At 63.5% G+C, this 56232-nt stretch carries 50 protein-coding genes, 1 tRNA gene and 3 pseudogenes (2 of these 54 running past the window's edge); 22 read left to right on the top strand and 32 right to left on the bottom strand.

The genetic code is table 11. The features are described from left to right. The 3 genes in view from NXT3_RS32455 to NXT3_RS32450 are tightly spaced (at most 48 nt apart) and all read left to right on the top strand, a layout consistent with a single transcriptional unit that may run on beyond the window. A protein-coding gene (locus NXT3_RS32455; protein WP_272938910.1) for an ABC transporter permease crosses the window boundary here: on the top strand, positions 1–294 show its 3' portion. The gene continues 165 nt to the left of window position 1, outside the view; only the last 294 of its 459 coding nucleotides appear in the window; the start codon falls outside the window, past its left edge; the stop codon is at positions 292–294. Then, on the top strand, positions 213–449 hold the full coding sequence (locus tag NXT3_RS32950) for an ABC transporter permease subunit (protein WP_272938909.1): 237 nt from the start codon (positions 213–215) through the stop codon (positions 447–449). Before NXT3_RS32455 ends, NXT3_RS32950 begins: the two co-directional genes overlap by 82 nt. Before the next feature lie 48 nt (positions 450–497). Further along, positions 498–695, top strand: coding sequence for a hypothetical protein (locus tag NXT3_RS32450; RefSeq protein WP_234819794.1), 198 nt, complete (start codon positions 498–500; stop codon positions 693–695). 93 nt (positions 696–788) lie between these two features. Here NXT3_RS32450 and NXT3_RS17090 read toward each other — a convergent pair. Then, positions 789–863: transfer RNA gene (locus NXT3_RS17090), tRNA-Val, on the bottom strand. A gap of 302 nt (positions 864–1165) precedes the next feature. After that, positions 1166–1528, bottom strand: a complete 363-nt coding sequence (gene cpdR1 / locus NXT3_RS17085) for a response regulator CpdR1 (RefSeq protein ID WP_037389271.1) — start codon at positions 1526–1528, stop codon at positions 1166–1168. A 190-nt stretch (positions 1529–1718) separates the two neighbouring features. Between cpdR1 and NXT3_RS17080 the strand changes: the two genes are divergently transcribed. Both NXT3_RS17080 and hisN read left to right on the top strand, forming a co-directional pair. Further along, positions 1719–2600, top strand: a complete 882-nt coding sequence (locus tag NXT3_RS17080; protein ID WP_037420278.1) for an N-formylglutamate amidohydrolase — start codon at positions 1719–1721, stop codon at positions 2598–2600. Positions 2601–2945: 345 nt separating this feature from the next. After that, positions 2946–3722, top strand: coding sequence for a histidinol-phosphatase (hisN, locus tag NXT3_RS17075; RefSeq protein WP_097526686.1), 777 nt, complete (start codon positions 2946–2948; stop codon positions 3720–3722). A gap of 69 nt (positions 3723–3791) precedes the next feature. Here the strand turns inward: hisN and NXT3_RS17070 are convergent, their stop codons facing one another. Then, entirely contained in the window at positions 3792–4775 is a 984-nt protein-coding gene (locus NXT3_RS17070) for an alpha/beta fold hydrolase (RefSeq protein WP_097526685.1), read from the bottom strand. Positions 4776–5157: 382 nt separating this feature from the next. On the opposite strand from NXT3_RS17070, the gene NXT3_RS17065 reads away from it, so the two are divergent. Next, positions 5158–5619, top strand: a complete 462-nt coding sequence (locus tag NXT3_RS17065; RefSeq protein ID WP_037420270.1) for an Hsp20 family protein — start codon at positions 5158–5160, stop codon at positions 5617–5619. Positions 5620–5699: 80 nt separating this feature from the next. Here the strand turns inward: NXT3_RS17065 and NXT3_RS17060 are convergent, their stop codons facing one another. Then, positions 5700–6746: a threonine aldolase family protein gene (locus NXT3_RS17060; RefSeq protein ID WP_097526720.1), complete on the bottom strand. Its 1047-nt coding sequence runs from the start codon at positions 6744–6746 to the stop codon at positions 5700–5702. A gap of 644 nt (positions 6747–7390) precedes the next feature. Between NXT3_RS17060 and gltB the strand changes: the two genes are divergently transcribed. Both gltB and NXT3_RS17050 read left to right on the top strand, forming a co-directional pair. Then, the gene (gltB, locus tag NXT3_RS17055) at positions 7391–12115 is read left to right on the top strand and encodes a glutamate synthase large subunit (protein WP_104839743.1); all 4725 of its coding nucleotides are present in this window, start codon (positions 7391–7393) and stop codon (positions 12113–12115) included. 99 nt (positions 12116–12214) lie between these two features. Beyond that, complete coding sequence (locus tag NXT3_RS17050) at positions 12215–13672, top strand: glutamate synthase subunit beta (RefSeq protein WP_104839742.1); 1458 nt, start codon at positions 12215–12217, stop codon at positions 13670–13672. A gap of 200 nt (positions 13673–13872) precedes the next feature. On the opposite strand, the gene NXT3_RS17045 is transcribed toward NXT3_RS17050, so the two are convergent. Further along, a complete protein-coding gene (locus NXT3_RS17045; RefSeq protein WP_104839741.1) occupies positions 13873–15138 on the bottom strand; it encodes an SGNH/GDSL hydrolase family protein in 1266 nt (421 codons plus the stop codon). Between the two features lie 112 nt (positions 15139–15250). After that, complete coding sequence (locus tag NXT3_RS17040) at positions 15251–16468, bottom strand: lytic murein transglycosylase (protein WP_037420258.1); 1218 nt, start codon at positions 16466–16468, stop codon at positions 15251–15253. Positions 16469–16770: 302 nt separating this feature from the next. Between NXT3_RS17040 and galU the strand changes: the two genes are divergently transcribed. Continuing rightward, a complete protein-coding gene (galU, locus tag NXT3_RS17035) occupies positions 16771–17658 on the top strand; it encodes a UTP--glucose-1-phosphate uridylyltransferase GalU (protein ID WP_037420256.1) in 888 nt (295 codons plus the stop codon). A gap of 88 nt (positions 17659–17746) precedes the next feature. Here galU and NXT3_RS17030 read toward each other — a convergent pair whose 3' ends face one another. The 3 genes from NXT3_RS17030 to NXT3_RS17020 form a co-directional block, all read right to left on the bottom strand. Further along, entirely contained in the window at positions 17747–19189 is a 1443-nt protein-coding gene (locus tag NXT3_RS17030; RefSeq protein WP_104839740.1) for an outer membrane beta-barrel protein, read from the bottom strand. Between the two features lie 104 nt (positions 19190–19293). Then, a complete protein-coding gene (locus tag NXT3_RS17025) occupies positions 19294–19749 on the bottom strand; it encodes an NfeD family protein (protein WP_104839739.1) in 456 nt (151 codons plus the stop codon). 10 nt (positions 19750–19759) lie between these two features. After that, the gene (locus NXT3_RS17020) at positions 19760–20752 is read right to left on the bottom strand and encodes an SPFH domain-containing protein (protein WP_104839738.1); all 993 of its coding nucleotides are present in this window, start codon (positions 20750–20752) and stop codon (positions 19760–19762) included. Between the two features lie 197 nt (positions 20753–20949). Here NXT3_RS17020 and NXT3_RS17015 point away from each other — a divergent pair, with 197 nt between their 5' ends. Together NXT3_RS17015 and NXT3_RS33265 are read left to right on the top strand one after the other, a co-directional pair. Beyond that, a complete protein-coding gene (locus NXT3_RS17015) occupies positions 20950–22836 on the top strand; it encodes a diguanylate cyclase (protein WP_104839737.1) in 1887 nt (628 codons plus the stop codon). 158 nt (positions 22837–22994) lie between these two features. Beyond that, positions 22995–24170 (top strand): annotated as a pseudogene (locus NXT3_RS33265) (amidohydrolase family protein). 5 nt (positions 24171–24175) lie between these two features. Here the strand turns inward: NXT3_RS33265 and NXT3_RS32435 are convergent. The 9 genes and pseudogenes from NXT3_RS32435 to NXT3_RS16975 all read right to left on the bottom strand — a co-directional run bounded on the left by NXT3_RS32435 (position 24176) and on the right by NXT3_RS16975 (position 33346). Further along, positions 24176–24601 carry a hypothetical protein gene (locus NXT3_RS32435; RefSeq protein WP_234828059.1) on the bottom strand — a complete coding sequence of 142 codons (426 nt, stop codon included), beginning with the start codon at positions 24599–24601 and terminating at the stop codon, positions 24176–24178. 15 nt (positions 24602–24616) lie between these two features. After that, positions 24617–25150, bottom strand: coding sequence for an MFS transporter (locus NXT3_RS32430; RefSeq protein WP_234828058.1), 534 nt, complete (start codon positions 25148–25150; stop codon positions 24617–24619). Then, complete coding sequence (locus tag NXT3_RS32425) at positions 25147–25788, bottom strand: MFS transporter (RefSeq protein WP_234828057.1); 642 nt, start codon at positions 25786–25788, stop codon at positions 25147–25149. Before NXT3_RS32425 ends, NXT3_RS32430 begins: the two co-directional genes overlap by 4 nt. Before the next feature lie 58 nt (positions 25789–25846). Next, positions 25847–26681 (bottom strand): annotated as a pseudogene (glsA, locus tag NXT3_RS17000) (glutaminase A). 242 nt (positions 26682–26923) lie between these two features. After that, positions 26924–27961, bottom strand: coding sequence for a ferrochelatase (gene hemH / locus NXT3_RS16995; protein ID WP_097526676.1), 1038 nt, complete (start codon positions 27959–27961; stop codon positions 26924–26926). A 115-nt stretch (positions 27962–28076) separates the two neighbouring features. Continuing rightward, positions 28077–29954, bottom strand: coding sequence for a bifunctional metallophosphatase/5'-nucleotidase (locus tag NXT3_RS16990; protein ID WP_104840021.1), 1878 nt, complete (start codon positions 29952–29954; stop codon positions 28077–28079). Between the two features lie 224 nt (positions 29955–30178). Continuing rightward, positions 30179–30544, bottom strand: coding sequence for an outer membrane lipoprotein Omp10 (omp10, locus tag NXT3_RS16985; protein WP_037420246.1), 366 nt, complete (start codon positions 30542–30544; stop codon positions 30179–30181). A 294-nt stretch (positions 30545–30838) separates the two neighbouring features. Next, a complete protein-coding gene (locus NXT3_RS16980) occupies positions 30839–32290 on the bottom strand; it encodes a homospermidine synthase (protein WP_104839736.1) in 1452 nt (483 codons plus the stop codon). Between the two features lie 144 nt (positions 32291–32434). Further along, the gene (locus tag NXT3_RS16975) at positions 32435–33346 is read right to left on the bottom strand and encodes a heme-dependent oxidative N-demethylase family protein (protein ID WP_097539762.1); all 912 of its coding nucleotides are present in this window, start codon (positions 33344–33346) and stop codon (positions 32435–32437) included. Between the two features lie 117 nt (positions 33347–33463). Between NXT3_RS16975 and NXT3_RS16970 the strand changes: the two genes are divergently transcribed. Continuing rightward, a complete protein-coding gene (locus NXT3_RS16970) occupies positions 33464–34414 on the top strand; it encodes a GGDEF domain-containing protein (RefSeq protein WP_097539761.1) in 951 nt (316 codons plus the stop codon). Here the strand turns inward: NXT3_RS16970 and NXT3_RS16965 are convergent. Genes NXT3_RS16965 through NXT3_RS16955 form a run of 3 tightly spaced genes read right to left on the bottom strand, consistent with a single transcriptional unit; the run spans position 34379 to position 38064 of the window. After that, entirely contained in the window at positions 34379–35005 is a 627-nt protein-coding gene (locus NXT3_RS16965; RefSeq protein ID WP_097526673.1) for an aminotransferase class IV family protein, read from the bottom strand. The genes NXT3_RS16970 and NXT3_RS16965 overlap by 36 nt on opposite strands. After that, positions 35002–36159, bottom strand: coding sequence for an aminodeoxychorismate synthase component I (locus tag NXT3_RS16960; RefSeq protein WP_104839735.1), 1158 nt, complete (start codon positions 36157–36159; stop codon positions 35002–35004). Before NXT3_RS16960 ends, NXT3_RS16965 begins: the two co-directional genes overlap by 4 nt. 36 nt (positions 36160–36195) lie before the next feature. Further along, positions 36196–38064, bottom strand: a complete 1869-nt coding sequence (locus tag NXT3_RS16955; RefSeq protein ID WP_097526671.1) for a M3 family oligoendopeptidase — start codon at positions 38062–38064, stop codon at positions 36196–36198. A 184-nt stretch (positions 38065–38248) separates the two neighbouring features. Between NXT3_RS16955 and NXT3_RS16950 the strand changes: the two genes are divergently transcribed. Together NXT3_RS16950 and NXT3_RS16945 are read left to right on the top strand one after the other, a co-directional pair. Further along, positions 38249–39790: a sigma-54-dependent transcriptional regulator gene (locus NXT3_RS16950; protein WP_104839734.1), complete on the top strand. Its 1542-nt coding sequence runs from the start codon at positions 38249–38251 to the stop codon at positions 39788–39790. A 180-nt stretch (positions 39791–39970) separates the two neighbouring features. Then, positions 39971–41809: a peptidoglycan L,D-endopeptidase MepK gene (locus tag NXT3_RS16945; RefSeq protein WP_104839733.1), complete on the top strand. Its 1839-nt coding sequence runs from the start codon at positions 39971–39973 to the stop codon at positions 41807–41809. 77 nt (positions 41810–41886) lie between these two features. Here NXT3_RS16945 and NXT3_RS16940 read toward each other — a convergent pair whose 3' ends face one another. From NXT3_RS16940 to NXT3_RS16930, 3 genes are all read right to left on the bottom strand, one after another. Further along, positions 41887–42153 (bottom strand): DUF2312 domain-containing protein, encoded by a 267-nt coding sequence (locus NXT3_RS16940; protein WP_037389186.1) that lies wholly within the window; start codon positions 42151–42153, stop codon positions 41887–41889. Between the two features lie 160 nt (positions 42154–42313). Continuing rightward, positions 42314–42619: a DUF1244 domain-containing protein gene (locus NXT3_RS16935; RefSeq protein ID WP_104839732.1), complete on the bottom strand. Its 306-nt coding sequence runs from the start codon at positions 42617–42619 to the stop codon at positions 42314–42316. A 16-nt stretch (positions 42620–42635) separates the two neighbouring features. Then, positions 42636–43430, bottom strand: a complete 795-nt coding sequence (locus tag NXT3_RS16930; RefSeq protein WP_104839731.1) for an N-formylglutamate amidohydrolase — start codon at positions 43428–43430, stop codon at positions 42636–42638. Positions 43431–43717: 287 nt separating this feature from the next. Here NXT3_RS16930 and NXT3_RS16925 point away from each other — a divergent pair. Beyond that, a pseudogene (locus NXT3_RS16925) lies at positions 43718–44101 on the top strand (DUF1036 domain-containing protein); the annotation flags it as partial. Further along, positions 44101–45540 (top strand): pyruvate kinase, encoded by a 1440-nt coding sequence (gene pyk, locus NXT3_RS16920; RefSeq protein WP_037420214.1) that lies wholly within the window; start codon positions 44101–44103, stop codon positions 45538–45540. The pseudogene NXT3_RS16925 and the gene pyk, both read left to right, overlap by 1 nt. Here the strand turns inward: pyk and NXT3_RS16915 are convergent. From NXT3_RS16915 to NXT3_RS16890, 6 genes are all read right to left on the bottom strand, one after another. Beyond that, on the bottom strand, positions 45507–46553 hold the full coding sequence (locus NXT3_RS16915; RefSeq protein WP_104839730.1) for an alpha/beta fold hydrolase: 1047 nt from the start codon (positions 46551–46553) through the stop codon (positions 45507–45509). The genes pyk and NXT3_RS16915 overlap by 34 nt on opposite strands. 45 nt (positions 46554–46598) lie before the next feature. After that, on the bottom strand, positions 46599–47198 hold the full coding sequence (locus tag NXT3_RS16910) for a tetratricopeptide repeat protein (protein WP_037420208.1): 600 nt from the start codon (positions 47196–47198) through the stop codon (positions 46599–46601). A 95-nt stretch (positions 47199–47293) separates the two neighbouring features. Beyond that, entirely contained in the window at positions 47294–47419 is a 126-nt protein-coding gene (gene ykgO / locus NXT3_RS16905) for a type B 50S ribosomal protein L36 (RefSeq protein ID WP_012709334.1), read from the bottom strand. Between the two features lie 177 nt (positions 47420–47596). Then, positions 47597–48646, bottom strand: coding sequence for a 5-(carboxyamino)imidazole ribonucleotide synthase (locus NXT3_RS16900; protein WP_104839729.1), 1050 nt, complete (start codon positions 48644–48646; stop codon positions 47597–47599). Continuing rightward, complete coding sequence (purE, locus tag NXT3_RS16895; RefSeq protein WP_037420361.1) at positions 48643–49107, bottom strand: 5-(carboxyamino)imidazole ribonucleotide mutase; 465 nt, start codon at positions 49105–49107, stop codon at positions 48643–48645. Before purE ends, NXT3_RS16900 begins: the two co-directional genes overlap by 4 nt. Before the next feature lie 52 nt (positions 49108–49159). Further along, positions 49160–49363 (bottom strand): YdcH family protein, encoded by a 204-nt coding sequence (locus tag NXT3_RS16890; RefSeq protein WP_012709331.1) that lies wholly within the window; start codon positions 49361–49363, stop codon positions 49160–49162. A 211-nt stretch (positions 49364–49574) separates the two neighbouring features. Between NXT3_RS16890 and NXT3_RS16885 the strand changes: the two genes are divergently transcribed. Next, on the top strand, positions 49575–49748 hold the full coding sequence (locus tag NXT3_RS16885; protein ID WP_014765888.1) for a YdcH family protein: 174 nt from the start codon (positions 49575–49577) through the stop codon (positions 49746–49748). A gap of 173 nt (positions 49749–49921) precedes the next feature. Here the strand turns inward: NXT3_RS16885 and NXT3_RS16880 are convergent, their stop codons facing one another. Together NXT3_RS16880 and NXT3_RS16875 are read right to left on the bottom strand one after the other, a co-directional pair. Next, positions 49922–50182, bottom strand: coding sequence for an ArsR/SmtB family transcription factor (locus tag NXT3_RS16880; protein ID WP_037389169.1), 261 nt, complete (start codon positions 50180–50182; stop codon positions 49922–49924). A 99-nt stretch (positions 50183–50281) separates the two neighbouring features. Then, a complete protein-coding gene (locus NXT3_RS16875; protein ID WP_097539752.1) occupies positions 50282–51061 on the bottom strand; it encodes a sulfite exporter TauE/SafE family protein in 780 nt (259 codons plus the stop codon). A gap of 103 nt (positions 51062–51164) precedes the next feature. Between NXT3_RS16875 and NXT3_RS16870 the strand changes: the two genes are divergently transcribed. From NXT3_RS16870 to NXT3_RS16850, 5 genes are all read left to right on the top strand, one after another. After that, positions 51165–51818, top strand: a complete 654-nt coding sequence (locus NXT3_RS16870) for a thiamine phosphate synthase (RefSeq protein ID WP_037420198.1) — start codon at positions 51165–51167, stop codon at positions 51816–51818. Positions 51819–51826: 8 nt separating this feature from the next. After that, a complete protein-coding gene (locus NXT3_RS16865) occupies positions 51827–52963 on the top strand; it encodes a tetratricopeptide repeat protein (protein WP_037420358.1) in 1137 nt (378 codons plus the stop codon). Between the two features lie 234 nt (positions 52964–53197). Next, positions 53198–53998, top strand: coding sequence for an inositol monophosphatase family protein (locus NXT3_RS16860; RefSeq protein WP_037389161.1), 801 nt, complete (start codon positions 53198–53200; stop codon positions 53996–53998). Between the two features lie 346 nt (positions 53999–54344). Continuing rightward, on the top strand, positions 54345–55451 hold the full coding sequence (locus NXT3_RS16855; protein WP_037420195.1) for a MotA/TolQ/ExbB proton channel family protein: 1107 nt from the start codon (positions 54345–54347) through the stop codon (positions 55449–55451). 3 nt (positions 55452–55454) lie between these two features. Beyond that, positions 55455–56232: the 5' portion of a peptidoglycan -binding protein gene (locus NXT3_RS16850; RefSeq protein ID WP_037420192.1), read on the top strand. Its footprint extends 254 nt past the window's final position; only the first 778 of its 1032 coding nucleotides appear in the window; its start codon is at positions 55455–55457; the stop codon falls past the right edge of the window.

Raw genomic sequence — 56232 nt, 5'->3', positions numbered from 1 at the left:
GCGATCGCGCTGGGTTTCGACGCAGTCAACGGCGAATACGCCTGGCGGACAATAAGCCGGCTCCTGGCGCAGCCGATCTACCGCGATGCGGTTTTGTTCGGAAAGTTCCTCGGTGGCTTGCTTGTTATCGCAATCGCGCTGCTGAGGCTCTGGCTGCTCATGACAGGCCTCGGCATCCTGTTCCTCGGTCTGCCCCGTCGGCCGCCGACATCGTGCGGGGTGCCGCCTATCTCGCCGCGACGCTTGCCTACGCCGGTGTCTGGCTGGCGCTGGCGATCGCCTTCTCGACCTTGATCCGCTCGCCGGCGACCTCGGCGTTGGCCGCCCTGTCGGTCTGGCTGGTGCTTGCGGTGTTCTGGGACATGATCGCGCCGCTGTTTGCAGGCGCGCTGGCTCCCATCGATCCGCTCGAGCCGATGACGGTGGTGACACAGCTCGAAACGCAGTAGGCCATCAGCAGGTCCTCGCCTCAGACGCTTTACGGGGAAATCACCGGAATGCTGTTGAACCCCGCGGCGCGCTCGGTCGGTCCCTTGTTCTTCGATCAAGTCCAAGGCGCGATTGCCAGCGCACCGCTACCGACCGTGCAAAGCCTGCTGGTCGTATGGCCGCAGCTCTCGGGACTAGTCGCTGCGATGGTCCTGCTCTTCACTTTGGCCTACGTCGTCTTCCAGCGTCAGGAGGTCAGGGCATGATGGCTGCTCGGCGCGAAGCCGCCCGCACCTTGGCGCCATTAGCCACCAGAAACGACAAAGGGCTCAGCGGGACCGCTAAGCCCTTGAAAAGGATGGTGGGCGTGACAAGGATCGAACTTGTGACCCCTACGATGTCAACGTAGTGCTCTCCCGCTGAGCTACACGCCCATCCGATGCGGCGCATAGACCATAAAACCGGCGTGCGCGTCAATAGGCTTTTCGAAGGTTTTTTGACAGAAAGTTCGAAGGTGCCGGTGGGGCGGGACTTCGATGGGCGCGCGTTCGGCCTTTAGCCCGCTGCGGGCGCATCGGGCAGCTAAATGATTGAAATAACAGAGGTTGCTGCCGGAGGAACGGGCAGCGTGACGCGCGGCTTGCGAATTCTGGCGGGGCAAAGCGCAAGCGGAAGCCGATCAAGCAGATCGGCTTGGCCAGCCGTTTTGACAGATAGGGAAACCGCTTGGGGGGTCTCAGGCAGCCAGCATCTTGTTGACCTCGTCGACGAGGTCGCGAAGGTGGAAGGGCTTCGAAAGGACCTTGGCGTCCTTCGGGGCCTTCGAGTCGGGATTGAGCGCGACGGCGGCAAAGCCGGTGATGAACATGACCTTCAGGTCCGGGTCGAGCTCGGTCGCCCGGCGGGCGAGCTCGATGCCGTCCATCTCGGGCATAACGATATCGGTCAGCAGCAGCGAAAAGGGCTCTTCGCGCAGCCGGTCATAGGCGCTGGCGCCGTTGTCGTAGGACAGGACCTTGTAGCCGGCCTTTTCCAACGCCTTCACGAGGAAGCGGCGCATGTCGTTGTCGTCTTCGGCAAGGAGGATTTTCGCAGTCATGAATTCGGCCGTGGCTACTTCTTTTCGATGCTTGTGGGATGCGGCAGCCTAGCAAACCGCAACAGCGTAAATATCCGGTGAACGGCAGGGGTCAACCCCCGGAACCGACGGGAGGCCACTATGGACACAGAGGCGGCCAACTGGCAACATGATCAAAACAGCAAGATCCGCATATGGTAAAAGGGTTCAGATGGGGGAAGTGGCCGAGTGGGACGTGTTCGAGGTCTTGGAACCCGCGAGCCAGCGGATCCCCCTCGTGTTCAACTCACCGCATAGCGGGCGCTACTATCCCCAATCCTTTCTCGATCAGTCGCGGCTCGATGCGCATTCGATTCGGCGGTCCGAGGATCACTTCGTCGACGAACTCTTCCAAAGCGCCACGCTCCTTGGAGCGCCGCTGCTGAGGGCCCATTTCCCGCGTGCCTTTCTCGACGTCAACCGCGAACCTTACGAGCTCGATCCGCGCATGTTCGAGGGGGCGCTGCCGCCCCACGCCAATATCAGCTCGATGCGGGTCGCAGGCGGGCTCGGCACGGTGCCGCGGCTGGTCGCCGAGAATATGGAAATCTATCGCAGCCGCGTGCCCGTCGAGGAGGCGCTGGCGCGGATCGAATCGATCTACAAGCCCTACCATGCGACGCTCCGGAAGCTGATCGCCCGCACCCATGTCCAGTTCGGCATGGCGGTGCTCATCGACTGCCACTCGATGCCCGGCAACGTTCACCTGGCAGGAAGCGGCCAGCGACCGGATTTCATCATCGGCGACCGCTATGGAACGAGCGCCGCGGCGGAACTGTCGCGCTTTGCGGTCGAACTCCTGGAGCAGCTCGGCTATGCGGTGACGCGCAACAAGCCCTATGCCGGCGGCTTCATCACCGAACATTATGGCCGGCCGACGCGGGGGCTACACGCGCTTCAGATCGAGATCAACCGCAGCCTCTATATCGACGAGGCGACGCTGGTCAAAAAGCCGGGATTTGCCGCCCTGGAAACCGATCTTGCGACGTTCGTCGCAGGTCTGGCGCGCCATGTCGAGGATTACGGCGCCTATCTGCCGCTTGCCGCGGAATAGCCTGCTCTTGCCCTTAAAAAGAACCGCGCCAATGGCGCGGTCAAGTCTAGGGAGGAAACACCCAAGGAGGGTATTTGCAGCCACTCGTGACTGCCAGGAAACTTTAATATTGCACTGCACAATTGTCAAGTTTCTACAGCGCCGCGCGTCTTATCAGACGCGCAAAGGTTGCTGTAGCACTTTGAATTTGCCGCATGTCTTTCTCCTTGAATCGGGTCGATTAAGGAGACAGGCAGTAGGCGAGCGTGTCTTGGCACCGCAGCTGCGAGCGCCCGGCGCAAGCGTTGCCTTTCGGCAGATTTCCTCTATTCAGAATGAACTTCCTTCTCGCCTCAAGAGAGTGACATGCTGCCCGACCGTTCCTTCTTCGACCGCCTCGCCGATGCCGCCAAGGCGGAAACCCTGCCGCGCTTCCGCACGGGCACGAGCGTCGTCAACAAGCTCGAAGGCGGATTCGATCCCGTCACCGAAGCCGATCAGTCGGCCGAGGCGGCCATCCGGCGATTGATCGAAGCCGCGTTCCCTGAGCATGGTATCCTCGGCGAAGAGCACGGCAATATCGGCCTCGACCGCGAACATGTCTGGGTGATCGATCCGATCGACGGAACGCGTGCCTTCATTTCCGGATTGCCGGTCTGGGGAACGCTGATCGGCCTCTATCGCCACGGCAAGGCGATCATGGGGCTGATGGACCAGCCCTTCACCGGCGAGCGCTATTTCGCCGACGGCGAGAAAGCGATCTATCGGGGCCCCGGTGGCGAGAAGGTGCTGTCCGCGCGTGCCTGCGACGCGCTTTCCGATGCTGTCCTGTTCACCACCTCGCCGCATCTCTATACCGGCGATCTCAAGGAGCGCTTCGAAGCGCTGCAGGCCAAGGTGCGGCTCTTCCGCTACGGATGCGATTGCTACGCCTTCGCACTGCTTGCGGCCGGCCATGTCGATCTCGTCATTGAATGCGGCCTGAAGCCCTACGATGTCGGCGGCCTCATTCCGCTAATCGAACAGGCGGGCGGCATCATCACCGACTGGCAGGGCGGTCCGGCGGAAATGGGCGGCGAGATCATCGCCGCGGGCAGCCCGGAGCTACATGCGCAGGCGCTGGAGACGTTGCGAGCGCGCTAAAACGCGCCCGCTTTGTGCATGTCGTTACCTCAAAGCTGCTGCCCACATTTGTGGGCGACATGCAATGAGTTACGCATCTTCCATCGTCTGCGGCGAAAGGTCGATTTCCTCGGCGTCGGTCCCCGGCAGGAAGGCCAGAATGGCGGCGAGCGCCTGGGCGCGGTAGCGGTCGGCTTCCTGGAAGAGCTCGTGGCGCGCCCCGTCGATCGGGATCAAATGGCCGGCGCGGAAATTGCTGGCGAGATATTCCATGGCGAGATAGGGCACGAGGCCGTCGGCCGTCGGCGCCAGGATGACCGTCGGCACGATTATCCTCGTGAGGTGCTCGCGGCGCGTCGTGCGCCTGATCACCCGGAACGCTTCGCTCAACCAGCGGCCGGTCGGCGGCCCGATGCGCAAATGCGGACAGGCGTCGATGACGGCAAGGTTGCGGGCATAACGCCGGCTGTCCGAGGTCAGCGGGTTGTTCCTGAAGGGAGACTGGCGCTCCTTGTCGCCGCGCACCGGCAGGTTGCCGAGGCCGAACCAGCGCATTGCCGTGGCGATCGCGACTATGCCGGGCTCGCCGATCGCCTGGCCGCTCAAGCCCAGAAATGGGGCCAGCAGCACCATTCGGTCGATACGGCTTGCCAGCATCGGCGCCAGCGACAGGGCGACGAGCGCCCCCATCGAATGGGCGACAATGGAAAAGGGCAGGCGCGTGTCGGGCAGGACGATCTGCTCCAGGAATATCGACAGATCGCGCTCGTAGTCGGCAAAATGCTCCACGTGGCCGCGGCCCGGCTGCGGCAGCAGCCGTTCGGATCCACCCTGACCGCGCCAGTCGAAGGTCGCGACCCAGAAACCGGCCGCCGTGAGATCGCCGATCGTTTCGAAGTATTTCTCGATCGACTCGTTGCGCCCCTGCAGGAGCACAATCGTGCCGCGCGTGACCGGCGCGTTCGCCTTGAAGACGGCGTAGCGGATCTTGCGGTCGCCGGCGCCGTCCAAAAAGCCCACCCGGGGCTTGCCCGGTATCGGATTATCCGGCGTGGAATGAAGGATCGTCGTCATTAAGCGCGCGGCCGAGGAAACGAAGTCGAGATAGTTTAGGGATAGGCGGCAGTCCTGCCCACGTCAAAGAAAAAAGCCGGAAGCGGCGGATGAAATCCGGACGATCACCGCTTCCGGCCGCTGAAGGAGAAGGGACATGTCGCTTCAGCCCTGGGCGCTTCCACCCAGTGTGTCTGTTTTAGCTGCGCGAGGCTGAACGGCGGCCGAACCCGTCGTTCATTTGCCGTTCACCAATGTGGCCAGGTCGGCCCTTGAACTCATGCGAAAGCGCTCCCATGTTTTGGCTGCGGGCGCCGAAGACGGGTCCGCTCACCGGTCATGCCGCAGCCTTATGGGGCGGCAGGCCAGACATCGCAAACCGTTGCTCTTGAAGGAGGACACCATGCGTCACTTTGACTTTTCCCCCCTTTACCGCTCCACCGTCGGCTTCGATCGCCTGTTCACCATGCTTGACAGCCTGGGCCAGCCCGATCAGGCGCAGACCTATCCGCCCTACAACATCGAGCGGACCGGCGAAAACGCCTACCGTATCACCATGGCCGTTGCCGGCTTCGACGAAAGCGAGCTTTCGGTCGAAGCGCGCGAGAATACGCTGACGATCAAGGGCGAGAAGAGCGAGGAGAAGGGTGAGGAAAGCCAGTTTCTCCATCGCGGCATCGCCAAGCGGGCCTTCGAGCGCCGCTTCCAGCTTGCCGACCATGTCGAGATCCGAGCTGCTTCGCTGAAGAACGGCCTGCTTCACGTCGATCTCGTGCGTGAGATTCCGGAAGCTGCCAAGCCGCGTCGCATCGAGATCACTTCGGTCTCTTCCCAGCCGAAGCAGATCGAGGCGCAGACGGCCTAACGTCCATCATTAGACCATCAAAGACGGCGTCCCTCGGGGCGCCGTTTTTTCATGGGCATTTCTGCCGCGCATTCCCTTGTTCAGCAGGCCGCGATGAACTGGTCGACGTCATCGGCGCGCGTCGCGAAGCTTGTGACGAGGCGGTAGAGGCCTTCATCCGCGGCGAGGCTGGAGGAGAGGTCTTGCGGCGCGGGCCAGTCGTAGAAGACCGCCCCCTGCTCCTGCAGACGCGCGGCCACGTCGCGCTTCAGGATCACGAAAACTTCGTTGGCCTCCGGCGTCCAGGCGAGCCGGCTCACGGCCGAAGCCGCGATTCCTTCCGCAAGGCGGCGGGCCATGCCATTCGCATGGCGGGCGAGATCGAGCCATAGATCGCCCTTGAGATAAGCGTCGAATTGGGCGGCGATGAAACGGGACTTCGAGAAAAGCTGGGCCGCCCGCTTGCGTAGGAAGTGCATCTCGTGCGCCTTCGACAGGTCGAAGAGGATGAGCGCCTCGGCGCACCAGCAGCCGTTCTTCGTGCCGCCGAAGGATAGAAGGTCGACGCCGCGCTTCCAGGTCATCTCGGCCGGGGTTGTGTCGAGGCTAACGAGGGCATTGGCGAAGCGCGCGCCGTCCATGTGCAGCGGCAGCCTGTGTGACTTGGCGATCGAGGCGATCGCTTCGATCTCCGGGAGCGAATAGACCGTGCCGCTCTCCGTCGCCTGCGTCAGCGTCACCGCCATCGGCTGGCCGCCATGCACGACGTCCGGCGGAAAGCGGCGGATCTCGGCCTCGAGCCGCGCCGCATCCATCTTGCCGCGCGCGCCGGCGACCGGGCACAGCCTGGCGCCCTGCGAGAAGAATTCCGGCGCGCCGCATTCGTCCACATTCACATGCGCTTCGCGGTGGCAGAAGGCGACCCCTCCGGCCCGATTGGTGCTCGCCAGCGCAAGCGCGTTGGCCGCCGTGCCGGTGCCGACGAAGAACACCGCCACGTCCGTTTCGAAAATCTCCGACAGGCGCTTTTCCACATTCCGGTCGAGTTCGCTCGTGCCGTAGGCGGAAACATAACCCCGCGCTTCGGCGGCGAGGTTTTCGGAAATGGCCGGATGAGCGCCAGCCCAGTTGTCGGAGGCAAATATCATCAGAATCATCCTATCTGTCAGCCTCGGCGGCCGATTCGGGGTGACCATAGCCGAGTTCGGCGTCCAGACAATGCCTACAGCGCCGCGCGTTTATCGCGCGCGCAAAGGCCGCTGTAGCACTTCAATGTCTTTGTCCGTTGAACCGAGTTCGATTTAAGGAGACATGTGGTAGCTTCTTGGCGATGCCAACAGAAGACCAGTTTGAAACCAAAGTGAAGAAAGCGACGGCGTCGCGTAATTTTATTTCAAACCGGCGAAATTTTTGGCAATGTTCGGCAAAGTCTCCAGCATTATTTGCGGCCATGCCCCTTGCGGAGGGGGGCGCTTTCTGGCATAGAACGCATGAAATAGGACAGGTTTGCTGTCCTATTTCGGTCTAGGGACCGGAACAATCGCCGGAAGGGCCGCGAAAAGCGGCCTCGGGCGGGGAGCGTAAGGGGTTTCGCCGGGTTTCATTCGGCTGTTATCGCCTACCATCACCATGGTCGCGGACATTCGTGCCTGATGGGCCGCGCTTCATTTGCGACCTGCTCAGGATCATGCGACGATAATGCCCCGGCTTGCCGCGATGCGAAAACGCGAGGCGGCTTAGGCGCGCGGGCCGCGGTATGCCCGGATTTCCGGGTACAACAGGAGGGACGACGATGACGGATCATTCGCCATCACAACAGATTGGGCTCCACCTCGCACAGAATGCTGCGACGGCTGTGAAAACGCCCGCATTCCCCTCCGGTCTGCCGCGAAAACAGGGCCTTTACGATCCACGCAACGAGCATGACGCCTGCGGCGTCGGCTTCGTCGCGCATATGAAGGGCGAGAAGTCGCACCAGATCGTGCGCGACGGGCTCTTTATGCTTGAAAACCTGACGCACCGCGGTGCGGTCGGCGCCGACCCGCTGATGGGCGACGGCGCGGGCATTCTCGTGCAGATCCCCGACCGCTTCTTCCGCGAGGAGATGGCGAACCAGGGGGTCACCCTGCCGAAGGCGGGCGAATATGCCGTCGGCTATCTCTTCATGCCGCGCGACGAGAAGCTGATCGCCCATTTCAAGGAGGTGATCAGCGAGGTGGTGGCCGAGGAAGGCCAGCATCTGCTCGGCTTCCGCGACGTTCCGGTCGACAATTCGTCGCTTTCGAAGGCGCCAGACATCGCCGCCACCGAGCCGCACCATGTGCAGGTCTTCATCGGCGCCGGCCGCGATGCTGCCACCAATGCGGAATTCGAGCGGCGACTGTTTACGCTGCGCAAGGTGATCTCCAACCGCATCTATGCGGAGGCGGACGGCGGCGACCTCGGCTTCTATGTCGTATCGCTGTCGACCTCGACCATCGTCTACAAGGGCATGTTCCTTGCCTACCAGGTCGGCGCCTATTACAAGGACCTTGCCGACGAGCGTTTCCAGTCGGCGGTGGCGCTGGTTCACCAGCGCTTCTCGACGAACACCTTCCCGTCCTGGAAGCTGGCGCATCCCTACCGCATGGTAGCGCATAACGGCGAGATCAACACGCTGCGCGGCAACGTCAACTGGATGGCGGCGCGGCAGGCGTCGGTTTCCTCGCCGCTCTTCGGCGACGACATCTCCAAGCTCTGGCCGATCTCCTATGAGGGCCAGTCGGACACTGCCTGTTTCGACAACGCGCTCGAGTTCCTGGTGCAGGGCGGCTATTCGCTGTCGCACGCGGTGATGATGCTGATCCCGGAGGCCTGGGCCGGCAACCAGCTGATGTCGCCCGAACGCAAGGCGTTCTACGAGTATCATGCGGCCCTCATGGAACCGTGGGACGGGCCGGCGGCGGTCGCCTTCACCGACGGCCGCCAGATCGGCGCGACGCTCGACCGCAACGGCCTGCGCCCGGCGCGCTATATCGTCACCAGCGACGACCGTGTCATCATGGCGTCGGAAGCCGGCGTGCTTCCAGTGGATGAGGACAAGATCGTCAAGAAGTGGCGGCTGCAGCCGGGCAAGATGCTGCTGATCGACATGGAAGAGGGCCGCATCATCTCCGACGAGGAGGTGAAGTCGTCGCTTGCCGGCAAGCATCCCTACCGGCAGTGGCTCGACGATACCCAGCTCATCCTCGAAGACCTGAAGCCGGTCGAGCCCCGGGCGCTGCGCCGCGACGTATCGCTGATCGACCGCCAGCAGGCCTTCGGCTACAGCCAGGAAGACACGAAGCTCCTGATGTCGCCGATGGCGACTACCGGCCAGGAAGCGATCGGCTCGATGGGCACCGACACGCCGATCTCGGCCATGTCAGACAAGCCGAAGCTGCTTTACACCTATTTCAAGCAGAACTTCGCCCAGGTCACCAACCCGCCGATCGATCCGATCCGCGAGGAACTGGTGATGAGCCTCGTCTCGTTCATCGGTCCGCGGCCGAACATCCTCGACCACGCCGGCATGGCGCATGCCAAGCGGCTGGAGGTTCGCCAGCCGATCCTGACGAATGGCGATCTTGAGAAGATCCGTTCAATCGGCCATACGGAAGACCGCTTCGACACCAAGACGCTCGACTTCACCTATGACATTTCGCGCGGTGCCGAAGGCATGCCGGAAATGCTCGACCGACTCTGCGAGCGCGCCGAAGCGGCGGTCAAGGGCGGCTACAACATCATCGTGCTTTCCGACCGGCAGATCGGGCCGGATCGCGTGGCTATCCCGGCGCTGCTGGCGACCGCGGCCGTGCACCACCACCTTATCCGCAAGGGCCTGCGCACGTCTGTCGGCCTCGTGCTCGAATCGGGCGAGCCGCGCGAGGTGCATCACTTCTGCCTGCTCGCCGGCTATGGCGCGGAAGCGATCAACCCCTATCTCGCCTTCGATACGCTCGTCGACATGCACAAGCGCGGCGACTTCCCAAAGGAAGTCGACGAGAAGGAGGTCGTCTACCGCTACATCAAGGCAGTCGGCAAGGGCATCCTCAAGGTCATGTCGAAGATGGGCATCTCGACTTACCAGTCCTATTGCGGCGCACAGATCTTCGACGCCGTCGGCCTGTCGTCGAAGCTGGTCGACAAGTATTTCTTCGGCACGGCGACGACGATCGAGGGCATCGGCCTCGATGAGATCGCCGCCGAGACGGTTTCCCGCCACAAGGCCGCCTTCGGCGCCGATCCGGTGCTTGCCAACACGCTGGACATCGGCGGCGAATACGCCTTCCGCATGCGCGGCGAGAGCCATGCCTGGACGCCGGACGCCATCGCTTCGCTGCAGCATGCGGTGCGCGGCAATGCCGAGGACCGCTACCGCGAATTCGCCGAGATGGTGAACGCCTCGGCGCTGCGCATGAACACGATCCGCGGACTGTTCACGATCAAGAGCGCAGAGGCCGTCGGCCGCAAGCCGATCCCGATCGACGAGGTCGAGCCGGCAGCCGAGATCGTCAAGCGTTTCTCGACCGGGGCGATGTCCTTCGGCTCGATCAGCCGCGAGGCGCATACGACGCTGGCGATCGCCATGAACCGGATCGGCGGCAAGTCGAACACCGGCGAGGGCGGCGAGGAAAGCGACCGCTATCTGCCGCGTCCGGACGGTTCGATGAACCCGGAACGCTCGGCGATCAAGCAGATCGCCTCCGGCCGCTTCGGCGTCACCACCGAATATTTGGTCAATGCCGACGTGCTGCAGATCAAGGTGGCGCAGGGTGCGAAGCCCGGCGAGGGCGGTCAGCTGCCCGGCCACAAGGTGGATGCGACGGTCGCCAAGACCCGGCATTCGACGCCGGGCGTCGGCCTCATCTCGCCGCCGCCGCATCACGATATCTATTCGATCGAAGACCTGGCGCAGCTGATCTACGATCTGAAGAACGTCAACCCGGAGGCCGATATTTCGGTGAAGCTGGTGTCGGAAGTCGGCGTCGGCACGGTTGCGGCCGGTGTCGCCAAGGCGCGCGCCGACCACATCACCATTGCCGGCTTCGACGGCGGCACCGGCGCCTCGCCGCTGACTTCGCTGAAGCACGCCGGCAGCCCTTGGGAAATCGGCCTTGCCGAAACCCAGCAGACTTTGGTGCTGAACGGCTTGCGCTCGCGCGTCGCCCTTCAGGTCGATGGCGGCCTTAAGACCGGCCGTGATGTGATCATCGGCGCGTTGCTCGGTGCTGACGAATTCGGTTTCGCCACCGCGCCGCTGATCGCCGCCGGCTGCATCATGATGCGCAAGTGCCATCTGAACACCTGTCCGGTCGGCGTCGCCACACAGGATCCGGTGCTCCGGAAGCGCTTCAAGGGCGCGCCGGAACACGTCATCAACTACTTCTTCTTCGTGGCCGAAGAGGTGCGGGAAATCCTCGCTTCGCTCGGGGTCCGCAAGCTCGACGACATCATCGGCGCCTCGGAACTGCTCGAGCGCGACCGTATGATCGAGCATTGGAAGGCGAGGGGCCTCGACTTCTCGAAGATCTTCCACAAGGTCGAAGCGCCGAAGGAAGCGACCTACTGGACGACCCGCCAGAACCATCCGATCGATGACATTCTCGACCGCAGGCTGGTCGAGAAGGCGAAGCTGGCGCTCGAGACCAAGGTTCCGGTGGCGTTCGAGGCGGAGATCAAGAACGTCGACCGCTCGGCCGGCGCGATGCTTTCCGGTGCGCTCGCCAAGCGCTGGGGCCACAAGGGGCTGAAGGACGACACGATCCACGTGACGCTCAAGGGCACGGCGGGCCAGTCCTTCGGCGCCTTCCTGGCGCGCGGCATCACTTTTGATCTCGTCGGCGACGGCAACGACTATGTCGGCAAGGGCCTTTCGGGCGGGCGCATCATCGTTCGGCCGCCGGAAAGCGCGAAGATCGTGCCGCAGGAGTCGATCATCGTCGGCAACACGGTGCTCTACGGGGCGATCTCGGGCGAGTGCTACTTCAACGGCGTCGCCGGCGAACGCTTCGCCGTGCGCAACTCGGGTGCGGTGGCGGTCGTCGAGGGTGTCGGCGACCACGGCTGCGAATACATGACCGGCGGCGTCGTCGTCGTGCTCGGCGGCACGGGGCGCAACTTCGCGGCCGGCATGTCCGGCGGCGTCGCCTACGTGCTCGACGAGGAGGGAGACTTCGCACGCCGCTGCAACATGGCCATGGTCGAGCTGCAGCCGGTGCCGGAGGAGGACGACATGCTGGAGAAGCTGCACCATCACGGCGGCGACCTCATGTACAAGGGCCGGGTGGACGTCTCGGGCGATATGACGCGCCACGACGAGGAACGGCTCTACCAGCTGATCTCCAACCACCTGCACTTCACGGGGTCGGCGCGCGCCAAGGAGATCCTCGATCAGTGGACGGACTACCGGCCGAAATTCCGGAAGGTCATGCCGGTCGAATACCGCCGCGCGCTCGAGGACATGGAACGCATGAAAATGGCGGTAGCGGCCGAGTAAAGGCACCTGTGACAGCGGCCCCCGAACCGTTCCCGGTGACGGGGGCCACCACGCGCCTCATGGGCGCCTGTGCAGATTTGAAGATATCAGGATCGTAAGATGGGCAAGGTTACTGGATTTCTCGAGATCGACCGGCAGGTGGCGAAGTACCAGCCGGCGTCCGACCGCATCCGCCATTTTCGTGAATTCACCATTCCGATGTCCGACCAGGAAGTGCAGAAGCAGGCCGCTCGCTGCATGGACTGCGGCATCCCTTACTGCCATGGGCCGACCGGGTGTCCGGTACACAACCAGATCCCGGACTGGAACGACCTCGTCTATAACGGCAACTGGGACGAGGCGATCCGCAACCTGCATTCGACCAACAACTTCCCGGAATTTACCGGCCGCGTCTGCCCGGCGCCCTGCGAGGAAGCCTGCACGCTGAACCTCGAGGACGTGCCGGTGGCGATCAAGACGGTCGAGCAGGCGATCGCCGACAAAGCCTATGAGATGGGCTACATCGTGCCGCAGCCGGCCGTTACCAAGACCGGCAAGAAGGTCGCGATCATCGGTTCTGGACCGGCCGGCATGGCGGCTGCGCAGCAGCTTGCCCGCGCCGGCCACGAGGTTCATGTCTACGAGCGCGAATCGAAGCCCGGCGGGCTGCTGCGCTACGGCATTCCGGACTTCAAGATGGAGAAGAACTTCATCGATCGCCGCGTCGAACAGATGAAGGGCGAAGGCGTGACCTTCCACTGCGGCATCAATGTCGGCGTCGACCTGGCTGTCCAAACGCTCATCGACGATCACGACGCGGTGCTCTATTGCGGCGGCTCCGAAACGCCGCGCGATGCTGGGATCCCGGGCGTCGAGTTCATCGGCGTGCACGACGCCATGCCCTATCTGGTGCAGCAGAACCGCCGCGTCGGCCGCGAGAACATCGACAGCGTCGGCTGGCCGTCCGAGCCTATCCTCGCCGGCGGCAAGCATGTGGTGGTCGTCGGCGGCGGTGACACGGCGTCCGACTGCGTCGGCACGGCCTTCCGCCAGGGTGCCGTCAAGGTGACGCAGCTCGACATCCGCCCGCAGCCGCCGGAGAAGGAAGACAAGCTCGCTGTCTGGCCGTTCTGGGCAACGAAGATGCGCACCTCATCGAGCCAGGCCGAGGGTGCCGTTCGCGAGTTCCAGGTCGCCACGCTCGAATTCATCGGCGACGAGGACGGCAACCTGACGGGCGTCAAGTGCTGCCAGGTGGACGATCGGCGCAAGCCGATTGCCGGTACCGAGTTCATCATCAAGGCGGACCTCGCCTTCATCGCCATCGGCTTCCGCGGCCCGTTCACGACCAGCGTGCTCAAGGACCTCGCTGACAGGCTGTCGCTGAACACCGACCGGCGCGGTTCGACCAACGTCGTGGCCAACGAGCGGGACTACAGGACCTCGGTCGACAAGCTCTGGACAGCCGGCGACGTCCGCCGCGGCCAATCGCTCGTCGTCTGGGCGATCCGCGAAGGCCGGCAGGCGGCCCGGGCGATCGACGAGGCGCTGATGGGATCGACGGTGCTGCCGAGGTAAAGGCATTGCCTTCCTTGTGCCCCTCTCCTCGGGTTTAACCCGAGGACTAAGCCTCTCCCCACGCGCGGGGAGAGGGGACTGGACGGCGCGACGGTTCTCCTCCGCCCCGCCTCCGGCGAAGGGACAAAGGCGATGTGGCGCGCGTCCTTCGCCCCGCCTGCGGGGAGAAGGTGCCGGCAGGCGGATGAGGGGCAAAGAATCTATGGCTGTGCATTCCGCAACAGCGGATTGCTGATCACCGTTGCGGGCTTTGCCAGCCGGAAATCGTCGATGCGGCCGACTGGGGCGGTGGGTACCTCGCCCTTTTCCACGAGCAGATCTCTCGGGCTCTTTCCGGTGCCCTTCTCAGGCGCGCCCGCTCCGAGAAGGGCTGTGGCGCCGTCGAGCGCCGGATCGGTGACGCTGATCGGCGGCGTCTTGACGATATCCTCGTTGGCAAGCGGGGCGGTAACCACAAGATCCTTGAGTTTCCCGGCACCCGGCACGTCCGCGTCCGCGGCTGCCTCGCCGAGAAGCTTGCGGATGTCCTTCTCGACATAGAAGGCAAGCTTGCGCTTGCCCGCCTTGGTCAGGTTGATGCCGTCGGAGCCGCGCAGGCGGACCTGCTGGCCGTTGATGTCGGAGCCGGTCAGAACGAACTTGCCGCCTTCGTCGACGAAGCCGTCCCAGATGTCGATGAACTGTCCGCCGACCTTCTCCGCCTCCTCGCGATAGATGCCGTTGAAGGTGACCATGTCGGCGGTCATGGCGGTCGACTGGAATGGCGGCATGCCGACCCAGAGAAGCGGCAGATTGTCCTTTCGAGCCAGCGCGGCGAGCGCGTTGACGCGCTTGCGGTATTCCGCCATCCACAGGTCGCTGCGGAACGCCTCGTTGGTTTCGCCGATCCGCATCATCTGGCGATCATTGGCGCCAAGACTGACGACGATGACCGAGGGCTTGAGTTCGGCGACATAGCCCGGCAGGTTCTCCGGCAAATCGAAGTAGTCGTCCCGGACGAGGCCGGACGAGCCGTTGGCGCGCGTCTCCACCACGACACCTGGCGTCATCTCGAAGGCAGTCTTCAGGCCGTCGCCAAGACTTCCGGCAACGAAGTCGCCGACGACCAGGACCTTTTTCGCGTCCGGCGACTTCTCGACGACCGGAGCGGGCGGGGGGGCGTCCACGACGCGCGGCTTGGCGCGCTGCTGGCGCGGCCGCTGCTGCTCGGCCGGCTGCTGCCGCCGCCTCTGTATGCGACGCGGCCGCGGTTGCGGCGGATAGGCGCTCTGATCCTGATAATAAGTTCGCCGTTGTGGCGCGAAGCCGCCGAAGAGCCGTTGGAAAAAAGTGCGACGCGGGACGGGCTCTTGCGCCTCGGCCATGCTGGCAAGGAAGCCGGTGACCAGCATCGCAGCCGCAGCCAGGAAGACCGGCGTCAAACGCAGGAGAAGCGACCCTTTCCCGGCATCTCTCGTTCTAAACATGGTTACAATCACCGTCGAATGGCAGGCGCGCTCTCAACCATACGCCAAATCACAGCGATTTGGGACCGAATGATCGCAAATCGCCGTGATCCAGGAAGGTCGTGGCGAGCGTTTAGCGGCGCAGGGCGCGCAGCAGGTTCTGCGTCGGCTCGCCGTCCGGCGTCAGGCCGTTCTGCGTCTGGAAGGCCTGGATCGCGGCTTTCGAGCCCGAGCCGAAATTGCCGTCCACCTCGCCATCGTAATAGCCAAGTTCCTTGAGCCGGTTCTGCAGTTCGAACTTCTCGCTGATGTCGAGCGAACCGTCGGGCCGCGGCCAGCGCTGCTGCATGCCGGCATAGCCGGCGATCTGGTCGGCGAGAAGCCCGACGCCGAGCGCATAGGAATCGGAGGCGTTGTAACGCTTGATCACGAAGAAGTTGCGCGTCATCAGGAAGCCCGGACCGCCGCCGCCGCCCGGCAGCTTGAGTTCGGCGCGGGTTTTCGAGTTGCGGAACCCCTTGCCGTTCGGGCGAAGGAAGCCGAGCGCGGCCCATTGGCCGAGCGTCTTCGTCTGGCCAGAATATTTGGCCGCATTGGCCGGCGCCACGACCTCGTAACCCCAGGTCTCGCCCGGCTGCCAGCCGTTCTTCTTCAAGAGGTTGGCAGCCGTCGCCAGCGCATCGGGAACCGAATTCCAGATGTCGCGATGGCCGTTGCCGTCGGCGTCGACCGCGTAGAGCAGGTAGCTGGTCGGGATGAATTGCGTATGCCCCATGGCGCCCGCCCAGGAGCCGGTGAGCTCGCGCGGGGTGATGTCGCCGCTCTGCAGGATCTTCAAGGCCGCGATCAGCTGGGTCCTGGCGAATTTGGCGCGCTTCGGGTCGGCATAGGCAAGCGTTGCGAGCGCGCGCGGCACATAGTGCAGCCGGTCGTCCTTCTGCAGGACGGCGCCATAATTCGACTCCATCGACCAGATCGCCAGCAGGATGGTGCGGTCGACGCCGAAATGCCGCTCGAGCGAGTCGAGCGTGCGCGCGTGCTTGGCCGCCATCTCCTGGCCTATGCGCCTGGTGTAAGGATTGACACGCGAGTCAATATATTCCCAAATCTTGTGCTTGAATTCGGGCTGGTAGTTGGCTTTCTCGATGACGGCCGGGTCGGGCGTCATCACGCCGGCGAAAGCTTTGCGGTAGGTCGCCTGGCTGATGCCGCTCTTGGCGGCCGTTGCGTAGAAGTTGTTGATCCAGTTCTGAAAACCTTGATCCGCCCGCGCGGGCGATGAACCCAGCGCGGCGGCGGCGACGAGAGCGGCGGCGATATGTCGGAAGAACGTCCTGCGGTTTCTGATCATCTGCTGTCGGTTCCGTTTCTCGGCGGAGCATTCAGCCAGCGTTCATGCCGGACGGATTACTCCGGGTTTTGCGAATCTTCCCCGCAAGCGCGCCGCGTGTGGGGCAGCATGCGGTCCTTCGTGAGGCCGAACGGCAGCAGCCGTTTCGGGTCAGTGGAGAAGCCTACAGAAACGAAGTCAACAAAGTCTTTACCATGAAATTGCCGAGTCGTCTTCCTTCGCAAAAAATGGCAAATGACGACTAAAACCGATTCAATTCGCCTGTTTCAGGCTAGACTGAGGTCCACTCCAAGGAGGTGTTCATGACCGACAAGCGTAAAGTTCGCAAAGCCGTTTTCCCGGTCGCAGGCCTGGGAACGCGTTTCCTTCCCGCCACCAAGGCAGTGCCGAAGGAAATGCTGACGGTCGTGGACAAGCCGGTCATCCAGTATGTCGTCGACGAGGCGCTGGAGGCAGGGATCGAGCATCTGATCTTCGTGACCGGTCGCAGCAAGGCGGTCATCGAGGATTATTTCGACATCCAGGTCGAACTCGACCAGACGCTCCGGGAGCGCAACAAGAAGGCGGAAATCGAGCTGCTCGAAGCCATGCTGCCGAAGGCCGGCACGACGAGCTTCACCCGCCAGCAGGCGCCGCTCGGGCTCGGCCATGCCGTGTGGTGCGCGCGCGATCTCGTCGGCAACGAGCCCTTTGCGCTGCTTCTTCCCGACATGATCATGAAGGGCGAGAAGGGCTGCCTCAAGGGCATGGTCGAGCTCTACGAGCACAGCGGCGGCAATGTCATCGCCGTCGAGGAATGCGCCCCCGACCAGGCGCACAAATACGGGATCGTCGGCGTCGGCGACCGGGTCGGCGACGGCTTCAAGATCACCAAGATGGTCGAGAAACCGGCGCCCGGAACGGCCCCGTCCAACTTCTTCATCAACGGCCGCTATATCCTGCAGCCGGAAATCTTCCCGATTCTCGAGCGCCAGGAACGCGGCGCCGGCAACGAGATCCAGCTGACCGACGGCATGGTGAAGCTTTCCGGCGCGCAGCCCTTCGCCGCCTATCATTTCCGCGGCGAGACTTTCGACTGCGGTGCGAAGGACGGCTTCATCCTCGCAAACGTTGCCTTCGCGCTCGAGCGCGCCGACATCCGCCCGATCGTCGAAGGGCCGCTCAAGACGCTGTTGCATGGATTGAAGTGATCGCTTGCGCTTCGAGCGGATTTGAACGACGGAGACTGGCCGCGTCCCTCTGGCGCGGCCTTTCTCTTTGAAGCGGAATCCGCTTGCTTCAGCGCCGCAGCGTCAGGCCGACGCCGACGCGTGTCGTATCGCTCGAGGGGCCGATATCCCTGTTGGTGCGCTCGTAGCTGACATCGCCGGTGAGCGCCAGATAGCGGCTCATGTCCCAAGTGAGACCCGCGCCGGTCCGCCAGGTGGCCTCGTCGGAGGCGGCGGCATCCGAGGGGAAATCGCGCAATGTCAGGCTGTTCGACAATGTCGCCACCAGTGACGAACGCAGCTGGTGGGTGATGATATTCGTCAGCTCATAGTTGATCGATCCCGGATTGCCCGCTGTCGTGGACGGATCGAGATAGGTCAGGAGCCCGAAGAGCACGTCGGTGCCGCGCTTGGGCGACCAGTTGACCCGCCCGTCGACCGACAGGCCGCCCAAGTCGCCCAGCCGGTCGTCGTCGAGCCGAAACGTCTCATAGCCGAGCGCGAGTTCGCCGTTGAGCTTCTCGCCGAGGTCCACCTCCATACCGGCGCGGCCGGCATAGCTCATGTAGGAACGCTCGAAGCCGAGCGTGTCCCGCCTGAGATCGTAGATGGATTTGCCGACCGAGGCTTCGAGAAAGGGAATGAGGGCCGGCGACAGCTCGTAGCCGAGCCGCCCGGTAAGCGTGCCGGTATTGCGGTTGCGGTCCTCCTGCGACAGCGTCGTGCCGTTGTCGAGCTCGACATCGCCATAGGTCTGGCGCTCGAAGTCGAGGCCGAGGGAACCGCGGACGAGGCCGAGGTCGCGCTCGACGGCAGCGCCCAGCCGGTAGGTGTTGACCGCCGATTGCTCCACGGCATTGGCGATAGCGTTCGGATCGTTGGCGTCCTCGCGCTCGAAACTGTAGCCGGCGCTTAACTTGGCCGTCGTTTCGTCGCTCAAGTCGAGGCGCAGTTCCGCATCGACGTCGGCGCGCGGCTCTTCTTCGCCTTCGCCCGATATATTGTCCTGCAGGACGCCTTCGCCGATGACGCTCAGCTGGTGGCGCGCCCAGTCGGATGTGAGCGTGCCCTTTAGGCCCGTCTCGAGAAAGGTCCGGCTCTGGCTGGCGCTGCCATTCTTCTGCCGCTCGTGATTGAACGTTTCGCTGAGCGCCGGCTTCAGGACGAAGCTGCCGATGCGGATGCCCGGCGCCTGGCCGGCTTCCGGATCGATGCGCATGCGCAGCCCGTCGGTCGTTTCCTCGCGCCGGTTGAGGCGGTTGAAATCCTCGTCCAAGGCCGGGGGCAGATCGGAACTGGCGACGGCGCCGGTCGTCTGGGGATCGGTGGCCGCCGGGGAGGCACCGGTCTCAATCGTGCTGCCAGTGACTGCGGTGGTTGCGGCTTGCGGCGCATCAAGGCTTTGCGCGGTCGCCGTGTGGGCGAAAAGAAGCGCACAGCCCGCCGACAGCCAGGCCCGCTTTCTCGCAAGCGAGGCGCCCGCCGTGATCGAGCGTGAAAACCTGGGCGCCATCTGCCGTTTGTCCGCAAACCTGATTGCAATCGTTTCGCAATCGTAAAGGCACGTGGTTAAGCAATCGTTTCTGAAGCGAAATCAGCCATGAAGATGCGAGGGTTTCAGGCTTGCTCGACGGTCAACTGGCGGCCGCTGCTTGCGACGATGCGCACGCGGGCGCCGGCGGGCAGATCCGGTCCTTCGACCAGCCAGGTCGTATCGTCGAGGCGGACGCGGCCGCGGCCTTCGGCAATCGGCTGCTCGAGCACGGCCGTGCGGCCGACGAGGCTTTCGCCTCGCCTGTTGAGGAGGGGCTCGTCGCTTTCCGACGAGGAGACGACGAAGCGGCGCCCGATCACCACGGAGACGAGCGCGAGCAGCGAGAAGGTGACGAGCTGCACCTCCCAGACCCACAAGGCCGTGTCCCACAGGAGGAGCGACAGGACGCCGGTCAAAAGCGCCGCAAGCGCGATCCAGACGAGGAACACGCCCGGCAAGATCACTTCCGCCGCCAGCAGCAGGAGGCCCAGGACCCACCAGTTCCAGGGGCCGAGCTCGAAGGCGATGCGCTCGATCATCGACCGATCCTCACGCGTTCTCGGCGGGGCCCGGCGCCGGGCCGGTGCGCGGCGTCGACTGGCGCGGGCGAGAAGGAGCGGGCGGCTGCCCGTCGCCGAAGACTTCGCGGGCGATCGCGCCGATGCCGCCGAGCGAACCGATCAGCGAGGAGGCTTCCATCGGCATCAGGACGATCTTCTGGTTGTTGGCGGTGCCGATCGAAGCCAAGGCTTCCGTGTACTTCTGCGCGACGAAATAGTTGATCGCCTGCACGTCGCCGGCGGCGATCGCTTCGGAGACCATGCGGGTCGCCTTGGCTTCCGCTTCCGCCAGGCGCTCGCGCGCTTCCGCCTCGCGATAGGCAGCTTCCCGCTGCCCCTCCGCCTCGAGGATCGCCGATTGCTTGGCGCCTTCGGCGCGCAGGATCTGCGCGTTCCTGGCGCCTTCCGCTTCGAGCACCTGCGCGCGCTTCTCGCGCTCCGCCTTCATCTGCCGGGCCATCGCCTCGACGAGGTCGGTCGGCGGGGCGATATCCTTGATCTCGACGCGAGTGATCTTGATGCCCCAGGGATTGGCCGCTTCGTCGACGACGCGCAGCAGCCGGTCGTTGATCGTGTCGCGGTTGGAAAGCAGCTCGTAGAGATCCATCGAGCCCATGACTGAGCGGATATTGGTCATCGTCAGGTTGAGGAGGGCGTTTTCAAGATTGGCGACCTGATAGGCGGCCTGGGCGGGGTTCAGCACCTGATAAAAGGCGACCGCATCGGCCGATACGCTGGCATTGTCCTTGGTGATGACCTCCTGGGTCGGAACGTCGAGCACCTGCTCCATCACATTCATCTTCGCGCCGATGCGATCGAAGTAGGGGATGATGAAATTCAGACCGGGATCGAGGGTCTTGATATATCGTCCGAAGCGCTCGATCGTGTAACGGTAACCCTGTGGAACCGTCTTGATCCCGGCGAAAAGCGTCAGGAAAACGAGAACGACGAGCGCAATGACCGCATAATCCAAGCCGCCCAAGGTCAATCCTCCCTCTTTGCAGCTCCAGACCTGGAGTGCTGCCCGGCCTATGACGTGGCGATTCGCGGGAATAATTCAAGCGAAAGTATCTTTCTGCGTTTGCTACTGCCCGGTGCCGGTTCGAACTTAATAAAGCTCAAACCAGTTGTCGTTTAAGGTCGGTCTTCTACAGGTGATGAAAGGCCGAACGCAGCGCGATGAATGGCATTTGGGGGCAGTTTGTTGGCAACCTTGCATTTGTAAGCCTGTCGATTTCGATCTGGGCGCATCTGTCGATCTGGCTCCGCCGGCGGTTTGCCGGACACGAGAAAATCCTGTTCGGGCTGATGGCCGGCATCGCCTCTATCGGCTCGATCCTGCTGGCCGTGGAATTCAGTTCCGGCATCCATATGGACCTGCGCTACGCACCGCTGGCACTGGCCGGTATGTTCGGCGGTCCGCTCGCGGCGGCCATCGGCGCAACCCTGGCGGCTATTTTCCGGATCGCGCTCGGCGGTGTCGGCGCACCCGATGGCGTGGTGGCGATCATCGCCCTCACGGGCATGGGCCTTAGCGTCAATCTGTTGATGAAGAAGAGATCGCCGACCCTTCTGCATGTCGTCGTGCTCGGCGCGGCGGTCGGAATCCTGCTGGTCGTGCTGATGGCGGTGCTGCCCACTCTGTCGAAAAGCCATGCTTTGGCGACAATGGGTCTGCCCATGGCGGCGATGAATTGCACTGCGACCATTGTTTGCGGCTTCATCGTGCTGACGACCCAGCACCTGGAACTCGAGCGCAGAATGCTCGAGACGGCGTTCTCGCAATCGCCCGACTATCTCTACGTGAAGGACAGGGACAGCCGCTTCATCACCGTCAACGAGAACATGATCCGCCTCTACCGTATGAGGACGACGGCCGAGATGGTGGGTTTGTCGGATTTCGATCTCCATCCGCGACGGCTCGCCGAGGAGCTTTACCATCGCGAGCAGGAGGTGATGCGCACGGGCGTGCCCCTTATCGATTCCCTCGAACACATCGAGGGCCGCGACCTGCTCGCCTCCAAGGTGCCTCTCCGCGACAGGGAGGGACGGGTGATCGGGCTGGCGGGCGTAACCCGGGACATTACCGAACGCACCGCGCTCGAGCGGGAACTCAGGGAAAGCAAGAACCTGCTCTCCCATGCGATGGCGGGGATGTCCGACGGCTTCGCGATGTTCGACAGGGATGGCTATCTCCTCTTCTGCAACGAGCAATACCGCAGCGCTTTTCCGCTGTCGGGCAGAGCCCGGGTGATCGGTGCGCATATCAGCGACATTGTCCGCTGCGTCGCCGAAACCCGAGAGCGGCTCAACGTGCCTTACGAATCCGTGGATGAATGGATCAGTGAGGCGACTTCCACGTTGCACTGCAACAAGGACGAAGAGGTTCAGCATCAGAACGGCGACTGGCACAGCATCAGGACAAGGCTTGCGCCCGGCGGGACCGCGATGGTGGTCGTCTCGGACATCACCGTCATGAAACAGGCCGAAATGGCACTCAGGCTTTCGGCCGAGCAGTTGAAGAACCTGGCGGAGACGGACGGCTTGACCGGCCTTGTCAACCGCCGCGCCTTCGATGAAGCCTTCGTGCGCGAGGCGGCGAGATGCGCCAGGATCAATACGCCGCTCAGCCTCCTGATGATCGATATCGATCGCTTCAAGGCTTACAACGATACTTACGGACATCCGGCCGGCGATCAGTGCCTGCGTCTTGTCAGCAAGTGCCTTCTGAATTCCGCGCAACGGCCGGCGGATATCGTCGCCCGTTACGGTGGCGAGGAATTTGTCGTGCTGCTGCCGGACACCGACGACAAGGCGGCCGCCATCGTTGCCGAGAAATTCGCCGGTCTGCTCGGCGAGGAGAAAGTCGTCCATGCGCAAAGCGAGTTTGGATCTGTCACGGCAAGCATCGGCATAGCCTCGGCAATCGGGCATATCCTGCAGGCCGAGCCGGGCCGCCTGCTGTCGGAGGCGGACGCCGCTCTTTACGAAGCCAAGATGCTGGGTCGCAATCGCATTCTCGCGCGTGTGCTCGCCGACGCGGCGGACGTCAGGTTGGCAGGCTAGGCGCAGACCTCGGAGCCAGCGGCAAGGCTTTCCGGCTCAACGATCAGGATCTGATGCGGCGCGTATCATGCGTGCGCATACACGCGGTATTGGATATTCCGCTCACCCAACGAAAGTCTGGCCATGGTCTTCTGATGACGTGAAACCGGAGCGGCGTCATGATTCGGGTGGGTACCAAGTATCAACACCTCGTGCACGGCACTGGCTGCGGCTGCTTCAGCCCCGTTTTACAGCAAGCATCGCGCCGCTTGGAAGAATTTTCCCGCAGGAGCTTTCTTGCTTGTGCGGGTGCCGCGGCCGCCACCGGGATAATGCCTGGGCCATCCTTCGCCCAGGGACCCGCCTCCAAGGTTCTCTTGAGCAAAATCCGGTTGTTCGATGGCAAGTCCAACCTTTGCGGGCCGGGGTTCAGGTCCTGATCGAGGGCAACAGATGCGACGAACAGGGCTCCGCCGTTCGACGCGACCGTGATCGATTGCGGCGATCGCGTTCTGATGCCGGGCATGATCGATGCGCACTGCACACGCTGTATGCCGCAGTTCCCTTGACGGTCATAGCGACTTGCGATCTAGGCTTCGTGTTCTCCGCCTCCACGGCCGAAGCGGAACGGACACTCCTGCGCGGCTTTACCGCCGTCCGTGACCTGGGCAGTCCCGTCTTCTCTTTCAAGCAGGCGATCGACAGCGGCGTGATACCGGGTCCGCGCCTTCGGCGAGGAGGAACTCCGTGCGGCGATTGACGTTGCCCGGGACTGGAACACCCACGTCACTGTCCATGCCTATGCCCCGAACACAGTCCAGCGGGCGATCGCGGCGGAAGTGCGCTGCATCGAGCATACGCATCTGATGGACGAGGAGACGGCAAGGCTCATGGCCGACAAGGAAGTCTGGCTCAGCACCCAGCCTTTCCTGTCGACGAAGGATATCGCCCCGCAGGCACGGCCATCGGCCGAACGCATGCAGCAGGTCTTTGCCGGAACACCGAGAACCTACGAGCTGGTTCGTAAGCACGGGATCAAGGCGGCATGGGTGTCGGATGTGCTGTTCTCCCCTGAAGTGACGCGGCGCCAGGGCATCATGCTCACCCATCTCAGCCGCTGGTACACCAACGCCGAAACGCACCGTATGGCGACATCGGTCAATGCGGAACTGCTGGCGCTCTCCAATCTTCGCACGCCTTTTCCGGGCAAGCTCGGCGTCATACAGGAAGGCGCGCTCGCCGATATCCTGGTTCTCAATGGCAATCCGCTCGAGGACATCCGCCTGATCGAAGATCCGGAGAAAAACGTGGCCGTCGTCATGAAAGACGGCCGGGTTCGTAAGAACGCGCTGTAGCGCCTTCAACCCTCGGGGATCTCGCCCGGCCGATAGTTGGGCAGCTTGCCGGCCGGCAGGATCGTCAGGAGAGCGAGCCCGGCCATCATCAGGAAGCCGAGCTTGAGAGCCCGCAGCCTCGCCTCTGTGTTGATGCGAAGCGCCTCGGCCTTCTGCTCGGGCGTCGCGGTGGTGGCCGCGACTATGCTCCCGAGTCTTTCGTTGCTGACAAAGGTGATGCTGTCGAGGTTCACCTGCGACTGGATCTCGATCGGCAGCGTGGGGTTTTCCGCAAGCTGGCGCATGACCGCCGAACTCAGCAGACCGACAAGCAAGGCACCGGCGACGGCAGTGCCGACGGCGGCGGCAAGGTTGTTTGCCGTCCCCCGGAGCGAACCGACGTCGCCAGCCAGTTCCTTGGGCGAGGACGTGACCAGGACATTGAACAGCAAGGTTACGAGCGACCCCTAGCCGATGCCGAAGAGCACCAGTCCGAAGAGCACGGGAATGGAACTCCAGTCGTTGCGCACGACAAAGGCGAGCCAGATGAGCGCTACGGCACAGAGCCCAAACCCCAAACGGCCGATCTGTCGTGGCGTGACCCTGCCGTAGAAACGGACGATCAGCATGGCAGCGAAGAACACTGTCAGATTGAACGGCAGCATGGCGACGGCGGTAGCGAGCGGCGAACGACCTTGTACGATCTGGATGTAGAGCGGCACCGAAAAGTTGAGGGCGGCCTCGAGCGCGACCACGGAAAGCATGGCGAAGACGGCCGCGCGCTCCTGTGGTGAATCCAGCACGGCGAGCGGCAGAAGAGGGGTGCGATTGGCCGTCTCGCGGCGCCGCGTCCACAGCAGAAATCCCTGGCCGAGCACGATGCCGATGAGAATCAGGATCGGTGCCGGCGACAGGCCAAGCACGTTGAACGGTGCAGTCGGCCGAGCCAGAGCAAGTCCCCAACCGTTCAGATTGTTGAAGCCGAAGCTGATTAGAATCATGCGGCAAGCAGCACGCCGAGGAAGTCGATCCGCACCTCAGGGCGACCGTGATCTGGCTTGAGCCGGAAGCTCAGCAGCAGGACGAGCGCCGAGACGGCGATCAGGATTCCGAAGACCGGCCGCCAGCCGATATAGGTGCCGAGCACGCCGCCGATCAGGAATGCCAGCACGCCGGCGCCTGCCCGGGCCGATCCCAATGCGCCCAAGGCCGTCGCCTGCTGGGTGCCGTGGTAGTTTTCGGCGATCAAGGCGATGAGGACGGGAACGATGACGGCGCCGGCGGCACCGCACAGCGCCTGCGCAGTGATCATGGCCGTCGCGTTTGGGCTGAAGGTCATGAGAACCTGCGCCAGTCCAAACACAATGACAGCCAGCCGGAAGACGCGCAGCGTACCGAACCGCTGTACGAGCTTTGCACCCAGCATGACAAAGCCCGCGACGATCATCGAGTAGGCAACGATGCCGGTGGCTACCACCGTCGGTGCAAACTGGAAACTTTCGACCATGCCGCCAAGCGCGACGGGCAAGGACGCCACATTGAAAGACATGATCGCCTGGCCGAATGCAATCGCGACCATGGGAATCCAGGAGGCTCGCTCTTCCGCAAGTTCCTGCTGGGCGGATGTCGTCGCGGCCATAGATAGTCCCCTTTGGACCTGGCGATTTCTTCAGCTAGCTGAAGCGGCGCGCCGGCCATCAACCGGGCGGTGACATCAACAGATCGAGCCCGAGCCGTTGTGACAGGAATTGCGCCACCAATTGTCCCTTGACGCTGTTGCCCGCCTCGTCGAGAGGCGGCGCGAAGGTGCCGAGACCCCCTTTTCCGGGCGAGACAGTAACGATGCCGCCGCCGATTCCGCTTTTGCCCGGCAGCCCGATCTCGTAGAGCCAGTCCCCGGAGGTCTCGTAGAGGCCGGCGGTCAGCATGACCGCCAAGGCATAGTGACAGACTTCGGGTCTGACGATCTGTTCGCGCGTCAGCGGATTGAAGCCGCCATGCGCGAGCGTTGCGCCCATGACGGCGAGATCTTTGGCGCTGACGTTCAGCGAGCAATGCCGGGTATAGAGCTCCGTCGCCTCCATGGGATCGCAATAGATGCGGCCGAGGCTTTCCAGCATCCAGGCAATGCTCCGGTTCCGGGAGTTTGTCCGGGAAGCGGAGTCATAGACTTATCGTTGACGGACAGCTGCCTTCCGGCAAAGCGAGACAGGCCCTCGCTGATGAAGCGCCATTTCGCTTCCTCGGTCTCTCCCGGCACCAGGCTCGTCGTGGCGATGGCTCCGGCATTGACCATCGGATTGCTGCGGCCCTCCGCGTTGCGCTCGGTCCCGGCAACGGAGTGAAGGCGTAGCCGGTCGCATTCACGCCCAGCCGCTCACGCGCGCCGGTGGCGCCGATCACATCGCAGATCAGAGCGAAGATGAACGGCTTGGAGACGCTCATGAGGGTGAATTCATGTTCCGCGTCTCCGACGGCGAACACGCGCCCGTCAACGCTCACGACGCAAATGCCGAAGAGATTGCTCGGCACGTGGGCCAGGGCCGGATAGACTTGGGAGTTCTGTCCCAGCGCGACGGAGGCAAAGCGTTCGTGGGCCTGCGTGACCAGGCGTGCGACATGATCGGACGGCGGAAGGCTCCCTGTCGAGACATAGGAGCTTTGCGGGTCGAAGAGGGGATCCAGTAGCTCCACGTGCCCTCCTCAGCGGTCGGGCGACCAATGCTACGTTCAACTCAGCGGTGTATTCTACATCAGAAGAAAGGGCGCTGCAACTACAGCCAGCCCTCGAGTTCACGGCGCACGACGTGGTTGAGCACGGCCATGCCTTCGGCGCTGTCGTTCAGACAGGGGATATGGGCGAACTTCTCGCCGCCATTGTGATGGAAGCTTTCGGCCGCCTGGCCGGCGATTTCTTCCAGCGTCTCCAGACAATCGGAAACGAAGCCCGGATTGATGACGGCGATGCGCTTGACGCCGTCCTTGGCGAGCCTCTCGACCGTCGCGTCCGTATAGGGCTGCAGCCATTCCTCCGGTCCAAAGCGCGACTGGAAGGTCACCTGCAGCTTCTCCTTCGACCAGCCGAGCCTCTCGCGCAAGAGCCGCGCCGTCTTCTGACAATGGCAATAATAGGGATCGCCAAGCTCGAAATAGCTTTTCGGAATGCCGTGGAACGACGCCAGAACGACCTCCGGCTGCCAGTCGAGCCTTGCCAGGTGGCGCTCGATCGACGTGGCGAGCGCGTCGATATAGACCGGGTCGTCGTGGTAAGGAGGGACGGTGCGCAACGCCGGCTGCCAGCGCATCTTCAACAGCGCCTCGAAGGCCTTGTCGTTGACCGTAGCGGTCGTTGCCGCTGCATATTGCGGGTAGAGCGGAAATACCAGGATGCGCTCGCAGCCCTGCTTTTGCAGCGCCTCCATGCGCGAGGCGATCGAAGGCTGGCCGTAGCGCATCGCCCAATCGACGACGACGTGCGGGCGATCGGCGAAGCCTTCGGCCATCAGTGCGGCCTGGTTGCGCGTGTAGGTTCTGAGCCAGCTTTCGTTGAGCGCCCTGTTCCAGATCAGCTCATAGGCCTTGCCGACCTTCTGCGGGCGCGTGTTGAGCACGATGCCGTAGAGGATCGGGTACCAGAAGAGGCGCGACCATTCGATGACGCGGCGGTCGCTGAGGAACTCCTTGAGGTAGCGGCGCATGGAAGCGTAATCGGTGCCGTCCGGCGTGCCGAGATTGACCAGCAGGACGCCGACCTTCCCCGATTTAACGGCGGGGTGAGCAGCGGCGGTCGGTTCGGCAACTAGGTCTGTCATCGTCTTCCTCACGGGCGTTTATATGTTTAGCAGCGCCTCTGTTTTCAAATCCTTCTAAAAAGAAAAGCCGGCGCGGGAAAGCCCGCACCGGCCTTTGCCACAGAGGCAAATTGTCTTACTTCGCCGGAATCTCCAGTTCCCTCCCGATCTCGAGCGCGCGCGGGGCCGGATCGCCATTGGCTGCCGCGATTTTCTTCCACTCGAAGCCGTTGCCGTAGAAGGACTCGGCCAAATCCCAGAGCGTGTCGCCCCGGGCGATGACGTGCTTCTGCGGTCCGCCAGCGGCCGATGCGGTTCCGCCCGATGGCTGGGCGGCGGGTGCCGCGGCAGCGCCTTCGGCCGGCTTGGTTTCGGCAGCCGGTTCCGCCGGCGTCGTGCCGGCCGCAGCGGCGACCTCCGAAATGCGGCCGTCCGTATAGGGTTTGAACGGCTGATGCGCCGCAAGATAGTCTGCCAGCACCGTTTCGAGACCCGGACCGTAGTCGTAGGCGTTCTCGCCCTTGGATTTGAAGACCGCGTAGCCGTCGCCGCCGCCGCGCATGAAATTGTTGCTGACGAGCGAATAAGTCTTTTCCGGATCGAGCGGCTTGAAGGCGTCACCCTCCTTCACCTGGATCGAAACAAGGCGGCTGCCGGCGGGCTTTGAACGATCGAAGGAGAATTTGAGGCCGGCCACTTGCGGGAACCGCCCGCCGCCTTCCTCGACCTGGCTGACGCCGTTCTCCAGCGCCGCGCGGATATCGGCACCCTTCAACTGGAAGGTCGCGACGGTGTTCTGGAAGGGCAGCACCGTGATCACTTCGCCCATCGTCACGTCGCCGGCGTCGATCGAGGCCCTCAGGCCACCGCCATTGGTGATGGCGATCGTCACGCCCTGGCCCTTGACGCGGTCGAGCAGGGCATCGGCGACGAGACTGCCCATCTCGCATTCCTTCGCCCGGCAATTCTCGCGCGATCCGTCGATCGGCGCTTCCGTTTTGGCGACGATCTTCGTGCGCAGTTCTTCGATCGGCTTAGCGAGCTCCTTGACGCGCGCGACCACTGCCTCATCCGGCTTGATGGAGAAATCGACTAGGATCGGATCGCCCTTGGCGGCCTTGACGACGCCGCTGTCGTCGAACGTGACGACGAGGTCGCCGAGATACTTGCTGTAGGAGCCCGCCTGGACCACCGGCACCTTGTAGCCGCCGGGGTTGTCGACCATCGTCGGATAGGGGCCTTCGGCCTTCTCGTCGGTGTTGGAGAGGAGGCTGTGGGAATGGCCGCCGACCACGACGTCCACATCCGGGATCTTGGCGATCGCTGCGAGGTCGCGCGGATAGCCGACATGCGTCAGCGCGACGATCTTGTTAAGGCCCTGTTTCTTCAGCTCGTCGACGGCGCTGGTGATCGTCGCCACGTCCTCGCCGATCAGGATGTCCGGGCCCGGCGAGGAGAGCTCCGGCGTGTCGTTGGCGACCGCGCCGACAATGCCGATCTTCTGGCCGCCGAGGTCGAGCACGATCGACGGCTTGATACGGTCGCCGATCTTCGACTTGTGGCTAGGAAGAACATTGGCGGTGACGACGGGGAACTTGACCTTGTCGAGGAAGCTCGCGAGACCGTCCTCGGCTTCGTCGAACTCGTGGTTGCCGACGGTCATCGCGTCGAACTTCATCAGGTTCAGGAATTCCGCTTCCGCCGCGCCCTTATAGGTGGTGAAGAACAGCGATCCTTGAAAGTTGTCGCCGGCATTGAGCAGAAGCACGTTCTTGCCGGTAAGCTCCTGGCGCTTATGGTCGATCAGCGTCTTCAGACGGGCGACGCCGCCGAAGCACTCGTTCTTGCCTTCCTCCTCGGCCGAGCAGGTCGAATCGAACTTGTTGATCGACTCGATGCGCGAGTGCAGATCGTTGATATGCAGGATGTTCAATTCGTAATCGGCGAAGGCGGCGCCCGATGAAAGGGCGAGAAGGGATGCGGTGATGAGGCCGGTCCGCATGGATTTGATCATGATGTTCTCCTGTTGCCTGTCGTCTTCAGCCGATTGCAGGCCCCAGTCGGAAATCATCGCCCGGCCGAGGCATTTCAGCAGGCCGGATGTTTTCATCAGTCGCGCCGGACTTCAAGCGCTAAACACGTCTCTTCTTTGCCGGATTCCAAGTAGGGTTAAGCCGGCTCAGAAACAAAGAAGCCTCCGGTCGGAGGCTTCTTTGACATGCATTGTCGGATCTCTGCTCAGCCCTGGCGGGCGAGCGAGAATTGGGCGCCTGCATCCGTCGTGCAGTTCAGCTGCGCCGGTGATACGAGCGCGCAGTTGACCCTGGATTGGGTATTCCTGACCAGAGAGGTCATGTTGATCTCGACGAGCGTCGGGCTGACATTCACATAGGTGCCGGAAGCGAGAAGCTGGTTGGTGTCGGTGGTGCGCGTCGAGAAGGTGCCGCCGGCAAAGGTAGAGATAATGCCGTTCGGATCGACCCAGGCGCCCTCCACGCCGCTCGCCCGCGCCTGCGGCGCCTGGCGGATTTCCCTCGGAGACGACTGGCAGGATGCAAGCGCCGTGGCGGTTGCGAGAATGGTCAGTATGGCGAGTGGCTTCATCGGCGTTTCTCCCGCGTCACGAGTTGAAGCGGAATGCAAACGCAATGCCGCTACAGACTTCTGTTCGCCCCGCTCTACCGCATAATTCGCTCCGCCGGAACCGGCTTGACGGCAAATTGAGCAGCGGAACAGCGTTCCAGGGCGACTTTGTACGCCGGGCGTTGCGCCCAAGCCGCAGGAGGCTTTCGATTTCGCCGTTCAGTTGTGAGCTGCAAGCAAGAGGAGGAAGCGGCGCCGCGGCGCGACAATCATGGTCGGGGCGCCCGGAGCCAGCGAGCTCCGGGCGCAATCGGCTTAGCGGACAAGGATGTTCTTGAACTGCCAGGGGTCCTTGGTGTCGATGTCTTCCGGGAAGAGGCCGGGCCGGCCGTCGAGCGGCGTCCAATCGGTGTAGTGGCCTTCGACCGGACCGAGATAGGGAAGCTGCACTTCGAGGCAGCGCCTGTAGTCCATCTCGTCGGCCTCGACGATGCCGGCCTTCGGGTTCTCCAGCGCCCAGACCATGCCGGCGAGAACGGCGCTCGTCACCTGCAGGCCGGTGGCGTTCTGATAGGGGGCGATGCGGCGGGTTTCCTCCAGCGACAGGCGCGAGCCGTACCAGTAGGCGTTCTTTTCGTGGCCGTAGAGCAGCACGCCGAGTTCGTCGATGCCGTCCTCGAGTTCCGTCTCGTCGAGCACGTGGTGCACCGGTTGCGGCGTGCCGCCGTTGCCGAACATTTCGTGCAGCGACAGGACCGCGTCGTTGGCCGGATGATAGGCATAGTGGCAGGTCGGCCGATAGGTGACTTCGCCGTTCTTGTCGCGGGCGGTGAAGAAGTCGGCGATCGAGATCGATTCGTTATGGGTGACGAGGAAGCCGTATTGCGGACCCGGCGTCGGGCACCAGCTGCGCACGCGGGTGTTGGCGCCCGGCTGCTCGAGGTAGATCGCCGCCTGGCAACCCTTCTTGTGTCTCCTAGCGTTCTTCGGCATCCAGTTCTCATGGGTGCCCCAGCCGAGTTCGGCCGGCTGCATGCCTTCCGAGATGAAGCCTTCGACCGACCAGGTGTTCCAGAAGACGTTGAGCGGCTTCGGGTGCTTGGTGCGCTGGGTGTCGCGCTCGGCGATGTGGATGCCCTTGACGCCGGCCTTCTTCATCAGCTTGGCCCAGTCTTCACGGTCGTCCTGGTGCGGTTCCTCGTATTTGAGGCCGAGATCGTCGGCGAGGTTGAGGAGCGCCTTCTTGACGAACCAGGAGACCATGCCCGGATTGGCGCCGCAGGTCGAAATCGCCGTGGTGCCGCCTGGGTTCTTTTCCTTCTCGCGGCGCACCGTCTCGCGCAGCGCGTAGTTGGTGCGCGCGGCGTTGTCCATCTCGGAGTCGAAATAGAAGCCGAGCCACGGCTCGACGACCGTGTCGATGTAGAGTACGTCGAGCTTGCGGCAGAGCTTGATGATGTCGAGCGACGAGGTGTCGACCGAGAGGTTGACGCAGAAGCCCTGGCCGCCGCCTTCGGACAGGAGCGGCTTCAGCAGTTCCTTGTAATTGTCCTTAGTCACGGCGGCGCGGACGTGGCGGACGCCGTGGCGGGCAAAAATCTCCGTGTCCTTGGCGTCTTCACGGGGCTCCACCACGATCAGCCGGCTCTTGTCGTATTTGAAGTGGCGCTCGATCAGCGGCAAGGTGCCGTGGCCGATCGAACCGAAGCCGATCATCACGATCGGGCCGGTAATCTCGCCATAGACCGGGTAGCTGGTGTCTGCCATTTTTGCGTCTCTCCTGACAAAACGTCTCTGATGCTGCTTGAATGCGCGCGGAACAGCGCGCTTCGGAATCTCGCGTGAGGCCCTAGAGCATAGTTTCGTGTCACAATAAAGGGCCGGCGGGTCAACCGCGATTTCGGATATTGCTTAACCGGCTATCGATAGGAGGGCCGAGATCAGCGCCTCCCGCTTGCTGACGAGGCCCTTGTAGGCCGCCTGCGGCGGCGTCAGGTCGTTCAACTGTCCGATGAAGACGCGGGCAAGAGCGGCCGCGTCGGGCCTGTTTCTGAGCGCGGCAACCGGGTCGGAATAGATGCGGATGGTGAAGACGATCGCGCCGGTTCGCGGCAGCTTGCGAAGCGTCTGCCTCTCGACGCGAATGAAGGTGCCGTCCTCGGTCAGGTGGACGGCCTCGGCGCCGATGCCCTCGGCCTTCGATTTCGGCAGATGCAGCGCGCCGTCGACATTGACCGCCCAGTTGAAGCGCTCGACGAAGCGGGCCGGCGAGAGATTGTCGAACATGCGGGCGATCAGCTCCGCATTGCGGCTTCCGCGCTCGAAGCCAGGCACCGGGGCGTGAATTTCGTCGAGCGTCCGGCCGAACTTCTCACGGAGAGACCAGGACGACGGAAAGGCGACATAGGCGGCGGTAAGCCGCCATTCGCCGGCCTTGCGTTCGAGGATCGCCAGATCATCCTGGATCAGCGAGCCGGCGATGACGAGAGGAACGTCGTCGTCGAACGCAACGCGGCGGCCGCCGGCGATCATCGTGCCGTTTTCCCGCCGATAAAGCTCGGGGTAGCGGTGCTGGAGGTAGTCGGTCAGAAGATCGAGCAATTCCCACTGGGCAGTGTCGGTCCCGTCCTCGGCCGCGAAGACCTCTTGGCGGCTTGTGGCAAGCAGCCTCGCCTTTTCGCTGAGATAAAAGTCCAGCGCCTCGTCCGGCTCGATCCAGCGATCGGGGTCGAGCTGCGTGAGCCCGATCGTGAAGGGCTTCGACGAACCGTCATAAGGTGTGTGCTTCATGTGCGAATTCGGCACGTTCTGCGACTTAGCCATTTTCCCTTGGTTTCACATGTTGTACGACTTGCCGCAAGCTTTTCGTGCTATAGCTTTAGTTGATCCGTCCGCTTCGCGCCGTGATTGATTTGTTGTTCAAGCTGGAGCAGACCAACCGTGACCGGTGATTACCTCAAGGCCCTGATGGGTTTGCAAGCCCGATCGCCCGTGCTGATCTCGCTCTACGATCAGCACGATCGGCTGCGCTTTGCCAATTCGGCATTCCGTTCCACTTTTCATGTCGGCGCCGACGAGTCGCCGACATGGGAAGAGATCATGCGCCGCAATCACGCGGCAGGCCGGGGCGCAATGCTCGGGATCGACGACATCGAGACCTGGATCGCCACGGCGCTCGCGCGGCGCCGCAGCGTGCCGTCTCGTGCGTCGGAAGCCGAACTGCATGACGGGCGGTCGCTGTGGGTGACCGAGACCGTTGACGAAAAGGGCTGGACGCTCTCCATGGCGGTCGACGTGACCGGGATACGGGAGGAGGAGCGCAAGCACCGGAAGGACAGGGATTTCGCCTTGCGGGATTCGCCGGTGGAGGAACTGGTCCACGTCCCCGACCGCCGCCATACGCTCGGGAAGCTTGCCGAGTTCATCCAGGACTGCGCCGAGAATCCGCAGATGTGGGGTTGCGTGGCGATTGTCGACATCGACTATTTCAAGGCGATCAACGACCGTTACGGCCCGCAGCGCGCCGACGAGGTCCTGCTCGACTTCGCACGCCAGATGCAAGGCTTCGTCCGCCGCTCCGACTGCTTCGGCCGCATCGGCGGCGAGGCGTTCATGCTGATCCTGCCCGATACGACGGTCAGCGAGTCGAACCTCATCCTCGATCGCCTTTTGGAGAAGATACGAGGCGCCAGGCCGCTCTCCAACATTCCGGAGTTTTACTACACGTGTTCGGTCGGGCTTGCGGAGTATCGCGACGGCGACAAGGTCAGCGATATCTATTCCCGCGCCAACCAGGCGCTCCATCTGGCGAAGCGCGAGGGCCGCGACCGGGTGAAGCGCTACACCCTGCCAGGCTCAGACCACGAGTTCCGCCCGGATCAGACCTCGTAGTGAATTGCCGACATAGAGACGGCCGCGCCGAAGGTCGGCAGCCGACAGCCGCGCCACTCGCGCGCGCCGCTGGCAGATGAGTTCGCTGCGCAGCACGCCGGCGAGCAGACCACAGGCGATCGGCGGCGTCTGCAATATGCCGTCGCCGTCGTCGAGAAAGATCGAGGTGATCGTCCCCTCGCAGATCTCGCCCTTCTCGTTCAGCAGCACCACCTCGTCGGCCTCGGCCGAGGAAAACTCGCTGCGCGCCGTTTCGTAGGCGCCGCGCCGCGTCGTCTTCATGCGAAGCAGCCGGTCCGAAGAATCGAGCCGGGTCGAAGCGATCCGGACACGCCACAGCGCATCGGCCGACAGCGGCACGAACGGCGCGGTCGTAACCGCTATGGCACCCTCGCGGTCGAGCGTAAGGCGGACGCGCAAAGCGCCGCGCGAGTTGCGGACTGCCTCGAACAGCCGCTCCTCGGCCTCCGCGGTGCCGGCAAAACCGAGACGCCTCGCGGACCGCGTCAGTCGGGCAAGGTGCAGCCTAAGGCGGACGAAGCCGGCCTCCGGTTCGTAGCGCAGGGTCTCGATCAGCGAGAAATCCGTCATCGGTCGATCTCGGCGTCGCCGACGGCGAAACGCGCCTTCAAGAGGCACTCGTCGTATTCGGCCTCGACCTTGGAATCGAAGACGATGCCGCCGCCGACATTGAAGATGGCGCGGCCGTCGGGAAATACCGAAATCGTCCGGATCGCCACATTGAAGCGCATGACGCCGTTCGGCGCGATGAAGCCGATCGCCCCGCAATAGGCATCGCGAGGGCCGGATTCCAGCTCGTGCAGGATTTCCATCGCCCGCATTTTCGGCGCGCCGGTCACGGAGCCGCACGGAAAAAGGGCGGCGAAGATGTCGGCGATCGTAATGTCCGGCAGGAGCTTGGCCCGAACATGGCTCACCATCTGATGAACGGTCGGGTAGGTCTCGATCTCGAAGAGCTTCGGCACATCGAGCGTACCGACCGCGGTGACGCGGGAGATGTCGTTGCGCAGCAGGTCGACGATCATCCGGTTTTCGGCCTGGGTTTTCTCGTCTTCGCGCATCTCGGCGATGATCGCCGCGTCCTCCTCAGCGGTCGCCCCGCGTGGTGCCGTGCCCTTCATCGGATGCGTCTCGATCCAGCCGTCCGCATCGACACGGAAGAAGAGCTCGGGCGAGCGCGACAGCAGGAGCGGCCCGTCGAGCGCCACGAGTGCCCCGTATTTCACCGGCTGGCGTTCGATCAGCGACCAGAAGGCGGCGCGCGGGTCGCCGGACCAGCGCGCGTGGATCGGCATCGTCAGGTTCGCCTGGTAGCAATCGCCCCGTCGCAGGTGCTGGTGCAGCCGCTCGAAGCGTTGGCGATAGGCAGGAAGATCCCAGCCGGCGCGGGCCTGGGAAAGGAACGGTTCGTTTTCCAGGCGTCGGCGCGGCTCGGCGAGGGGGTGGCCTTCCGCCGGCGCGTCGAAGACACCAAAGGACATCAGCGGCGTCTCGCGGTTTTCCTCGGCGAAGGGCGTGAGCTTTTCCTCGAAGAGATGGCCCGCCTCATAGGCCATATAGCCGGCGAGCCATTTGCCGGCACGGCGGGCAGCCTCGAGTTCTGAAAGTCCGCGGCGGAACTCTGCCCGCGTGCGCGCCGTGATCACGCGCGACGGCTCAGCGAAGACTGTCGTGCAGTCTTCGCTGTCGTCCCGGAAGAGGACAAAGGGCCCGTGTTCGATCATCTAAAGCCGTCGCTGTCAGTCGCCGTCCTGGCTGGATCACGCCCTATCAAGCGCTTCCAGCTCGTCGATCAGGCCCTCAATCATCGACAGCCCCTGTGCCCAGAACGACGGATCGGCGGCATCGAGCCCGAAGGGCGCCAGGAGTTCGGAATGATGCTTGGTTCCGCCGGCCTTCAGGAGCTCGAAATACTTCTGCTGGAAGCCGCTTTCGGCGTTGCGATAGACGGCATAGAGCGAGTTCACCAGGCAATCGCCGAAGGCATAGGCATAGACATAGAAGGGCGAGTGGATGAAATGCGGGATATAGGCCCAGTAGGTCTCATAGCCCTCCGAAATCCGGATGGCCGGCCCGAGGCTTTCGCTTTGCACCGAAAGCCAAAGTTCGCCGAGATCGTCGGCCGTCAGTTCGCCCTGCTTGCGCGCCGTGTGGACCTTGCGTTCGAACTCGTAGAAGGCGATTTGCCGCACCACCGTGTTGATCATGTCCTCGACCTTCTGGGCGAGCATCGCCTTGCGCTCGCGCTTGTCCTTGGTGCTGTCGAGCAGCGCGCGGAAGGTCAGCATCTCGCCGAAGACGGAGGCGGTTTCGGCGAGCGTCAGCGGCGTCGACGCCATTAGCGCGCCCTGGCCACCGGCAAGCACCTGGTGGACGCCATGGCCGAGCTCATGGGCTAGCGTCATCACGTCGCGCGGCTTGCCCATATAGTTGACGAGCACGTAAGGATGGACGGACGGAACCGTTGGATGGGCGAAGGCGCCGGGGGCCTTGCCCGGCCGCACCGGCGCGTCGATCCAGCGGTCTTCGAAGAAGCGCCGGGCGATCGAAGCCATTTCCGGCGCGAAGCCGTGATAGGCGGATAGGACCGTGTCCTTCGCCTCGGCCCACGGGATCAGCGCGGTCGGCGTTTCCGGCAGTGGCGCGTTGCGGTCCCAGAACTCCATCTGTTCCATGCCGAGCCACTTGGCCTTCAGCGCGTAATAGCGATGCGACAGACGCGGATAGGCAGTCTTGACCGCCGCAGCGAGCGCGTCCACCACTTCACGCTCGACCCGGTTGGCGAGATGGCGGCTGTCGGCGATGTCCTCGAAGCCGCGCCAGCGGTCCGAGATCTCCTTGTCCTTGGCGAGCGTATTGGTAACGAGGGTAAAGGTGCGGATATTCGCCTTGAAAGTTTCGGCCAGCGCCATGGCTGCCTTCTTGCGGTTTTCGGAGGACGGATCCTGCAGGAGGTTCAAGGTCACCTCGAGCGGCAGCGCTTCGCCATCGACCGAAAAGGTGAGCGAGGCGATCGTCTCGTCGAACAGCCGGTTGAATGCACTTGCCCCGGTCATCGATTTTTCGAGGAAAAGCTGCTCGAGCTTGTCGTCGAGTTGGTAGGGCTTGTCCTTGCGCAGGTCGAGAATCCAGGGCTTGTAGTGGGCAGCGAGGCTGTCCGCCTCGAGCGCCGCATCAATCACCTTGTCGTCGATCCGATTGAGTTCCAGCGAGAAGAACAACAGATGCGCCGATATGTCGGTGAGCTTCGATTGGACGTCGCCATAGAGTTTGCCGTTCGCCGGATTGGACGTATCGGAGAAATAGGTGAGGCCGGCGAAGGAGGCGATGCGGCCCATCAGGTCCTCGAGCGCCTCGAACTCCTTGACGGCCGCGCCGACGCCTTGATCGCCCGTCCTGCCGGCGGCCTCCGCGAGCTTGCCCTTCCACTTGTTCTCGAAGGCGAGCGCGTCGGATTCCGCCTTTGCGAGGTCGGAGCGGAACTCGTCGGAGGTGGCCGAGGCGTAGAGATCCTCGAGCCGCCAGGTGGGCAACTCGCCGAGATCTGCCGCCGGGCGGGCCGCCTGCCCGGCCGGCGTGAGCAGTGGAGAGGGACCGACGGCGGCGAGAAGGGGCGAGGCGAGGGTCATCGGCGGTTCTCTCCTTTTGACTATGGAAGGCAGCGATATGGGGCGCATTGCTACCGCCCGCAATGGCTAAAATGCAAGCATTTCTCAAAACACGATGTTCAGCCCTTTATGGCACGAATGGCTGGCATGATTTGGCACATGAGGCTGGCCAAAGAGTACCGCGTGTCCTGAGCAGGAGGCTTTCGTGACATCCCATATTCTTGTCATCGACGACGATCCGGTGCAGCGCCGTTTGCTGACGAACATGATCGAGCGGCTCGGCCATGTCGCGCATCTCGCCGACAACGGGCGCAGCGGGCTCGAACTGTTGGAACGCAAGGGCGGCATGATCAACCTCATCCTGCTCGATCTGTTGATGCCGGAGATGAATGGCCACGGCTTTCTCGAGGCGCTTGCCGAACGCGGTATCGACACGCCGGTCATCGTCCAGACCGGGCAGGGCGGCATCGAGACGGTCGTGCAGGCGATGCAGGCGGGCGCCTTCGACTTCCTCGTCAAGCCTGTCTCGCCGGAGCGGCTGTCGATCGCCATCGGCAACGTGCTGAAGATGGCGAGCCGCGACGGGCGGGTCAAAACCTCTCGCCGGCCGCGCGGCGGCGCCGTCGGTTTCGACGATATCGTTTCGGCGAGCCCGGCGATGATCCGGGTGCTCGACCTGGCGCGCCGCGCCGCGCAATCGAATATCCCGATCGTGCTCGAGGGTGAATCCGGCGTCGGCAAGGAGATGGTTGCGCGGGCGATCCAGGCGGCAAGCGACCGGGCCGGCAAGCCCTTCGTCACCGTCAACTGCGGTGCCATCCCGCACAATCTCGTGGAGAGCATCCTCTTCGGCCATGAGAAGGGGGCGTTCACCGGCGCGACCGAAAAGCACAGCGGCAAATTCGTCGATGCGGACGGTGGCACGCTCTTCCTCGACGAGATCGGCGACCTGCCGCTCGAGGTTCAGGTGAAGCTGCTGCGCGCCGTCCAGCAGGGCGAGATCGAGACGGTCGGCGCGCGCCAGCCGCAGCGGGTCAGTGTGCGGCTGATCTCGGCCACCAATAAGGATCTGATCAACGAGGTGCGCGAAGGGCGCTTCCGCGAGGACCTCTACTATCGCCTCAACGTCTTCCCGATCACCATCCCGGCGCTCCGCCGGCGCAAGGAGGACATTCCCGTCCTGGTGCGCGCCTTCGTCGAGCGATTCACCGCTGAGCAGAGGCTCAACCACCCCTTGACGGTTTCGAACGGGGCGATGGCGCTGCTGACCGCCTATGACTGGCCCGGCAACATCCGCCAGCTCGAAAACGCCATCTTCCGCGCCGTCGTGCTTGCCGACGGCGGCGACCTCACCGTCAAGGACTTTCCGCAGATCGCCACCCAGATACCGGGCTATGTCGTTGCCGACCGTGGCGGGCTCTCCTGGGGCGAGGCGGGTCCGGACCGCCGCGCGGCTCCCGCCCCTGCGACCGTTCACGTTCCGCGCGCTGAACCTCAGGAAAAGTCCGACTCGTTCGGCGCGGTTTCCGAAGGACGGTTCGAGAACGCCATCGCCAGCGTCGATCAGGGCGGCGAAGTGCGCAAGCTTGCCGAGGTCGAGGAGGAACTGATTCGGTTTGCGCTGAAGTTCTATCGCGGCCAGATGAGCCAAGTGGCCCGCAAACTCGGCATCGGGCGCTCGACGCTCTACCGAAAACTCAAGGATTACGGCATCGATCCCGACAATCCACTGCGCGAAGCGGCATAAAATCGACGCATTCACACCTCATTTGCCGTCCAATTCAGTCACCGCCGTTTAGACCTTGTTAGGAAACTGTTCACTATATTATAAGGGGCGGTGACTACTGTGGCATATTTGCCATGCTGTCACCTTATTTGACAGTCATCTGAGACAGCAAAGCACGGTTGTCCGTCGAACGGGGATTGAATGCCAAATTTGTTCGGTTTGGGGGGACCCATCGGTTCCTTGACGCGCAGACTCTGCTCGGCGATCACCCGTAAGGGGCCGCAGATTCTCGCCTCCATTGCCTTGACGTGCTCCCTCGTCACTCCCGGAATGGCGCCGCCGGTCGAGGCCGCCGGCCAGACGCGGACGCTGAAGCTCTATTTCATCCATACCAAGGAAAAGGCGCAGATCACCTTCAAGCGCAACGGCCGTTACGATGCGAAGGGCCTGCAGCAGATCAACCGGTTCCTGCGCGACTGGCGGCGAAACGAGCCGACCAAGATGGACCCGCGCCTCCTAGACCTCATCTGGGAAGTCTACCAGAAGAGCGGTTCACGCGACTATATCCACGTCGTCTCTGCCTATCGCTCGCCCGCCACCAACGGCATGTTGCGATCCCGTTCGAAGGGCGTCGCCAAGAAGAGCCAGCACATGCTCGGCAAGGCGATGGACTTCTACCTGCCCGACGTGAGGCTCAAGACGCTGCGCGAGATCGGCATGAAGTTCCAGGTCGGCGGCGTCGGCTATTATCCGACCTCCGGATCGCCCTTCGTGCACATGGACGTCGGCGGCGTGCGCGCCTGGCCGCGCATGACCCGCAACGAGCTCGCCCGCCTCTTCCCCGATGGCAAGACGATGCACATTCCCGCCGACGGCAAGCCGCTACCGGGCTTCCAACAGGCGGTTGCCGATTACAAGCGGCGCGTCGGCGCGTCGGCGATCGAGGTGGCCGGCGGCGGCGCGAAGGGGCCGGGCGACGTTGGCACCGGGAAGCGCCGCAATCTCTTCGCCGCGCTCTTCGGCGGCGGCGGGGACGAGGATGAAGAACCGACGGCGATTGCCGCCGGCGCGGGCGAAGGCGGCGACGAGGGAGTTCCGGCCAAGGCCCAGACCGCCTCGGCGCCGGCCGATCAGGAGGCGCTGCCGGGTGTCGCCGGTTCGGTCGCCGGTGCGCCGGCCGACGATCAGCAGAATATCAACGCGCCCGTGCCCGCCGTGCGACCGGCCTTCAAGAATGCGCCGGCCGAAAGCGGCGTAGCGGTCGCGCTCGTTGCACCGGAAAAGAACAGCGCCCAGGAGGCGCTCGCCGCGGCCATGCCGCAGACCGGGCAAACGCCATCGGAATATGCGGATCTCAGCACGCTGAAGGTGCCGGTCCCGCAGATGCGTGAGAACACGCTCATGGCCGGCGAAACGCTCGTGGCCTCCGCCGACGGCCAGACGGCCGAACTCGGCTTCGTGCCGGTGCCGGGAATGCGTCCGGCCGGACAGGCTGCGCTCGCCGCCGTCGCCGCGGCCGATGTCACCGCCCCGCTCGTTGAGGAGCGCCCGGTCGCGGCCGCATCCGTGGCCGAGACGATCGCCATGGCCCGGCCGCCTGAAACGCGTGTCGCGCTCGCTACCCCGACGGTCGACGAGCATGCTGCACCGGCGGTCCAAATGGCCGCCTATGCGCCGCAGCCCGACAGCAGCTCGCGGGCCTCGATCTTCGACAGCGCCTTCGACACCGAGGCGGACCTGCCTTCGAAGGGCGCGCGCCCGAAGCGGCAGGATGCGGAAGCAGCAAGCCGCTCGTCCGTTCGGACTGAGCCGAAGCTGACGAAGAAGATCATTTCCGAATGGGCGCTTTCGACCGGCCGCGTCGCCACGCTGTCGAAGCCAGTCAAAGCGCCGCGCTTCGTCAGCAGCTCGCTCAGGGCCGCGCCGACGACCGTCTATGCGGCCGGCTTCAACAGCAATGTCGGCGCCACGGTCGATACGGCTCGCTTCAGCGGCACTGCGGTGAATTTCATGGAAGTGAAGAAGTTCAGTACCAACTGAGGTCCTTCTCCCGGACACAGAAAAAGCCCGCCAGGTCTGAACTGACCGGCGGGCTTTTTCATTCAGCCTGATCGGGCTTAAGCGGCCTCGTCGGCGGCGGGAACCATGCCCAGTGCCTGCAGATAGGTGTCGAGGATTGCCTCCTGCTCCATGCGCTCGTCGGCGTCCTGCTTGCGGATCGAAATGACCTTGCGCAGGATCTTCGTGTCGAAGCCCATCGACTTGGCTTCACCATAGACATCCTTGATGTCGTCGGCGATCGTCTTCTTTTCTTCTTCCAGCCGCTCGATCCGTTCGATGAAAGCGCGAAGCTGATCGCGTGCGAAGCCTTGAGCATCGGACATGGTCTTCTCCTTTTGGGGAATGAATTCTGGTGCTGTGACCTGCCGCGAACGGCAGGCGAGGTCAAGGGCGATTGCGCAACAGGTAGGGCAATTCCTCCCCGCGCCGTCGCCGAAGAGGGCCGCAGATGTGGATTGATGTGGATACGGCGGAAAACGGCCGCTATTCCTTCGGGCGATTGCGCTCGAACGCCGCCTGCTGCTCCGCGGACGCGTCCTTCTGATAAAGCGCGCGCCATTCCTCATAGGGCATGCCGTAGACGATCTCGCGCGATTCATCCTTGGTCATCGATATGCCCGAGGCTTCGGCCGCTTCCCGGTACCAGTTCGAGAGGCAGTTGCGGCAAAAACCGGCGAGGTTCATCAGATCGATGTTCTGGACGTCGCCGCGCTCGCGCAGATGCTCGATCAGCCGGCGGAAGGCCGCGGCCTCGAACGCGATACGCTGCTCCTCGCTGAGCTCGGTCATGTTATGTCTCCGTTTGTCAGCCATCATAGGCACCGGTTCGCGAAGGATAGCGCTGATAGGCGTGGAGCGCCGGCATGTCGTTGAGCTCCGCGAGGATCGGCGCCAGCCGCTCGGCCCAGGCAGTGACGCCCGCCATGTCGGAGATCAGGTCCTGTCTCACCTCGATCAAGGCATGGGCGATGCCCGGCACCATGCAATGGCGGTACATCGTATCGCCCCTCAGCGCGCCGTCATAGGGCTCGTTGTTGCCGACGACGATGTCGCCGGCGCTCTCGAGTCTTTCGATCAGTGGAAAGACGGCGCGGGGGTCGTTGTCCCAGAGCACCGCCGCGTGCCAGGGGCGCGCGATACCCTTCCAGGCAGGCGTGAAGGAATGCAGCGAGATCACCAGAGGCGCCTTTCCGCTCGCCGCAGCGGCCTCGGCGATCGTTTGCGAGGCCGCCTCGTGGTAGGGCCGGTGGAACCGGTTCAGCCGGTTCTGCCATTCCTCGTCGGTGATCGGGTGGTTGCCCGGAATGACGGCGCCGTCCGAGATCTTCATGATCAGCGTCGGATCGTCCTCACCGCGGTTTGGGTCGATCAGCAGACGCGAGAAGCAGCCGAGGACTGCCGGTGCTTCGAGGGCCGCCGACAATTGCCGCACCAATGGCTCGATGCCGATATCATAGGCGATGTGGCGTTCGAAGGCGCTGTCGGCAAGGCCGAGTCGCCCGTATTCCGGGGGAAGCCGGTTCATGGCGTGGTCGGCCAGAAGGACGAGGCCGCTTTCGCGCTTGCCGCCGATGACTTCATAGGGGGAGAAGTGCCGCATTCCGATCCTGTGTCGCTCTCCAACGTTCCGCACCTGATCGCACGCAAGATTGCCGCTCGCAATTAAAAAGCCGTGAGTTCAGCGCCTTCTGTCACAGGAATGGCAAATATAATCGATTAGAGTTGCGTTGACTTTCCCGGCTGGCCGTCGCAAGAAAGTGCCACACAAATCAAAACGGAGTTCCGCAGGAAGCCGTGTCTAGATATCCTTTTTGCAAAGCGAAGCCGGGGTCGACGACGTTAGGAGCCATCCTCCTGTATTCCTTGGTACTTTCCGGTGCATTTCTCATTTCTGGCGAGGCTCGGGCCGACTTTCGCGTTTGCAACGGGACGCAGCAGCTGGTCGGCGTGGCGATCGGCTATCGCGCCAAGGACGGCTGGGTCACCGAGGGCTGGTGGCAGGTGCCGGCGACGACCTGCGCGACGCTGATCGAGGGCGAACTCCAGTCCCGCTACTACTATCTCTATGCGGAAGACGCGGCCAAGGGCGGCCGCTGGACCGGCGACATCAACATGTGCGTCGCCGAGAACGAGTTCAAGATCGTCGGCGTGCAGGACTGCTTTGCGCGCGGCTTCCAGCGCATGGGATTCAAGGAATATGACACGGGGCGGCAGGGGAGCTGGATGGTTCAGCTTTCCGATACGCCCGGCACGCAGGAAAGCCAGAATTGATGAGACGGAACAGAAAAGTCAAAATCCTCGCCACGCTCGGGCCGGCATCGTCCGAGGAGCAGATGATCCAGAAGCTGCACGAGGTGGGGGCCGACCTGTTCCGCATCAATATGAGCCACGCCAGCCATGAGGTCATGCGCACCCTCATCGAGCGGATTCGCAGTGTCGAAGCGCGCTGCGGCAGGCCGATCGGCATCCTTGCCGATCTGCAGGGCCCGAAGCTGCGCGTCGGCAAGTTCGCCGAAGGCAAGGTCGAGCTCAAGATCGGCCAGACTTTCACGCTCGACAACAGGGACGTGCCCGGCGACAACACGCGCGTCTTCCTTCCGCATCCGGAAATTCTCGAGGCGGTGAAGCCCGGCGACCGCTTGCTGATCGATGACGGCAAGCTGCATCTGCGCGCCGAGAAAACCGATGGCAAGAGCATCGTCACCACCGTGGTTTCCGGCACCAGGATTTCGGACCGCAAGGGCGTCAGCCTGCCCGATACGCTCCTCGGTGTCGGCGCACTGACCGATAAGGACCGTGCCGATCTCGACGCGGTACTTGCCACCGGCCAGGTCGATTGGGTGGCGCTTTCCTTCATCCAGCGCCCGGAGGATCTTGCCGAGGTCCGCAAGATCGCCCGCGGTCGGGTCGGGATCATGTCGAAGATCGAGAAGCCGCAGGCGATCGAACGCATCGACGAGATCATCGAGCTTTCGGACGCGCTCATGGTCGCGCGCGGCGATCTCGGTGTGGAGATGCCGCTCGAATCCGTGCCCGGCCTGCAGAAGCAACTGACGCGCGCCTGTCGGCGTGCCGGCAAGCCCGTCGTCGTCGCGACGCAGATGCTTGAATCGATGATCTCGTCGCCGGTGCCGACGCGCGCCGAGGTCTCGGACGTGGCGACCGCCGTGTTCGAAGGCGCCGATGCCGTCATGCTTTCGGCTGAATCGGCCTCCGGCGAATACCCGGTCGAGGCGGTCGCTACCATGGCCTCGATCGCCAGCAACGTCGAACGCGACCCGCATTATTCGGGCATCATCTACGCCCAGCGCACGCCGCCGGAGGCCACCGGCGCCGACGCCATCTCACTTGCGGCGCACCAGATCGCCGAGACGCTCAACCTGGCGGCGATCGTCACCTACACCTCGTCCGGCGCCACCGGCCTGCGCGCCGCGCGCGAACGCCCGCAGGTGCCGGTCATCGCCCTTTCGCCGATCGTCCAGACGGCCCGCCGCCTCTCGGTCGTCTGGGGTCTGCACTGCGTCGTCACCGAGGATGCGACCGACCTCGACGACATGGTCAATCGCGCCTGCCGCATTGCCGTTTCGGAAGGTTTCGGCAAACCCGGCGACCGGATCATCATCTCCGCCGGCGTGCCGCTCGGAACGCCCGGCGCCACCAACATGCTGCGCATCGCCTATATCGGCTCGGACGGACGTACCGGCGTATAAGCGAGTTCCTCGACCGGGTCCTCGACTCTCAGGCGGGCTTCGGCCCGCCTTGCGAATTCCTGGAGGTCGTGCGGCTTTCCGGAGATCTTCTCGATGGCAGCGACGACGAGGTCGGTCACGACATAATCCGGCTTGTGCCCCAGATTGCTGATCCACAGCAGCTCCGATCCCTTGATTGAGCTCGCCAGGCTGCGGGAATGGATATCGGCCAAAACGATGCCGTCCCGGTCACCGGTTATGATGACGGTCGGCGCGGAGATCTCCGCGTAGCGCGGCGACATCTGCGTGACGTAAGCGTGAAGATTGGCGACATCGACTGCATTGTTGAGAAAGGTGGCCGGCCTCAGGACGAGGTGTGGCGCAGTATTGGCGATGTAGTCCTTCGGGCGCGGATTGGGCGAGAATATGGCTTGCGTCACCCGGTCGATGCGCCTCAGCCCGATCGGAATGACGGCCGTGCTGGCGAACAGCCAGCCGACAAAAGGCATGGCAGCGAAGGTGATATGCCAGTCGACGCCTCCGGGCCACGGATGCGTCGCCGGCGCCAGCAGGACGACGCCTTCGGTTCTGTCCGGGTGGTGAAGCGCAAGGCTGGCGGCGATCGCGGCCCCGAAGGAGTGGCCGACGATGATTGCGCGGGAGAGGCCGCGCTTGTCCATCAGCCGGACAATGGCGTCGGCCTGGCCGTCCGGCCGGGCATTGGCCGGCCCGCCGCGCTCCGAATAGCCGTGTCCCGGCCGATCGACGAACAGCATCTCGGCACGGCCATCGAGCGCCGGCTGGAAGGCGTGCAATTGGTCGAGAAGATTGCCTCCGGCTCCGTGAATGAAGACGATCGGCGGCAGATCCGCGGTCCCGTGGGACCGGATGTGGACGCAGTTCATGCGGAAACCGCCGACATCGACCAGTTCGCCGCTGTTCGGGAAGCGAGCGGCAATCCTGCGTGCCTGCCAATAGCTGTGGGCGACCGCGGCGAGAATGAGAATGGCGAGAATCAGAAGGGCAAGGAACATCCGTCGGTCATATCAGAGCGGCTGCGATAGGGCAGAGGTCGCCGATCAGGTCCGGCTGCCGGCGAGCTTCTCGGCGAGTTCCCCGAATTGCTCCTGGGCCTTGCGGTCGGAGGGGTAGATATCGAGGAATTGCTGCCACGCCCGCATCGCCAGCTCGTTCTTGCCGGCGGCCTCCAGCATGGTCGCCATGCCGGCGATCGCCCCGAAATGCCGGGGTTCGATGGCAAGCACGCGGTTTATGTCGGACATCGATTTGCGGTAATTGCCCATCTGGAAATGCAGCGTCGCGCGGCGGTTCCAGCCTTCGACATAGCCGGGGGCAAGCACGATGACCTGGTCGAGGATGTCGAGCGCCACTGTTTTCTTGTCGTCGGTGATCGCCTTGTCGGCCGACTGCATCAGAAGGTTCACCGTGGCGCTGCCGGACTCCTGCCACTCGAGGCGAATGCGGTCGGCAAGTTCCCGTGCCTTGCTCTCGTCGCGCTCCTTCTTGAGGTCGAGGAACAGGGCGTCCAGGCGTTGCTCGGGTGTGGCGAGACTTGCCGCCTCCGGCCGGGGGGCGGGTTCGGCAGCCTGCGACAGGGCCGCGGTTGCCGGGACGATCAGGGCCAGAATCAAAGGTAGAAAAAAGCGCATGGCGGACATCGTAGCCCGCCATGAAACAAGATCAAAATCAAATGTGACGGAGGATCACCGAAGCGACCGACGTTCAGGCCGGCGGCAGAAGCCGCCCGAGGGCATCAGCCCTGACGTGCCTTGAAACGCGGGTTCGACTTGTTGATGATGTAGACGCGACCCTTGCGGCGAACCAGGCGGTTTTCGCGGTGACGGGTCTTCAGCGACTTGAGCGAATTCTTGATCTTCATTTTTCCTGATCCGCAGGTTTCGGGGAATGAAAATTCGCCCGGTAATTCCAACAATCAAAAGCGCGCCATTCAGCGCGCTCTTCAAGTAGGCAGGCACATAGCGTGTCGCCCCCATCCTTGTCAACCGCAGGACCGCGGGATTTCGACAGCTGCGCGCGCGTTCCTGGGCCACTCGGTTCAGCTGAGGCGGGTGAAATGCCCCATTTTGCGGCCGGGGCGCGCCTCGGCCTTGCCGTAGAGATGGACCAGCACGTTCGGCTCGCCGAGCAGAGCGGGCAATTCGGCGATCTCGTCGCCGATGAGGTTCTGCATCACGCAGTCCGAGTGACGCGAGGCGTCGCCGAGCGGCAGGCCGGCAATCGCGCGGATATGCTGCTCGAACTGCGAAACGACGCAGGCGGCTTCCGTCCAGTGACCGGAATTGTGGACGCGCGGAGCGATCTCGTTGGCGACGACGCTGCCGTCGGCAAGCACGAAGAATTCGACACCGATGACGCCGACATAGCCGAGCGCTTCGAGAATGGCGGTCGCAGCCTTGCGGGCAGCCTCGGCGGTCGAGGCGGCAACCGATGCGGGCACGGTCGAGGTGTGGAGAATGCCGTTCCGATGGACATTTTCCGCCGGATCGAAGCAGGCGGTGGCGCCGTCAGGGGAGCGTGCGGCGATGATCGAGATTTCCCGCTCGAAGGCCACGAAGCTTTCGAGGATCAGCGGGACTCCGCCGAGGGCGGCGAAGGCGTCGGAAGGATTGTCCTTGCCGGAGCGGAAGACGCGCTGCCCCTTGCCGTCATAGCCGAGGCGGCGGGTCTTCAAAACGCCGGAGCCATCGAAGTCGGCAAGCGCCGCTTCGAGGTCGGCCTGGCCGTCGACGGCGTGGAAGCCGGCCGTGGCAATGCCGCAGCCATTGATGAACCGCTTCTCGACCAGCCGGTCCTGCGCGACTTCCAGCGCCTTTGGTGGCGGGAAGACCGGCCGCGATGCCGCCAGCCGCTCGGCCGCGGCGACGGGGACGTTCTCGAATTCGTAGGTGATCAGATCGGCGGTCCGGGCGAGCTCGTCGAGCCCTCGCGGATCGTCATAGGCGGAAACAATCTGGGTGTTCGCCGCCTGAGCGGCGGGACAGTCCGGCTGCGGCTCGAGAATGACTGTGCGGAAATTCAGCCGCGCAGCCGCCATGGCGAGCATGCGGCCGAGCTGGCCGCCGCCAATGATTCCAATGGTCTTCATGCCTGGTCTACCGGGTACTCGGCGACCGAGACGGTCTGCTGCTCACGCCAGTCGTCGAGACGGTCGGCGAGGTCCTCGTCGCTCAGCGCCAGGACGGCGGCGGCGAGCAGGGCGGCGTTGACGGCCCCGGCCCTGCCGATCGCCAGTGTGCCGACAGGAATGCCGGCCGGCATCTGCACGATCGAGAGCAGGCTGTCCTGGCCCGAGAGAGCCTTCGACTGCACCGGGACGCCGAAGACCGGCAGCGGCGTCATCGCGGCGCACATGCCCGGCAGATGGGCCGCCCCGCCGGCGCCGGCAATGATCACCTTGAAGCCCTCGTCGCGCGCGCCCTTGGCGAAGCGGACCAGCCGGTCGGGTGTCCGATGCGCGGAAACGATGCGCGCCTCATAGGCGATATCGAGGGCCTCGAGCGTGTCGGCCGCATTCTTCATCGTCTCCCAGTCCGACTGGCTTCCCATGATGATGGCGACGGGCGGGGTCGTGGTTTCGGTCACGTCTATCAGGATCCGTTCAGGCAATGATGTCGGGGATGATCTGATCTTCGATCTTGCTGATCTTGTCCTTGATGGCCAGCTTCTTCTTCTTCATGCGCTGGATGCGCAGGGCGTCGCAGCCGGTTTCGATCATGGCATTGATGGCGACGTCATAATCTTCATGTTCCTGCCTCAGGCGCGCTATCGTCAGTCTGAGTTCGGCCTGGTCCTGGTCCGGCATGCAAAACGATCCCCATAAGCCCGGCTGCGTCCATGCCGCGAACCGGAATTTCCTGCGCCGCTCTATCACATCTTGGGCGGTGACGGGAAGTTATCCGACGTCATCATTTCGCCTTCGACAAATGAAAAATGGCATGGCACACTGGTAAGGTTACAACCATGGAACATCCGGCATTTGCGTGCCGGATGCAAGCAAAAGGAAGGGACTGCCAATGACCATTGAGGCTCATCTTGCAACGCTTGAGAAAAAACATGGCGCCCTGGAACAGGAGCTGCATGAAGCGCTGAATTCTCCCTCCTGCGAGGACGAGTTGATCAGCGAACTCAAGCGGCGGAAGCTGCGCATCAAGGACGAAATCGAAAGACTCCGTTCCTCGACACACTGATTGCGAACGGTATTTCCCGCGCTTTCGGGAGGCGTCGTCTTCGTGAAGGAGAAACGACGCGAAAGGTCAACAACAATCCCATATATGACGGATCGCTCGACCGGGCCTAAGGCCCGGTCCGCTTCTTCGGCGACTTCCTTAACGGCCGCCGCGGAGCGGGCGAATGTAAGCCGTCAGGACCAGAACTGGTCGAGCCATAGATTGAGCCGGTCGAAGCCCGGCCTGTGGATGGCGTAAATGCGCCTGGTGCCGCTTGTCGACACCGATACGAGATTGCAGTCGAGCAGCGCCTTCAAATGCTGCGACACCGCCGGCCGGCTGATCGGCAGCCCTTCGGCGAGTTCATTGACAGTCTTGGGCGCGCGCCGCAGCTCCTCCAGCAGATAACGCCGGTTCGGATCCGCAATGGCATCGAATGGGTCCGCGATCGTCATGACGGGACGTTAGGCGAATTTCCTGCGACCGGCAAGAAAATTGTGCATTGCGATATGCCGCATTGCTTTGCAGCATTATTCGAGCGGAGCAAGGCTCGCTCAGCCGGCGGACAGAAGGCTGGTTAGCCCCTCCCAGATAAGTCTAGATCCGGCGATGAAAGCCATGGTGTACATAAAGGGATAGAACACCTGCGGCTTCATGCGGCGCACGATCCATGCGCCGCAGGCCGTTGCGACCATCGCCAGAGGAAAGAGGGTCGCCGATGTCATGAGGTTGCTGGTGTCGAGCTGCCCGAGCGCGAAATAGGGAATGAGTTTCACCGCATTGAGCGTTGCGAAGAAGCGCACGATGGTGCCGGTATATTCGCGCGGGTCCAGCTTCAGCGGCAGGGCGTAGATCTGGAAAGGCGGCCCGCCGGCATGCGCGACGAAGCTGCCATACCCCGCAAAGCTTCCCCATAGCGCCGCAGGGCCCAGACGGTGCTGCTTCGGAAGGATCGGCGTGCCGCTGCGGCTGCGCCAGACGGTGTAGACGTAACGCAGCACGAACACGACCGTTATGGCGCCGATGATCAGCCGCAGCGCATCGCGCGGCACGTAGGCCGACGTCGCCCAGCCGATGGCGATGCCGGCCAGCGCGCCGGGCAAGAGCATGGTGAGCGTCTTCCGGTCGCCGTGCTTCCGCCAGATCCATAAAGAGACGATGTCCATTGCGATGAGAATGGGGAGGAGCAACGCCGCTGCCTGGACCGGCGAGACCGCCAGCGAGAGGATCGGAACCCCCATCAGCGATAGCGCCTCTCCCATGCCTCCCTTGCTGAGGCCAACGAGCAGGACCGCCGGCACGGCGACCAGATAGAAGTCGAGATCGGGAAGCATAGGCGGCGGTTGATCCTTTGGTCATCTCCGTCTATCGGTTTTCCCGATTGAAATCGAGTAGCGGATTTCCGCCCTCGAGCGGGCTTCGCCAGGAACGAACGACATGAGCAATACCGATAACCGCTGCCGCCTTGTGCTGATCGCGCCCGACATGCCGGATGCCGCCGAGCGCGCGAAGATCCTTGCGGATGCGCTGAAAGGCGGCGACGTGGCCTCCGTCATTGTTCCGCAATATGGCCTCAACGAGACGGATTTCCAAAGGCACGCCGAGGCGCTGGTGCCGGTGATCCAGCAGGCGGGTGCGGCGGCGCTGATCGAAGGCGATACGCGGGCCGCCGGCCGAGCCAAGGCCGATGGTCTTCATATCGCCGCCGGTGCGGACGTGCTTGGCGAGGCGATCGAGCGGCATACGCCGAAGATGATCGTCGGCGGCGGCAATGCGACCGACCGCCACCACGCGCTCGAGATCGGCGAACTCCGGCCGGACTACGTGTTCTTCGGCCGCACCGACGGCGACATCAAGCCGGAAGCGCACCCGAAGAATCTGGCGCTCGCCGAATGGTGGGCATCGATGATCGAAATTCCCTGCATCGTCATGGGCGGCACCGATCCGCAGTCCGCGCTTGCAGTGGCCGAGACCGGCGCCGAGTTCGTCGCGCTGCGTCTCGCGGTCTTCGCCGAGTCGGGCCAGGCGCCCTCCGTGGTTGCCGCCGTCAACGCCTTGCTTGACGAAAAAGCGCCACGGTTTGAAGATTAGACGTGGCGATGCTGAGCCGATCCCCCCTGAAACGAAGCCGGTTCGCGACCCTTGTCGTCGCCGTCACTCTGGCCGCCTTGCCGGCTCGCGCCGAACAGCCGCCGGCACCTGCGGATGAGGGCATCGTCCCGAAACGGGGCCGGATCACACCCTTTAACGGTGCGGCGCTGCCGGAAGGCGCCGAAAAGCCGGCGAAGGGCGATACGAACGCCAAGCCCAAGAAAGACGACGAAAAACCCTCCGGAGGCGTCAACGTAATCGACCGCATGGGGGCCGAACTTCCGGCGCTTCCGGCCGAAAAGCCGTTCGCCGGCAAGGTGGACGAGGCCTATGGAGCCTTCCAGCGCGGCTATTACCTGACGGCAATGGACCTTGCGCTGCCGCGCGCCCAACTCGGCGATCCGGCGGCCCAGACGCTGGTCGCATCGATTCTCGAGCAGGGCCTCGGCGTCGCGCGCAACCCCAAGGATGCGGCTTTCTGGTACGGCCAGGCGGCGAACAATGGCGATCCGGCGGCGATGTTCAAATATGCGCTGATCCTGATGGAGGGGCGCTATGTCAAGCGTGACCGCAAGGCCGCCGACGAACTGATGAAGAAGGCCGCCGATCTCGGCAACGCGGCCGCCCAGTTCAACTATGGGCAGACGCTAGTTGCCGACGCACCCGGCCAGAAGGGCCTAAAGGCGGCGATGCCCTATTACGAGAAGGCGGCCGAACAGGGCATTGCCGATGCGCAATATGCGCTTTCGCAGATCTATCTCAATGTCGAGGGCATCGACGACGGCAAGCGGGCGCGTGCACGCGAATGGCTGGCCCGGGCGGCGCGCGCCGGCTACGACACCGCGCAGCTCGACATGGCGATCTGGCTGATCGAAGGGATCGGCGGCGACCGCAACCTGGACGAGGGCTTTGCCTGGATGAAGCGGGCAGCCGAGGGCGGCAACGTGGTTGCGCAGAACCGGCTTGCCCACCTCCTCGTCAATGCCATCGGCACGCGGCCCGATCCAATCGAGGCAGCGAAGTGGTACGTGCTGTCGCGCCGGGCGGGGCTCAAGGACGATGCGCTCGAGGATTTCTATCTCGGCCTCAACGACTCGCAGCAGAAATCGGCGCTCGCGGCCGCGAACAAGTTCCGCTCGTCCTGAGCCTAGATTCGACCGGCGCCATGTATTTCGCTTGAACTCTTGGGGTTTTTGTGGTCTTGAAGCCGCGGTTTTGTCCGCGGCCCCTCATGCCATCTCCGCGGGCGGAGTGACTTCTCACTCGGTTTTTTGACGACGGTTGCGTCTTCGCCGACCCTTTACGAGGGCGGGCCGTCAAGCAGGTTCAATGTCCGGTCGAGACGGCTCGGCCGGCCTTCGCTTTCAGAGGATTGCCCTATGGCCCGTTCTGCCCTTCTCAATGTCATGGTCCAGGCGGCCTTTAAGGCCGGCAAGTCGCTGGCGCGCGATTTCGGCGAAGTACAGAACCTACAGGTGTCCTTGAAGGGGCCGAGCGACTACGTTTCCCAGGCAGACCGCAAGGCCGAGCGGAGCATCCGCGAGGATCTCCTGAAGGCCCGCCCGACCTACGGCTTCCTCGGCGAGGAAGGCGAGGAGATCAAGGGCACCGACGGCGCCCATCGCTGGATCGTCGACCCGCTCGACGGCACCACAAATTTTCTCCACGGCCTTCCGCATTTCGCCATCTCGATCGCGCTGGAGCGCCAGGGCGAGATCGTCGCTGCGGTGGTCTTCAATCCGGCAACCGACGAACTCTATACGGCTGAGCGGGGCGGTGGCGCCTTCCTGAACGACCGGCGGCTGCGCGTCGGCGCCCGTAAGGTCCTGTCCGACGCGGTGGTCGGCACCGGCACGCCGCATCTCGGCCGCGGCAATCACGGCAAATATCTCATCGAGCTCCGCCACGTCATGGGCGAGGTTGCCGGCATTCGCCGCTTTGGCTCCGCCTCGCTCGACCTCGCCTATGTGGCTGCCGGTCGCTTCGACGGCTTCTGGGAGCGCGATCTCGCTGCCTGGGATATCGCCGCCGGGGTCCTGCTCGTTCGCGAGGCCGGCGGCTGGGTCACCGACATCGACGGCGGCAGCAAGCCGGTCGAAGACGGCTCGATCATCTGCGGCAACGAATATATCGCCAAGGCGCTGCGCGAGGTCATCCACCGCCCGGTCCCAACGAAGTAGGGCCGCCCAAGGCCATGCTGCGGACCGGCCGCGTACACGTGTCTTCCGGTCCGCGTTCGACATAAGGCATTGGAATCGAACATTTCTGCTCCTTTGCAGCGTTGCGACCCGACCTCCCTGGAGGGGGCGGCGCATTCCTGGGCCGGCTCTGCCGTTTTCCCTTCAATTTGGCGCAAAGTTCCACTAGTCTCCGAGCCGATAGGATGGTCTCCGGCCATCGGCGGCATCGTTCGGCCGAGATCGCTATTGATTTCGAGAATGATCCGCTACTTCAAAGAGTTGCAGCAACCGGCGCTTGTGCGGACAGGCGCAGGAGCGTGCCGCAAACCGGGAGATTGGCAAACGCATGACGAAACTCAGTCTGTCCGGCTGGCGTGGGCAGGAAGTGGCGGAGGAGAACTATAATCCGCATAAGCTTTCGAGCCCCATGCCCTACTTCTGGACGATGGTCATTTTCCTGATCATCGTCGGTTTTGTCGCGGCGATCCTCTTCCGGCAGGCACGCGAGGCCTTCGTCGGCAATCCCGGCCTCAACGGGCTGATCCTTGGGGTGCTGCTGATCGGCATTCTGCTGGCTTTCAACCACGTGCTCGGCCTCAGGCCCGAAGTGCGATGGTTCAATTCATTCCGCGCCGCTGGCAGTGCCGACAAGGTCGGGCGCGATCCGGTGCTGCTTGCACCCATGCGGGCGCTGATCGGCGGGCGCCAGACGACGGCGATTTCGACGATCGCGCTCCGCTCGATCCTCGATTCCATCGCCACCCGCCTCGACGAGTCGCGCGACATCACCCGTTATCTTGCCGGCCTTCTCGTTTTTCTCGGCCTGCTCGGCACCTTCTGGGGCCTTCTCGGCACGATCGGCTCCATCAATACCGTCATCCAGTCTCTCGACGCCGGTTCCGGGACGACGGAGGACCTCTTAAGCTCGCTGAAGAGCGGTCTCTCGGCGCCGCTGACCGGCATGGGCACCGCCTTCTCGGCCTCGCTGTTCGGCCTTTCCGGTTCGCTGATCCTCGGCTTCCTCGATCTCCAGGCCGGCCGCGCCCAGAACCGTTTCTACACGGAACTTGAGAACTGGCTTTCCTCGGTGACCGATGTCGGCTCCGGCTTTTCGGCGCCGATCGAGACGACCGGCGGCGCACCGGCGGAGGAAATGCGGCGCGTCGCCGACCAGCTCTCCCGCCTCGCGCAGGACGGCGGCGTCAACCAGCGCACGACGGCAGCGATGGCGAGCCTCGCCGAGGGCATTCAAGGTCTCGTCAAGAACATGCGCGGCGAGCAGCAGATGCTACGCGACTGGATCGAGGCGCAGCAGGAGGAGGCGAAGTCGATGCGAAAGACGCTCGACCGGCTGACCTCGCGCATCGGCCAGGCCGACCGGATCGCCGTCAACAGCGAGAGGGCCACCTCGCAGGCGAAGCTCAGCCACGCCGACGAAAGCGGGGGTGATTGATCCATGGCTCTCGCCCGAAGGGGCCGCAATCCGCGGACGATCAACTACTGGCCGGGCTTCGTCGATGCGCTGTCGACCTTGCTCATGGCGATCATGTTCCTGCTCAGCGTCTTCGTCACGGCTCAGTTCCTGATGGGGCGGGAGATCACCGGCAAGGACGAGGTGCTGAACCGGCTGAACAGCCAGATCAACGAACTGACCCAGCTTCTCGCCCTCGAGAAGAGCGGCAAGCAGGATCTCGAGGATTCGCTTGCCAATCTCCAGGCCTCGCTTGCCCAGTCGGAGGGCGAGCGGTCCCGCCTTGAAGCGCTGCTTGATCAGGGGGCCGGCAGTACCGATGCGGCCAATCAGAAACTCGGCCGGTTGGGCTCGGAGCTCGAAAACGAAAAGCAGGTCAGCGCCCGCGCGATGAGCCAGATCGAGCTCTTGAACCAGCAGATCGCCGCGCTGCGCAGCCAGATTGCCGCCATCGAGGGCGCGCTTCAGGCTTCCGAGGCGAAGGATCAGGCTTCGCAGGCGAAGATCGCCGACCTCGGCCGCCGGCTGAACGTCGCGCTCGCCCAGCGCGTGCAGGAACTCAATCGCTACCGCTCGGACTTTTTCGGCCGCTTGCGGGAAATCCTCTCCGACCGCGAAAATATCCGCATCGTCGGCGACCGGTTCGTCTTCCAGTCGGAAGTGCTTTTTTCCTCGGGCAGCAGCGACCTGAACCCCGAGGGCCAGGTGGAAATGGCAAAACTCGCCACGGCGCTGCTCGACCTTGCCAGGGAAATTCCGGCCG

The organism is Sinorhizobium fredii (assembly GCF_002944405.1).
In the GTDB taxonomy this organism is placed as follows: Bacteria; Pseudomonadota; Alphaproteobacteria; order Rhizobiales; family Rhizobiaceae; genus Sinorhizobium; species Sinorhizobium fredii_C.
The sequence above is the reverse complement of the archived record's forward strand: the minus strand, read 5'-3'. Positions and strand labels throughout refer to the sequence as shown.

What these genes read in the sequence shown, in the direction of transcription:
- gltB (WP_104839743.1), top strand. Translation starts at nt 7,391, where the DNA reads ATGACGGATCATTCGCCATCACAACAGATTGGGCTCCACCTCGCACAG.
- NXT3_RS16855 (WP_037420195.1), top strand. Translation starts at nt 54,345, where the DNA reads ATGACGAAACTCAGTCTGTCCGGCTGGCGTGGGCAGGAAGTGGCGGAG.
- NXT3_RS16875 (WP_097539752.1), bottom strand. Translation starts at nt 51,061, where the DNA reads ATGCTTCCCGATCTCGACTTCTATCTGGTCGCCGTGCCGGCGGTCCTG.
- NXT3_RS17040 (WP_037420258.1), bottom strand. Translation starts at nt 16,468, where the DNA reads ATGATCAGAAACCGCAGGACGTTCTTCCGACATATCGCCGCCGCTCTC.
- NXT3_RS32430 (WP_234828058.1), bottom strand. Translation starts at nt 25,150, where the DNA reads ATGATTCTAATCAGCTTCGGCTTCAACAATCTGAACGGTTGGGGACTT.
- NXT3_RS17060 (WP_097526720.1), bottom strand. Translation starts at nt 6,746, where the DNA reads ATGATATTTGCCTCCGACAACTGGGCTGGCGCTCATCCGGCCATTTCC.
- NXT3_RS17015 (WP_104839737.1), top strand. Translation starts at nt 20,950, where the DNA reads ATGAATGGCATTTGGGGGCAGTTTGTTGGCAACCTTGCATTTGTAAGC.
- NXT3_RS17070 (WP_097526685.1), bottom strand. Translation starts at nt 4,775, where the DNA reads ATGACGACGATCCTTCATTCCACGCCGGATAATCCGATACCGGGCAAG.
- NXT3_RS17080 (WP_037420278.1), top strand. Translation starts at nt 1,719, where the DNA reads ATGGGGGAAGTGGCCGAGTGGGACGTGTTCGAGGTCTTGGAACCCGCG.
- NXT3_RS16930 (WP_104839731.1), bottom strand. Translation starts at nt 43,430, where the DNA reads ATGCGGCACTTCTCCCCCTATGAAGTCATCGGCGGCAAGCGCGAAAGC.
- omp10 (WP_037420246.1), bottom strand. Translation starts at nt 30,544, where the DNA reads ATGAAGCCACTCGCCATACTGACCATTCTCGCAACCGCCACGGCGCTT.
- NXT3_RS16965 (WP_097526673.1), bottom strand. Translation starts at nt 35,005, where the DNA reads ATGACGGATTTCTCGCTGATCGAGACCCTGCGCTACGAACCGGAGGCC.
- NXT3_RS17025 (WP_104839739.1), bottom strand. Translation starts at nt 19,749, where the DNA reads ATGATCGAGCGCATCGCCTTCGAGCTCGGCCCCTGGAACTGGTGGGTC.
- pyk (WP_037420214.1), top strand. Translation starts at nt 44,101, where the DNA reads ATGAGACGGAACAGAAAAGTCAAAATCCTCGCCACGCTCGGGCCGGCA.
- NXT3_RS16915 (WP_104839730.1), bottom strand. Translation starts at nt 46,553, where the DNA reads ATGTTCCTTGCCCTTCTGATTCTCGCCATTCTCATTCTCGCCGCGGTC.
- NXT3_RS16900 (WP_104839729.1), bottom strand. Translation starts at nt 48,646, where the DNA reads ATGAAGACCATTGGAATCATTGGCGGCGGCCAGCTCGGCCGCATGCTC.
- NXT3_RS16910 (WP_037420208.1), bottom strand. Translation starts at nt 47,198, where the DNA reads ATGTCCGCCATGCGCTTTTTTCTACCTTTGATTCTGGCCCTGATCGTC.
- NXT3_RS16980 (WP_104839736.1), bottom strand. Translation starts at nt 32,290, where the DNA reads ATGGCAGACACCAGCTACCCGGTCTATGGCGAGATTACCGGCCCGATC.
- NXT3_RS16935 (WP_104839732.1), bottom strand. Translation starts at nt 42,619, where the DNA reads ATGACCGAGCTCAGCGAGGAGCAGCGTATCGCGTTCGAGGCCGCGGCC.
- cpdR1 (WP_037389271.1), bottom strand. Translation starts at nt 1,528, where the DNA reads ATGACTGCGAAAATCCTCCTTGCCGAAGACGACAACGACATGCGCCGC.
- NXT3_RS16870 (WP_037420198.1), top strand. Translation starts at nt 51,165, where the DNA reads ATGAGCAATACCGATAACCGCTGCCGCCTTGTGCTGATCGCGCCCGAC.
- NXT3_RS16865 (WP_037420358.1), top strand. Translation starts at nt 51,827, where the DNA reads ATGCTGAGCCGATCCCCCCTGAAACGAAGCCGGTTCGCGACCCTTGTC.
- hisN (WP_097526686.1), top strand. Translation starts at nt 2,946, where the DNA reads ATGCTGCCCGACCGTTCCTTCTTCGACCGCCTCGCCGATGCCGCCAAG.
- NXT3_RS32450 (WP_234819794.1), top strand. Translation starts at nt 498, where the DNA reads ATGCTGTTGAACCCCGCGGCGCGCTCGGTCGGTCCCTTGTTCTTCGAT.
- NXT3_RS32425 (WP_234828057.1), bottom strand. Translation starts at nt 25,788, where the DNA reads ATGGCCGCGACGACATCCGCCCAGCAGGAACTTGCGGAAGAGCGAGCC.
- NXT3_RS16940 (WP_037389186.1), bottom strand. Translation starts at nt 42,153, where the DNA reads ATGTCCGATGCTCAAGGCTTCGCACGCGATCAGCTTCGCGCTTTCATC.
- NXT3_RS16990 (WP_104840021.1), bottom strand. Translation starts at nt 29,954, where the DNA reads ATGATCAAATCCATGCGGACCGGCCTCATCACCGCATCCCTTCTCGCC.
- NXT3_RS16975 (WP_097539762.1), bottom strand. Translation starts at nt 33,346, where the DNA reads ATGGCTAAGTCGCAGAACGTGCCGAATTCGCACATGAAGCACACACCT.
- NXT3_RS17030 (WP_104839740.1), bottom strand. Translation starts at nt 19,189, where the DNA reads ATGGCGCCCAGGTTTTCACGCTCGATCACGGCGGGCGCCTCGCTTGCG.
- NXT3_RS16945 (WP_104839733.1), top strand. Translation starts at nt 39,971, where the DNA reads ATGCCAAATTTGTTCGGTTTGGGGGGACCCATCGGTTCCTTGACGCGC.
- NXT3_RS16955 (WP_097526671.1), bottom strand. Translation starts at nt 38,064, where the DNA reads ATGACCCTCGCCTCGCCCCTTCTCGCCGCCGTCGGTCCCTCTCCACTG.
- hemH (WP_097526676.1), bottom strand. Translation starts at nt 27,961, where the DNA reads ATGACAGACCTAGTTGCCGAACCGACCGCCGCTGCTCACCCCGCCGTT.
- NXT3_RS16960 (WP_104839735.1), bottom strand. Translation starts at nt 36,159, where the DNA reads ATGATCGAACACGGGCCCTTTGTCCTCTTCCGGGACGACAGCGAAGAC.
- NXT3_RS17045 (WP_104839741.1), bottom strand. Translation starts at nt 15,138, where the DNA reads ATGTTTAGAACGAGAGATGCCGGGAAAGGGTCGCTTCTCCTGCGTTTG.
- NXT3_RS16890 (WP_012709331.1), bottom strand. Translation starts at nt 49,363, where the DNA reads ATGCCGGACCAGGACCAGGCCGAACTCAGACTGACGATAGCGCGCCTG.
- NXT3_RS16880 (WP_037389169.1), bottom strand. Translation starts at nt 50,182, where the DNA reads ATGACGATCGCGGACCCATTCGATGCCATTGCGGATCCGAACCGGCGT.
- NXT3_RS16860 (WP_037389161.1), top strand. Translation starts at nt 53,198, where the DNA reads ATGGCCCGTTCTGCCCTTCTCAATGTCATGGTCCAGGCGGCCTTTAAG.
- galU (WP_037420256.1), top strand. Translation starts at nt 16,771, where the DNA reads ATGACCGACAAGCGTAAAGTTCGCAAAGCCGTTTTCCCGGTCGCAGGC.
- NXT3_RS17065 (WP_037420270.1), top strand. Translation starts at nt 5,158, where the DNA reads ATGCGTCACTTTGACTTTTCCCCCCTTTACCGCTCCACCGTCGGCTTC.
- NXT3_RS16885 (WP_014765888.1), top strand. Translation starts at nt 49,575, where the DNA reads ATGACCATTGAGGCTCATCTTGCAACGCTTGAGAAAAAACATGGCGCC.
- ykgO (WP_012709334.1), bottom strand. Translation starts at nt 47,419, where the DNA reads ATGAAGATCAAGAATTCGCTCAAGTCGCTGAAGACCCGTCACCGCGAA.
- purE (WP_037420361.1), bottom strand. Translation starts at nt 49,107, where the DNA reads ATGGGAAGCCAGTCGGACTGGGAGACGATGAAGAATGCGGCCGACACG.
- NXT3_RS17050 (WP_104839742.1), top strand. Translation starts at nt 12,215, where the DNA reads ATGGGCAAGGTTACTGGATTTCTCGAGATCGACCGGCAGGTGGCGAAG.